Below are 54,803 nucleotides of genomic sequence, written 5' to 3' on the forward strand. Positions count from 1 at the left end.
TGAACGTCGAGGTGCTGTCCAGCGACGGCATGTCCATCGAGATGCGTGACACCGACGAGGACGTCTTCCGCGCCGCGGAAGAGCTCGGTATCGACCTGTCCCGGCGTGAGCCGAGCAGCGTGGAAGAAGTCTGAGGGGGAGATCGCACACATGCTAGACGTCAACTTCTTCGACGAGCTTCGGATCGGGCTGGCGACGGCCGACGACATTCGTCAGTGGTCGCACGGCGAGGTCAAGAAGCCGGAGACCATCAACTACCGCACGCTCAAGCCGGAAAAGGACGGACTCTTCTGCGAGAAGATCTTCGGCCCGACCCGCGACTGGGAGTGCTACTGCGGCAAGTACAAGCGCGTCCGGTTCAAGGGCATCATCTGTGAGCGCTGCGGCGTCGAGGTGACCCGTGCCAAGGTGCGTCGTGAGCGGATGGGCCACATCGAGCTGGCCGCGCCGGTCACGCACATCTGGTACTTCAAGGGCGTTCCTTCGCGCCTCGGCTACCTGCTCGACCTGGCCCCGAAGGACCTGGAGAAGGTCATCTACTTCGCGGCCTACATGATCACGCATGTCGACACCGAGATGCGTGAGCGTGACCTGCCCTCGCTGGAGGCGAAGATCTCCGTCGAGCGGCAGCACATCGAGCAGCGCCGCGACGCCGACGTCGAGACCAGGCAGAAGAAGCTCGAAAGCGACCTGGCCGAACTCGAGGCCGCCGGCGCCAAGGGCGACCAGCGCCGCAAGGTCCGTGAAGGCGCCGAGCGCGAGATGCGTCAGCTGCGCGACCGCGCCCAGCGCGAGATCGACCGGCTCGACGAGGTCTGGAGCCGCTTCAAGAACCTCAAGGTCCAGGACCTCGAGGGCGACGAGCTGCTCTACCGCGAGATGCGCGACCGCTTCGGCCGCTACTTCAAGGGCGGCATGGGCGCGCAGGCGATCCAGGAGCGCCTGGTCAGCTTCGACCTCGACGCCGAGGCCGAAAACCTGCGCGAGACCATCCGCAGCGGCAAGGGCCAGAAGAAGGCCCGCGCGCTCAAGCGGCTCAAGGTTGTGTCGGCGTTCCTCAACACGACCAACTCGCCGCGCGGCATGGTGCTCGACTGCATCCCGGTCATCCCGCCGGACCTGCGCCCGATGGTGCAGCTCGACGGTGGCCGGTTCGCGACCTCCGACCTCAACGACCTCTACCGCCGGGTCATCAACCGCAACAACCGGCTCAAGCGTCTGCTCGACCTCGGCGCGCCCGAGATCATCGTGAACAACGAGAAGCGGATGCTGCAGGAGGCCGTCGACGCGCTGTTCGACAACGGCCGTCGCGGTCGCCCGGTCACCGGGCCCGGCAACCGTCCGCTGAAGTCCCTGAGCGACATGCTCAAGGGTAAGCAGGGCCGTTTCCGGCAGAACCTGTTGGGCAAGCGCGTCGACTACTCCGGCCGTTCGGTCATCGTCGTCGGCCCGCAGCTCAAGCTGCACCAGTGCGGCCTGCCCAAGCAGATGGCGCTGGAGCTGTTCAAGCCGTTCGTGATGAAGCGGCTGGTCGACCTCAACCACGCCCAGAACATCAAGTCGGCCAAGCGGATGGTCGAGCGGGCGCGTCCCGTGGTGTGGGACGTCCTCGAAGAGGTCATCACCGAGCACCCTGTGCTGCTCAACCGCGCTCCGACGCTCCACCGCCTGGGCATCCAGGCGTTCGAGCCGCAGCTGGTCGAGGGCAAGGCCATCCAGATCCACCCGCTCGTCTGCACCGCCTTCAACGCGGACTTCGACGGCGACCAGATGGCCGTGCATTTGCCGCTGTCGGCTGAGGCCCAGGCCGAGGCACGCATCCTGATGCTCTCGACCAACAACATCCTCAAGCCGGCCGACGGCAAGCCCGTGACGATGCCCACCCAGGACATGGTCATCGGCCTCTACTGGCTGACCACCCAGAAGGACGGCGCGCTGGGCGAGGGCCGTGTGTTCGGCTCGATCGCCGAGGCGCAGATGGCCTTCGACCGCCGCGAGCTGGAGATCCAGGCGAAGATCCAGATCCGGCTGAAGGACATCCTGCCGCCGCGTGACTGGGTCGCGCCCGAGGGCTGGGAGCAGGGCGACCCGATCCGGCTGGAGACGACGTTCGGGCGGTGCCTGTTCAACCAGACGCTGCCCGACAGCTACCCGTTCGTCGACTTCCAGGTCGGCAAGAAGCAGCTGTCCACGATCGTGAACGAGCTGGCGGAGACCTACCCCAAGATCGAGGTCGCCAACGCGCTCGACGCGCTCAAGGACGCCGGCTTCCGCTGGGCGACGCGCTCCGGCGTCACGATCTCGATCGAGGACGTCGTCGCGCCGCCCAACAAGACCGACATCATGGAGAGCTACGAGCGCCGGGCCGACAAGGTCCAGCGCGAGTACGAGCGCGGTCTGATCACCGACGAGGAGCGCCGTCAGGAGCTCATCGAGATCTGGACGCACGCGACGGCCGACGTCGAGACCGACATGGTCACCGCCTTCCCGGCGACCAACCCGGTCTGGATGATGGTCAACTCCGGCGCCCGCGGTAACAAGATGCAGGTCCGGCAGATCGCCGGCATCCGCGGCCTGGTGTCCAACACCAAGGGTGAGACGATCCCGCGGCCGATCAAGGCCTCGTTCCGCGAGGGCCTGTCGGTGCTGGAATACTTCATCTCCACCCACGGCCAGCGGAAGGGTCTCGCCGACACCGCCCTGCGTACCGCCGACTCGGGCTACCTGACCCGTCGTCTGGTGGACGTCGCGCAGGACGTCATCGTGCGCGAGATCGACTGCGGCACCGACCGCGCCGTCCCGCTGCACGTCGGCGAGCCTGACGCGGCCGGCAACCTGGTCAAGGCCGAAAACGCCGAGTCCAACGTGCACGGCCGCATCCTGGCCGAGGACGTCGAGGTCGACGGCAAGGTCGTCGTCCCCGCGGGTGTCGACATCAACGACAACCACGTCGAGGCCCTGGTCGAGGCGGGCGTCGAGACGGTCCGCACCCGCAGCGCGCTCGTCTGCGAGGCCAAGATCGGTGTCTGCGCGACCTGCTACGGCCGCTCGCTGGCCACCGGCAAGCTCGTGGACGTCGGCGAGGCGGTCGGCATCATCGCCGCCCAGTCGATCGGTGAGCCCGGCACGCAGCTGACGATGCGGACGTTCCACACCGGTGGTGTGGCCGGCGCCGACATCACCCACGGTCTGCCCCGTGTCACGGAGTTGTTCGAGGCGCGCATCCCCAAGGGTGTCGCCCCGATCTCCGAGGCCGAGGGCCGGGCTCGCATCGACGAGACCGACAAGACCAGGAAGGTCGTGATCACCCCCGACGACGGCTCGGAGGAGATCGCCTACCCGGTGTCGATGCGGTCGCGCCTGCTCGTGCAGGACGGCCAGCGTGTCACGGTCGGCCAGCAGCTGGTCGCCGGTGCGGTCAACCCCAACGAGGTGCTGCGCATCCTCGGCCCGCGGGCCGTGCAGCTGCACCTGGTGGCGGAGGTCCAGCAGGTCTACCGCTCGCAGGGCGTGTCGATCCACGACAAGCACATCGAGATCATCGTGCGGCAGATGCTCAAGCGCGTGAACGTGCTGGAGTCCGGTGACACCGACCTGCTGCCCGGCGAGCTCGTCGAGCGTCCGCGCTTCGAGCAGATGAACCGCGAGACGGTGGCGGAGAGCGGCTCCCCGGCCGCCGGCCGTCCGGTGCTCATGGGCATCACGAAGGCGTCGCTCGCCACCGAGTCGTGGCTGTCGGCGGCCTCCTTCCAGGAGACGACCAGGGTCCTGACGGACGCGGCGATCCACGCCAAGTCCGACTCGCTCCTGGGCCTGAAGGAGAACGTCATCATCGGTAAGCTCATCCCTGCGGGCACCGGCATGCCGCAATACCGCAACATCCGGGTGGAGCCGACCGAAGAGGCCAAGGCGGCCATGTACACCGTCGGCGGTTACGACGGCTCGGCGGCCGACTACACCTTCGGCACCGGCAGCGGCGAGGCCGTGCCGCTGGAGGAATACGACTTCGGCCAGTACAACCGGTGATTTCTTAGTCAACGGCAGGGAACGCGCCCGGGTCTCCGATCAGGAGACCCGGGCGCTTCGCGTTCCCCGGGTGTCTTCGCCCCAGCCTCGGTACGCGGCGCTCGGGCGCGTCCGGTCATCCCGGGGCGGCCCGTGCCGGATGCCGGTGCCCGCCCGACCACGGAGACGGCCCGCAGAGCGCCGTAGCGGCGCTGTGGCACATGCGGGCCAGAGGGCGTCGCCCTGGAGGCCCTGAGCCCTGTACGGCGTCTGGGGTGGCGCCGGCGTCGCCGTACCGGGAGAAGGGGTTGATGGTGACCCGGTACGGGGACGAACACGCCGGTCCGGGGGACGAGAAGGTCTGCGGGCCTATATCATGGTCGCGGAGCTGTAGATGGGCTGGATGGAATAGGCCCCGGCGATCCGGAGTGGCAAGGCCGTCCGCCTTGTCGCGCCGTTTTGACGTGTCGCATGGGTCTGGGTAGTCTTGGACATCGTGCCCGTCTCTATGCGGGCTCTCGACCGTGCGCTCAATTGCGAGCGTGGGACGGCTTCCTGGCTCGTAATCCTCGCGGACGTGTCTGTGTGAATAGCGCGACACGCCCGAGCGCGGGGGCACCGGGGCAGCGAAAGACCAGCAGGTCATGACACCGGCAGAACCTGCACATGCACCACAACTGACGTAACACCGGCCAAGGCACGAAACGGAGTGGCAGTGCCCACTATTCAGCAGTTGGTCCGCAAGGGCCGGCAGGACAAGGTCGCCAAGACCAAGACTCCTGCCCTCAAGGGGAGCCCTCAGCGGCGCGGCGTGTGCCAGCGCGTCTACACCACCACCCCGAAGAAGCCCAACTCGGCACTGCGCAAGGTGGCCCGCGTTCGGCTCACGAACGGCATCGAGGTCACGGCCTACATCCCCGGTGTGGGTCATAACCTGCAGGAGCACTCCATCGTGCTCGTGCGTGGCGGTCGTGTGAAGGACCTGCCTGGTGTTCGCTACAAGATCATCCGCGGTTCGCTCGACACCCAGGGTGTCCGCAACCGCAAGCAGGCCCGTAGCCGCTACGGCGCGAAGAAGGAGAAGAGCTAATGCCTCGTAAGGGTTCTCCTGGCCGTCGTCAGCTCATGGCTGACCCGGTTTACAGCTCGCCGCTGGTGACCGCCCTGATCAACAAGGTGCTCCTCGACGGCAAGCGCTCCATCGCGCAGTCCATCGTCTACGGCGCCCTCGAGGGCTGCAGGGAGAAGACGGGCAACGACCCGGTCGTCACTCTGAAGCGCGCGCTCGACAACGTCAAGCCGACCCTCGAGGTTCGCAGCCGTCGCGTTGGTGGCGCGACCTACCAGGTGCCGGTCGAGGTGCGCGCGGCGCGCAGCACCACCCTGGCCCTGCGCTGGCTGGTGCAGTACTCCCGCGCCCGCCGCGAGAAGACCATGACCGAGCGCCTCATGAACGAGCTCCTCGACGCCAGCAACGGGCTCGGAGCGAGCGTCAAGAAGCGCGAGGACACGCACAAGATGGCCGAGTCCAACAAGGCCTTCGCTCACTACCGCTGGTAGGCAGCGCGGCGCGCTGGTTGCCGGCCTGGAGCCGTCACCCTGGTGGCGACTCGCCGAAGGACAACCGTAGGCCCTTGCAACTGAGGGGTGGGGAAGCTCGCTTCCCCACGGAGAAACGACCGTAGGCCCTTGCAGTTGTAGGGGGCGTGCGGGGGGCCCGCCCCCCGCAGGAGAGGACGCGAGAGAAGTGGCCACCACGACCGCTCTTGACCTGGCCAAGGTCCGCAACATCGGGATCATGGCCCATATCGACGCGGGCAAGACCACCACGACTGAGCGCATCCTGTTCTACACCGGCATCAACTACAAGCTCGGTGAAGTCCACGAGGGCGCTGCCACGATGGACTGGATGGAGCAGGAGCAGGAGCGCGGCATCACGATCACGTCTGCCGCGACGACCTGTGAGTGGCTCGGTCACACCATCAACATCATTGACACCCCCGGGCACGTCGACTTCACCATCGAGGTGGAGCGTTCGCTGCGTGTCCTCGACGGCGCCGTCGCCGTGTTCGACGGTGTGGCAGGTGTCGAGCCGCAGTCAGAGACGGTGTGGCGACAGGCGGACCGTTACAACGTCCCGCGCATCTGTTTCGTCAACAAGATGGACCGCGTCGGCGCGGAGTTCCACCGCTGCGTCGACATGATGATCAGTCGTCTGGGCGCCACCCCGGCCGTCATCCAGCTCCCCTGGGGCGTTGAGGCCGACTTCAAGGGCGTCATCGACGTCATCAAGATGAAGGGCCTGATCTGGAGCGCCGAGGCCGCCAAGGGCGAGATGTACGAAACCGTCGACATCCCGGCCGACCACGCCGAGGCCGCTCGCGAGTGGCGTGACAAGCTCATCGAGACGGTCGCCGAGAACGACGACGAGCTGATGGAGCTCTACCTCGAGGGCACCGAGCCCAGCGAGGAGCAGCTGGTCGCGGCGCTGCGCCGCGCGACGCTGGCGAGCGCCATCAACCCGGTGCTGTGCGGCACCGCGTTCAAGAACAAGGGCGTGCAGCCCTTGCTCGACGCGATCGTCGCCTACCTGCCGGCGCCGACCGACATCCCGGCCTTCAGGGGCCACGCGGTCGGCAACGAGGACAAGGTCATCGAGCGTCACGCCGACCCGACCGAGCCGTTCTCCGCCCTGGCCTTCAAGATCGCCAGCGACCCGCACCTGGGCAAGATCACCTACATCCGCATCTACTCGGGCACGCTCGAGTCCGGTTCACAGGTCGTCAACTCTGTGAAGGGCAAGAAAGAGCGGATCGGCAAGATCTACCAGATGCACGCCAACAAGCGCGAAGAGCGCCCGACGGCGATCGCCGGTCAGATCGTCGCGGTCATGGGCCTGAAGGACACCACGACCGGCGACACCCTGTCCGACTCGTCCAACCAGGTCGTGCTCGAGTCGATGACGTTCCCGGCTCCGGTCATCAACGTCGCCATCGAGCCCAAGACCAAGGGCGACCAGGAGAAGTTGTCGACCGCCATCCAGCGGCTGGCCGAGGAGGACCCGTCCTTCCAGGTCCGCCGTGACGAGGAGACCGGTCAGACGGTCATCTGGGGCATGGGCGAGCTCCACCTGGAGATCCTCGTCGACCGTATGCGTCGCGAGTTCAGGGTCGAGGCCAACGTCGGCCGCCCGCAGGTGGCCTACCGCGAGACCATCCGCCGCAAGGTGGAGAAGATCGACTACACCCACAAGAAGCAGACCGGTGGTTCCGGTCAGTTCGCGCGGGTGATCATCAATTTGGAGCCGCTCGGCGAGGGCAATGACGGCTACGAGTTCGAGAACAAGGTCACCGGTGGCCGGGTTCCGAGGGAATACATCCCCTCGGTCGACGCGGGCGCCCAGGAGGCCGCCGAGTTCGGTGTGCTGGCCGGTTACCCGATGGTCGGCGTGAAGGTTACGCTGACCGACGGCGCCGCCCACGACGTCGACTCCTCGGAAATGGCCTTCAAGATCGCCGGTTCGATGGCCTTCAAGGAGGCCGCGCGCAAGGCGGACGCCGTGCTTCTCGAGCCGATGATGGCCGTCGAGGTCACCACGCCCGAGGACTACATGGGTGACGTCATCGGTGACCTCAACGGTCGCCGCGGGCAGATCCAGGCGATGGACGAGCGGGCCGGCGCCCGTGTCGTCGAGGCGCTCGTGCCGCTGTCTGAGATGTTCGGCTACGTGGGTGACCTGCGTAGCAAGACGCAGGGGCGCGCGAGCTACAGCATGCAGTTCGACTCCTACGCGGAGGTGCCTCCGGGCATCGCCAAGGAGATCGTCGCGAAGGCCCGGGGCGAATAACCTCAGGTCCCGAGGTGGTTGTGGCGGCGGAGATCGTCGCCCCGCTGCCGAGGGGCCCGGGGCGAATAACCTCAGGTCCCGAGGTGGTTGTGGCGGCGGAGATCGTCGCCCCGCTGCCGAGGGGCCCGGGGCGAAGAGTTCCTGGTCCGGTCCCCTCGGGGCCGATCCAGGGCCTCTGCCCTGGTCCCTGGCAGGGTGGTGAGAGCCACCCCGCCGCCAAGGGGTTCGGGGGTTCCCGGGCCCAAGTGTGCAGACGAAAGTCAGTCAGATTCTCAAGGAGAGAACCAGTGGGCAAGGCCAAGTTCGAGCGGAACAAGCCGCACATGAACATCGGCACCATTGGGCATATCGACCACGGTAAGACCACACTGACCGCGGCGATCACCAAGGTGCTCCACGACCGTTTCCCCGAGCTGAACGCCGCGACGCCGTTCGACAAGATCGACAAGGCGCCGGAGGAGAAGGCTCGCGGCATCACGATCTCGATCGCGCATGTCGAGTACCAGACGGAGAAGCGTCACTACGCGCACGTTGACTGCCCGGGTCACGCCGACTACGTCAAGAACATGATCACCGGTGCCGCTCAGATGGACGGCGCCATCCTCGTGGTCGCGGCCACCGACGGCCCGATGCCGCAGACGAAGGAGCACGTCCTCCTGGCCCGCCAGGTCGGCGTCCCCTACATCGTCGTGGCCCTCAACAAGGCCGACATGGTCGACGACGAGGAGATCCTGGAGCTGGTCGAGCTCGAGGTTCGTGAGCTTCTCTCCGCTCAGGAGTTCCCCGGCGACGACCTGCCCGTCGTCCGCGTCTCCGCGCTCAAGGCTCTCGAGGGCGACGAGAAGTGGGCCGACAGCATCGTCGAGCTGATGAACGCCGTCGACGAGAACGTCCCCGAGCCGCCGCGTGAGACGGATAAGCCGTTCCTCATGCCGGTCGAGGACGTCTTCTCGATCACCGGCCGCGGCACGGTCGTCACCGGCCGTATCGAGCGCGGTGTCGTCAAGGTCAACGAGCAGGTCGACATCATCGGCATCAAGCCGGAGAAGACGACCACCACCGTCACCAGCATCGAGATGTTCAACAAGATGCTCGACGAGGGTCACGCGGGCGACAACGCCGCGCTGCTGCTCCGCGGCATCAAGCGCGACGAGGTCGAGCGCGGCCAGTGCATCATCAAGCCGGGCACGACCACCCCGCACACCGAGTTCACCGGCCAGGTCTACATCCTGTCCAAGGACGAGGGCGGCCGCCACACGCCGTTCTTCAACAACTACCGTCCGCAGTTCTACTTCCGTACGACTGACGTGACCGGTGTGGTGAACCTCCCCGAGGGCACCGAGATGGTCATGCCGGGCGACAACACCGAGATGCGCGTTGAGCTGATCCAGCCCATCGCCATGGAGGAAGGCCTCAAGTTCGCGATCCGTGAAGGTGGCCGCACCGTCGGCGCCGGTCGGGTCATCAAGGTCATCAAGTAGCTTGACCGCTGGGGCGGCGGTCGGCCCCGGATTCGGGACCGACCGCCGCGCCACGTCGCAGACTCCGCGCAAAGGCGCCGTGATCCAGCAGTAGCTTCGGCCCAGTGACCGAAGTCACTGCCGGATCACGGAAGAAAAGGCAGATCGACTCCGTCTGCCTCGTGGGGTCACGCAGGTCCTGACCTGCAGTGAAGAAAGCGGCACAAGGCCGCACGATACTTTTCCAGACGACAGCGAAGGACACCGAGGCCACTATGGCGGGACAGAAGATCCGCATCCGGCTTAAGGCCTATGACCACGAGGTCATCGACAGCTCGGCCAAGAAGATCGTCGAGACGGTGACGCGGACTGGCGCGAAGGTCGCAGGCCCGGTGCCGCTGCCGACCGAGAAGAACGTGTACTGCGTCATCCGCTCGCCGCACAAGTACAAGGACAGCCGCGAGCACTTCGAGATGCGCACGCACAAGCGGCTGATTGACATCATCGACCCGACCCCCAAGACGGTCGACTCGCTCATGCGACTCGACCTCCCCGCGGGTGTCGACATTTCGATCAAGCTCTGAGGGAACGCACTGACATGGCTAAGACGATCAAGGGCGTCCTGGGCAAGAAGCTCGGCATGACCCAGGTCTTCGACACGGACAACCGGATGGTGCCGGTGACCGTGGTCGAGGCCGGTCCGTGCGTGGTGACCCGCGTCCGCACTCCCGAAAAGGACGGCTACTCCGCCGTCCAGCTCGGCTTCGGGCAGGTCGACCCACGGAAGGTCAACAAGCCGCTCGGCGACTACCTGCGTAAGCACGACATCACCCCGCGCCGTTACTTCGCGGAGATCCGCACCGACGACGCGAACGACTACACCCTGGGCCAGGAGCTGCTGGCCGACACCTTCGAGGCGGGCCAGTTCGTCGACGTGACGGGCAAGAGCAAGGGCAAGGGCTTCGCCGGTGTCATGAAGCGGCACGGCTTCGGTGGTCTGGGCGCGTCGCACGGTACGCAGCGCAAGCACCGTTCGCCGGGTTCCATCGGTGGCTGCGCCACCCCGGGCCGCGTTTTCAAGGGTCTGCGCATGGCTGGCCGGATGGGTAACGTCCGCACCACTGTGCAGAGCCTGAAGGTTCACTCCGTGGACGCCGAGAAGGGTCTCATCCTGATCAAGGGTGCGATCCCCGGCGCCAACGGAAGTCTCGTCCTCGTCCGCACCGCTGCCAAGAAGGGGGCTGCGAAGTGACAAGCATTGACGTCCTCGACGCCAGCGGTGCCAAGACCGGCACGGTCGACCTGCCCGAAGACATCTTCGGTGCCAAGGTCAACGTTCCGCTGATCCACCAGGTGGTCGTGGCCCAGCTCGCCGCTCGCCGGCAGGGCACCCACAAGACCAAGACCCGTGGTGAGGTCGCCGGCGGCGGCAAGAAGCCGTACCGCCAGAAGGGCACCGGCCGGGCTCGCCAGGGTTCGACCCGCGCTCCGCAGTTCGCCGGCGGTGGCATCGTCCACGGGCCGGTGCCGCGCGACTACTCGCAGCGCACGCCCAAGAAGATGAAGGCCGCCGCGCTGCGTGGCGCCCTGTCCGACCGGGCCGGCGGCGGCCGTGTCCACGTGGTCAGCTCTCTGGTCTCGGGCGAGACGCCCAAGACCAGGGCCGCCCTGGATGCGCTGCGCAAGATCACTCAGGCTCCCCGCGTCCTCGTCGTGGTCGACGAGGCCGACGAGCTGACCTGGCTGAGCCTGCGCAACGCTCCCGAGGTCCACCTGCTGGACGCCGGGCAGCTCAACACCTACGACGTGCTCGTGCACGACGACGTGGTCTTCACCCAGGAGGCGTACGACCAGGTCGTGGCGCGGCTGACTGGCGGGAAGGAAGACGCCTGATGGAGAAGATCGCCGACCCGCGCGACATCATCATCAAGCCGGTGGTCTCTGAGAAGAGCTACGGCCTGATCGACGAGAACAACAAGTACACGTTCCTGGTGAAGAAGACCGCGAACAAAACTCAGGTCAAGATCGCCGTTGAGCAGATCTTCGGGGTCAAGGTCACCAGCGTGAACACCATCAACCGGCAGGGCAAGCGCAAGCGCACCCGTACCGGTTACGGCAAGCGTCCCGACACCAAGCGCGCGATCGTGAGCCTGGTCGAAGGCGATCGGATCGACATCTTCGGTCAGATCGGCTGATCTGCGGGGGGCGCTGCCCCCCGCATTCCCCCGGCGTCGCCTTCCGGCGACAAGGGCTTGGGGCCTTGCACGATTGAATAAGAGATCCAGAATCCTTTGGATTCCGGATTCCAACGAAGGATGAACGAAAAAGATGGGCATCCGTAAGTACAAGCCGACGACTCCGGGTCGCCGCGGGTCGAGTGTCTCGGACTTCTCCGAGATCACCCGCAGCACGCCCGAGAAGTCGTTGCTTGCGCCCCTTCACAGCAAGGGCGGCCGCAACGTACACGGCCGAGTCACCGCTCGCCACCAGGGCGGCGGTCACAAGCGCGCCTACCGGATCATCGACTTCCGTAGGCATGACAAGGACGGCATCCCGGCCAAGGTCGCTCACATCGAGTACGACCCCAACCGCACCGCCAATATCGCTCTGCTCCACTACGCCGACGGCGAGAAGCGCTACATCATCGCGCCGACCGGCCTCAAGCAGGGTGACCGCATCGAGAACGGCCCCTCCGCCGACATCAAGCCGGGCAACTGCCTGCCGCTGCGCAACATCCCGACCGGTACCTTCATCCACGCGGTGGAGCTCCGTCCGGGCGGCGGCGCCAAGCTGGGCCGTTCCGCGGGCGCCCAGATCCAGCTGCTCGCCAAGGAGGGCCAGTACGCCACGCTGCGTATGCCGTCCGGTGAGATGCGCATGGTCGACGTGCGCTGCCGGGCCTCGGTGGGTCAGGTGGGCAACGCCGAGCAGGCCAACATCAACTGGGGCAAGGCTGGCCGTATGCGGTGGAAGGGCAAGCGCCCCACCGTTCGCGGTGTCGCCATGAACCCGGTCGACCACCCGCACGGTGGTGGTGAGGGCAAGACCTCCGGTGGTCGCCACCCGGTGAACCCGAAGGGCAAGCCCGAGGGCCGCACCCGCCAGGCCAACAAGGCCAGCGACCGGCTGATCATCCGTCGGCGGAGCAAGAGGAAGAAGCGGTAGGAGCAGCCGAAATGCCACGTAGCCTTAAGAAGGGTCCCTTCGTGGACGACCACCTTCAGAAGAAGGTGGACGCCCAGAACGAGAAGGGCAGCAAGAACGTCATCAAGACGTGGTCGCGGCGCTCCATGATCGTCCCCGACATGCTCGGGCACACGATCGCCGTACACGACGGCCGCAAGCACGTCCCGGTGTTCATCACCGAGTCGATGATCGGTCACAAGCTCGGAGAGTTCGCTCCCACGCGTACGTTCCGCAGCCACGTCAAGGAAGACCGCCGCAGCCGGCGGTAAGCGTCTCCGGAGAGGGAGTCTCACCGGACACGGAGAGAACCGGCGACGGGGATCAAGGTGCACGGTGAGACGGACTCGACCAGCCAGAACAATGTAGGAGAAAGCGATGGAAGCCAGGGCTCAGGCGCGGTTCGTCCGTGTCACGCCCCTCAAGGCCCGCCGCGTGGTGGACCTTATTCGCGGGCTGCCCGCTTCGGAGGCGCAGGCCGTTCTGCAGTTCGCTCCCCAGTCGGCGAGCGAGCCGATCTTCAAGGTGCTCAGCAGCGCCATGGCCAACGCTGAGCACAACTTCGATCTCGACCCCAACACGCTCGTCGTGAGCCGCGCGTGGGTCGACGAGGGCCCGACGCTGAAGCGGTTCCGTCCGCGCGCACAGGGTCGTGCCTATCGGATCAACAAGCGGACGAGCCACATCACCGTGATCGTGGAGTCCCGCGAGCCGAAGGGAAGGACCCGATAGTGGGCCAGAAGGTTAACCCGCACGGGTTCCGCCTCGGCATCACGACCGACTTCAAGAGCCGGTGGTACGCCGACAAGCTGTACAAGTCGTACGTCGCCGAGGACGTCGCGATCCGCCGCATGCTGCAGAAGGGCATGGAGCGGGCCGGCATCTCCAAGGTGGAGATCGAGCGCACCACCGACCGCGTGCAGGTGGACATCCACACCGCGCGGCCCGGCATCGTGATCGGCCGGCGCGGAGCCGAGGCGGACCGCATCCGTGGCGACCTGGAGAAGCTGACCAAGAAGCAGGTCCAGCTCAACATTCTCGAGGTGAAGAACCCGGAGATCGACGCCCAGCTCGTCGCGCAGGGCGTGGCCGAGCAGCTGTCGAGCCGTGTCTCGTTCCGCCGTGCCATGCGCAAGGCGATGCAGTCGGCCATGAAGTCCGGCGCCAAGGGCATCCGTGTCCAGTGCTCCGGTCGTCTGGGCGGCGCTGAGATGTCGCGGTCGGAGTTCTACCGCGAGGGCCGCGTGCCGCTGCACACCCTCCGCGCGGACATCGACTACGGCTTCTACGAGGCCCGTACGACCTTCGGCCGCATCGGCGTGAAGGTCTGGATCTACAAGGGCGAGGCTCCGACGAGCCGCGCCGAGCGAGAGGCGGCCGCCGCCGGCGCTCGTGCCGGCCAGCGTCGTGAGCGTGACGACCGTCGTGGTGGCGGCGACCGTCCGCGTCGTGGCGGCGGTGACCGTCCGCGTCGTGGCGGTGGTCGTGGCGACCGTGAGCGCGCCCCCCGCACCGAGTCCCAGGCGGCACCCGCCCAGGGGACTCCCGAGACCGGCCCGGCTGCGCAGCCGGGTGCTGAAGGGAGCTGACCATGCTGATCCCGCGCAGGGTCAAGCACCGCAAGCAGCACCGGCCCGACCGTAGCGGCGCCGCCAAGGGCGGCACCAGGGTCGTGTTCGGCGAGTTCGGCATCCAGGCGATTGAGCACTCCTACGTGACCAACCGCCAGATCGAGTCCGCCCGTATCGCCATGACCCGTCACATCCGCCGTGGTGGCAAGGTGTGGATCAACATCTACCCCGACCGTCCGCTCACGAAGAAGCCGGCCGAGACCCGCATGGGTTCCGGTAAGGGCTCGCCGGAGTGGTGGGTGGCCAACGTCAAGCCCGGACGCGTGATGTTCGAGCTGTCGGGCGTGGCGGAGCCGGTCGCTCGCGAGGCGCTTCAGCGTGCGATCCACAAGCTGCCTATGAAGTGCAAGATCGTTAAGCGTGAAGTGGGTGAGGCGTGATGGCTAAGGGCCTGACCGCCGGAGAGCTGCGGCTCGAGGACGAGGAGACCCTCGTCCAGAAGCTGAAGGAGGCGAAGGAAGAGCTGTTCAACCTTCGCTTCCAGTCGGCTACCGGTCAGTTGGAGAGCCACGGGCGGCTGCGGGCCGTCCGCCGCGAGATCGCCCGTATCTACACCGTGATGCGCGAGCGCGAGCTCGGCATCGTCACGGTCGAGAAGGAGACGAGCGATGGCTGAGACCGAGACCACTGAGACCACGGAGACGAAGGACGCGCGGCACTTCCGCAAGGTCCGTGAGGGCCTCGTCGTCAGCGACAAGATGGACAAGACCGTCGTCGTCGCCGTCGAGGACCGCGTCAAGCACCGCCTGTACGGCAAGGTCATCCGCCGTACGACGAAGTACAAGGCGCACGACGAGGCCAACGCCTGTGGCGTGGGCGACCGCGTGCTGCTCATGGAGACCCGCCCCCTCTCCGCCACCAAGCGGTGGAGGGTCGTGGAGATCCTCGAGAAGGCGAAGTAACACTCCTTCTCGGATATGCCGCGCCTCGTGGGGGCTCTCTGAGCCCCCATGACGGCGTCCAAGGGCGCGGGGCCGTCAGGCCTCGCGTCGCCTGCGGTGCGGCCCTCCACGGAGGGTTGTGGCCGGGGGAACAAGACAACAGCAGGTTCCGCCAGGCTCACGCGGAAGCTCGCTTCTGCGGCCCCGACACGGCGTGCGGAGCACGATCTTGGGGGTTGCGGGAGTTTCTTCCGCGATCTCTACGGAAGGCGTGCGAAGCACGATCTTGGGGGGTCGCGGGGGCGGAGCCCTCGCGTGAGAACCGGCGCGACTAACAGGAGTAAAAGTGATCCAGCAGGAGTCGCGGCTCAAGGTCGCCGACAACACGGGTGCCAAGGAGATCCTCTGCATCCGTGTTCTCGGTGGCTCGGGCCGACGCTACGCCGGTATCGGCGACATCATCGTCGCCACTGTCAAGGACGCGCTGCCCGGCAGCACGGGCGTCAAGAAGGGCGACGTGGTCCGGGCCGTCATCGTCCGCACGGTCAAGGAGCGCCGCCGGCCCGACGGCTCCTACATCCGGTTCGACGAGAACGCCGCCGTCATCATCAGGGACAGCGGTGACCCTCGTGGCACCCGTATCTTCGGCCCGGTCGGCCGCGAGCTGCGCGACAAGAAGTTCATGCGCATCATCTCGCTCGCCCCGGAGGTGCTGTAATGCCGAAGCTGCATGTGAAGAAGGGTGACCTGGTCCGGGTCATCGCCGGCAAGGACAAGGGTGCCAAGGGTCACATCATCGCCACCTACCCGCGCGAGGACCGCGTGGTGGTCGAGGGCGTCAACATGATCAAGAAGCACGCCAAGGAGACACACCAGGGCCCGCGCGGCGCCAAGACCGGCGGCGTGCAGACCATGGAGGCTCCCATCCACGTGAGCAACGTGAAGAAGCTCAAGGACGACAAGCCCGCCGACAAGAAGCCCGCCGAGGAGAAGTCCGAGGCCAAGGCCGACGAGACGGGTGAGGACAGCTGATGACTGCCACGACCACTGAGACAGAGCGCCCGACGCCACGGCTGAAGACGAAGTACCGCGAGGAGATCGCGGCCCAGCTTCGCGAGCAGTTCGGCATCGAGAACGTCATGCAGATCCCGGGCCTGACCAAGATCAAGGTCAACATGGGTGTCGGCGAGGCGGCTCGTGACTCCAAGCTCATCGAAGGCGCCGTCCGCGACCTCACCGTGATCACCGGCCAGAAGCCGGCCGTGGTCCGGGCGCGGAAGTCGATCGCGCAGTTCAAGCTGCGCGAGGGCATGCCGATCGGCGCGCACGTCACGCTGCGCGGCGACCGCATGTGGGAGTTCCTCGACCGGCTGCTGTCCCTGGCGCTCCCGCGTATCAGGGACTTCCGCGGCCTGTCGCCGAAGCAGTTCGACGGCAACGGCAACTACACGTTCGGTCTGACCGAGCAGGTCATGTTCCACGAGGTCGACCAGGACAAGGTCGACCGGCCGCGGGGCATGGACATCACGATCGTGACCACCGCGAAGAACGACGACCAGGGCCGGGCGCTGCTGAAGCTCCTCGGGTTCCCCTTCAAGGAGGCCTGATCATGGCGAAGAAGTCGCTGATCGCCAAGGCAGGGCGCAAGCCGAAGTTCCAGGTCCGGGCGTACACTCGTTGCTCGCGCTGTGGCCGGCCGCGCGCCGTCTACCGCAAGTTCGGGCTGTGCCGCGTGTGCTTCCGCGAGATGGCGCACCGGGGCGAGCTGCCCGGCATCACCAAGTCGAGCTGGTAGTCCCGGCGAGTACGTTTTTCGTCGGATAGCCTGTGGGCGGCCTTCGTGCCGCCCGCGGGTGACCGCCTGCATCCCATATTTCCGAAGAAGACCAGGATGTTCCCTCCCGGGAACGTCCATGACCACGCCGAAGGTCCACCGGCAGAGAGCCCCGGTCACGGGTGCTGCTTGGCCGACTGGAAACCGCGGCGAGGAAGGCCACTGGCCATGACGATGACCGACCCGATCGCAGACATGCTCACACGTCTGCGCAACGCGAATTCGGCGTACCACGAGAGCGTGGCGATGCCGTACTCGAAGATCAAGGCGCACATCGCCGAGATCCTCCAGCAGGAGGGTTACATCCAGGCTTGGACCGTCGAAGACGCCAAGGTTGGCAAGAACCTCGTGGTGGAGCTCAAGTTCGGGCCTACCCGTGAGCGGTCGCTCGCGGGCCTGCGCCGGGTTTCCAAGCCTGGTCTGCGGGTTTATGCGAAGAAGGACAATCTGCCTCGGGTCCTGGGCGGGCTGGGCGTCGCGATCATCTCGACGTCCGCCGGCCTCATGACCGACAAGCAGGCCGGCAAGCGTGGTGTGGGCGGGGAAGTCCTCGCCTACGTCTGGTAGAGGGGAGGAACACAGCATGTCGCGAATCGGACGGCTGCCCATCCCTGTGCCGAGTGGCGTAGACATCACGATCAACGGCCAGGATGTCCAGGTCAAGGGCCCGAAGGGCACGCTCACTCACACGGTCGCCGAGCCCATCGCGGTCGCTCGTGACGATGACGGCAGCATCGCCGTCTCCCGGCCCAGTGACGAGAACAAGGTCCGTGCGCTGCACGGCCTGTCCAGGACGCTGATCGCCAACATGGTGCAGGGCGTCACCCAGGGCTACTCCAAGAGCCTTGAGATCGTCGGGGTCGGTTACCGCGTCCAGGCCAAGGGCCCGACGCAACTGGAGTTCTCCCTGGGCTTCAGTCACCCGGTCATCGTCGACGCCCCCGATGGCGTCACCTTCCGCGTCGAGAAGCCGACCCTGTTCCACGTGGACGGCATCGACAAGCAGAAGGTCGGCGAGGTCGCGGCCAACATCCGCAAGTTGCGCAAGCCTGACCCGTACAAGGGCAAGGGCGTGCGTTACCAGGGCGAACAGATCCGCCGCAAGGTCGGAAAGGCTGGTAAGTAGGCATGGCTCCGAAGACTGCGTTCAGCAAGCACACGGCTGCCCGCACGGTCTCGCGGGCCCGCCGTCACCGCCGCGTCCGCAAGAACGTCGTCGGCACGAGCGAGCGTCCGCGCCTGGTCGTCAACCGCTCGACCCGTCACATGTTCGTCCAGATCGTGGACGACACCGTCGGCCACACGCTGGTGAGCGCGTCCACCATGGACGCCTCGCTGCGCTCGCTGGAGGCGGACAAGACCGAGAAGGCCAAGAAGGTCGGCGAGCTCCTCGCTCAGCGGGCCAAGGACGCCGGGATCACCAAGGTTGTCTTCGACCGCGGTGGCAACCGGTATGCGGGTCGGATCGCGGCGCTGGCCGACAGCGCGCGCGAGAGCGGGCTCGAGTTCTGATGAGGGCCCGGGGATCGCAACTAATGGCAACTGAGATGAGGAACCACTGATGGCTGCAGCTCCGCGTCGCGGTGGCGGCACCGGTGGCGAGCGGCGGGACCGTCGTGACGATCGCCGCGGTGGCGCCGCCGACAAGGGCGTCTCGTACATCGAGCGCGTAGTGAAGATCAACCGAGTGGCCAAGGTCGTGAAGGGTGGTCGTCGCTTCAGCTTCACCGCCCTCGTCGTCGTCGGCGACGGCAACGGCATGGTCGGCGTCGGCTACGGCAAGGCCAAGGAAGTGCCCGCGGCCATCGCCAAGGGTGTCGAAGAGGCGAAGAAGCACTTCTTCAAGGTGCCTCGGATCCAGGGCACCATCCCGCACACCGTGCAGGGCGAGGAGGCGGCGGGCGTCGTCTTCCTCCGTCCGGCCTCGGCCGGTACCGGCGTCATCGCCGGTGGCCCGGTGCGTGCGGTCCTGGAGTGCGCCGGCATCCACGACGTGCTGTCCAAGTCGCTCGGCTCGGACAACCCGATCAACATCGTGCACGCCACCGTGGCGGCTCTGAAGGGCCTCTCGCGCCCTGAGGAGATCGCCGCCCGCCGTGGCCTGCCGATCGAGGACGTGGCCCCGGCCCGCATGCTCAAGGCGCAGCGTGAGGGCATCGCCGAGGCCGCGGCCGCCAAGGCGGTGAGCTAGTCGTGGCACGCCTGAAGATCACTCAGGTTCGCTCGAAGATCGGTGGCAAGCAGAACCAGCGTGACTCGCTGCGTTCGCTTGGCCTGAAGCGAATCGGCGACGTCGTCGTCAAGGAGGACCGCCCCGAGATTCGCGGGATGGTCACCGTGGTGACGCACCTCGTCGAGGTGGAAGAGGTCGATTGACGTGACTGACAGCTCCAACAACGCTGCCCCGCTCAAGATTCACGACCTGCGTCCTGCTCCTGGTGCCAACAAGGCCAAGACCCGCAAGGGTCGCGGCGAGGCGTCCAAGGGCAAGACGGCCGGTCGCGGCACCAAGGGCAGCCACGCCCGCACGACGGTCCCCCTCGGCTTCGAGGGCGGCCAGGTGCCGCTGCAGAGGCGTCTGCCGAAGCTCAAGGGCTTCTCCAACGCGCTGTTCAAGACGACCTATCAGGTCGTCAACCTGGACAGGCTCGGTGAGCTGTTCCCCGAGGGTGGCGAGGTCACCGTCGAGGCGCTGGTCGCCAAGGGCGCCGTTCGCAAGAACCAGCTGGTGAAGGTGCTCGGCACCGGCGAGATCTCGGTCGCGGTCAACGTGCAGGCCCACGCCTTCTCGTCGTCCGCGAAGGAGAAGATCGCCGCAGCCGGTGGTTCCGTTACCGAGCTGTAAGAGCTATTACGTGGCGTGGGGGCTTTGACAATGGGCCCCCACGCCCGTAGTGCGTTAGAGTTCGCCAGACGGCAGGATTCTGTCCGGCTCGTTTGACCTGAGACTTTCAGATGGCAGATCCCCGCACCATCGCATACTCACACCGCCGTAAAGGCGCGCAGGAGGGACCGTGCTGACCGCGTTTACCCGGGCGTTCCGGACACCGGACCTGCGCAAGAAGTTGCTCTTCACCCTGGGCATCATCGCGCTGTTCCGTCTCGGCTCGGTTCTTCCGACTCCGGGAGTCCACGTCGAGAACCTCGCCGCCTGTTTCGACCAGGCGCGCAGTGGAGAAACCGGCAACATCTACGGGATGGTGCAGCTGTTCAGCGGCGGCGCGCTCCTGAAGTTGTCGGTGTTCGCGCTGGGCATCATGCCTTATATCACCGCGAGCATCATCCTGCAGCTGCTCGTCGTGGTGATCCCGCGTCTCGAGGCGCTCAAGAAGGAAGGCCAGTCCGGTCAAACCAAGATCACGCAGTACACGCGTTATCTGACCATCGGACTCGCCGTCCTTCAGTCGACCGCCTTCATCGCGCTGGCGCGCACCGGCCAGTTGTTCCCCAACTGTCAGCAGGACGTCCTGCTCGACCCCGACAACATCTTCGGCATCGTCACGATGGTCGTGATCATGACGGCCGGCACGTCCGTGATCATGTGGCTCGGTGAGCTCATCACCGACCGCGGCGTCGGCAACGGCATGTCCATCCTGATCTTCACCCAGATCGTGGCGGTCTTCCCCTCCGAGCTCGCCAACATCTTCCAGGCCAACAAGTTCACCTTCGCGATCGTCATGGTGGTCGGCGTCTTCATGATCGCCGCGGTGGTCTTCGTCGAGCAGGGGCAGCGGCGCATCCCGGTCCAGTACGCCAAGCGCATGGTCGGCCGCAGGATGTACGGCGGCACGTCCACCTACATCCCGCTGAAGGTCAACCAGGCCGGCATCATCCCGGTCATCTTCGCGTCCTCGCTGCTCTACCTGCCGCAGCTGATCACGTCGCTCTTCTCGACCAGCGACAACATGGTCATCCAGTGGATCTCACAGAACCTCGCCACCGGCGACACCCCGATCTACATGGCCACGTTCTTCTTGTTGATCGTTTTCTTCACGTACTTCTACGTGTCCATCACGTTCAACCCCACTGAAGTCGCTGACAACATGAAGAAGTACGGTGGTTTCATTCCGGGCATCCGCCCCGGCCGTCCGACGGCTGAATACCTGAACTTCGTGCTCACCCGTCTGACCGCGCCTGGCGCGCTCTATCTGGGTCTGATCTCCATGGTCCCGATCGTCGCGCTGGCGATTGCCGGTGCGAGCCAGAACTTCCCGTTCGGAGGGACGAGCATTCTGATCATGGTAGGCGTCGGCCTTGACACGGTGAAGCAGATCGAGAGCCAGCTGCAGCAGCGTAACTACGAAGGTTTCCTGAGGTAGTGCGTCTCGTTCTGGTCGGGCCCCCCGGAGCGGGTAAGGGGACACAGGCCCAGTACATCGCATCGAACCTGTCCATCCCGAAGATCTCGACAGGTGACATCTTCCGTGCCAACGTCTCGGGGGGCACGGACCTTGGCAAGCTGGCCAAGACGTACATGGACCGCGGTGACCTGGTGCCCGACGAGGTCACCATCGCCATGGTGCGCGATCGGCTGTCCGAGGACGACGCGCAGGATGGCTTCTTGCTCGACGGGTTTCCGAGGAATGTCGCGCAGGCGGAGATCCTGCGCGACATGCTCAAAGACTGGAGCCAGGCGCTCGACCTCGTTCTCGAACTCGTCGTGGACGACGACGAGGTGGTCAGGCGGCTGGCGGGCCGGCGCACCTGCAGCCAGTGCGGCCGCATCTGGCACGTCGAGTTCGACGACAAGAAGGACGACAAGTGCGACGCGTGCGGGGGCGCGTTGTTCCAGCGTGACGACGACAAAGAGGAGACCGTCAGGCACCGCCTGGAGGTCTATCAGGAGCAGACGGCGCCGCTGGTCTCCTACTACGCCGACGAGGGCATCCTGGTTGGCGTGGACGCCACGGGCCCGGTCGAAGAGGTCACGCAGCGGGCTATGGACGCGATCAGGCCATATATGGGGTGAGCTCCAGTATCAACCGATTTGGCCGAGGTGGCACGGGATTCCGTGCCACCTCGCGGCTATGGTGGGGGAATTGGGCTCCCAGGTGGCCCGTTGAGACCCCGGGGGGGCAGTACATGTTCAAGCGCAACCGGCACGGAATCCAGATCAAGTCGGCCGAGCAACTCGAGAAGATGCGGGCGGCGGGCCTGGTGGTGGGTCGTACGCTCGACCTGCTCAAACGCTCTGTCGAGCCCGGCATGACACCGCTGGACCTCGACGTGATCGCCGAGAAGGCGATCACGGACGAGGGCGCGATCCCGTCGTTCAAGGGATACCAGGGCTTCCCCGCGACGATCTGCGCGTCGGTCAACGAGGAAGTGGTCCACGGCATCCCGACGAACGCCCGCAAGCTGCGCGAGGGCGACGTCATCTCGATCGACTGCGGCGCGATCCTCGACGGCTGGCACGGCGACTCGGCCGTGACGGTGCCGATCGGCGAGGTCGACCCCAAGCTGACGGAGCTGATGCGCATCACGGAGGAGGCCATGTGGCGCGGCATCGGCGCGCTGACCGTCGGCCGCCACCTGTCGGACATCGGCTACGAGGTCGAGCGGTACGTCAAGTCGCAGGGCCGTTACGGCATTCCACAGGAGTACGGCGGCCACGGCATCGGCACCGAGATGCACATGGACCCGTGGATCGCCAACCACGGCAAGCCCGGCCGGGGCCCGGCGCTCGAAGAGGGCATGTGCCTGGCCATCGAGCCCATGGTCAACCTGGGCACCGACCGCACCCGCGTGCTGCCCGACGACTGGACCGTGGTGACCGTCGACGGCAAGCAGTCCGCGCACTTCGAACACAGCGTCGCGGTGACACATAATGGTCCTTGGGTGCTTACCGCCCTGGATGGGGGCAAAGAGCGCCTGGCCCAGCTGGGATTCTGACCGGGAGTGGTGGGATGGCGAATAGCCCCGAGATGCGAGCGTCCGACGCCGACCGCGACCGGGTGGCTGCCATCCTGCGCGAGCACACGGCGCAGGGCCGCCTCACGATGGAGGAGTTCAACGAGCGGCTCGAGCAGCTCTACCAGAGCAAGACGTACGGCGAGCTGGCCCGGCTGACCTCCGACCTGCCCGACGTCGACCTGCGCAACCGCCCAGCCAAGATCGAAGCCAAGCCCGTCAAGAAGGGCGCGCATCTCGGCCTGGTGGCGGCCTGGCGCACGTGGGCCGTGGCCAGCGGCATCAACTGGGTGATCTGGCTGATCGTGAGCGTCACCTCGAGCGACCTGGTCTATCCGTGGCCGCTGTGGGTCATGGGCCCGTGGGGAGTGGTCCTGCTCATGAGCACCGTTTTCGGCACGTCCAAGCCCAAGACCGAATAGCGCCCAGCGCGGGTGCGGTGCTGGAACGCGGCGAGGTGGGTGAACGCCGCTGCCCCGTGTCCGGCCTCGATCGCCCGTTGCCCGGCTGCGCGCCTGACGATCGCGTCATTCGGGACACATCATCGCCGGGTGTGGCAGGCCCAGGCGCTGGGAAGTACGATGCGGCTGGTTACGTCCGCCGTAAGGGAAACCTGATATGCCGCCCCGCCTTCAGCTGACCTCCGTGACGGTCGGCACGCCGCAGCCGCGCGAACTCGCCCGCTTCTACGCCCGGCTGCTCGGGTGGCAGGTGGCCGAGGAGGAGGGGCCCGGGGTCGATGAGCCCGAGCAGGCGGGCTGGCTGTTGCTCCGGCCGCCGGCGGGCGAGAGCGGCCCTTCGGTGGGCTTCGAGTACGAACGCTCCTATGCCCGCCCGGTGTGGCCGAGCGAGCCAGGAGCCCAGAACGCCTCGCAGCACCTCGACATCAAGGTCGACGACCTGTCCGCCGCCGTGGAATGGGCGGTGGCTTGCGGGGCGGTCGAGGCGGCGTACCAACCGCAGGAGGACGTTCGCGTGATGCTGGATCCCGACGGGCATCCCTTCTGTCTCTTCCTCTGAAAAGTGAACAGACCGTTACCCAACATGTTTCGCAGACCTCCCGCAGCACCCGCTGTCGGGTGGGGATATGTACCAGCCGCGGGCACCCGAGCCTCCGGCCCATCCCTTACGCTTCGGGCCCGCTCAAAACGTTCGCGAGATGGGGGAGGGCGTGCGGCTCCGGCGTGGCCGGGCTCGGGCACGGCAAACGTGGGGTAGACTGGTAGGTGGTTGTGTCAGGACACCTGGCACGCATTTCGCGTTCCAGGCTCAGGTGTCGTACACTCCTTAGTCGGCTCACTATGACCCACACGCGTCGGCGGTCCTTGCCGATCGCCGCTCTCTTCGAAGCGTGAGGTCGCGGCTGCTTAGTGAACCGGAGCCTCAGACGATCGATCAGTGAAACGCGAGGAATTTTGGCCAAGAAAGACGGCGCCATCGAGATCGAGGGCACTGTGGTCGAGTCGCTCCCGAACGCCATGTTCCGGGTGCAGCTCGACAACGGCCATAAGGTCCTGGCCCACATCAGCGGACGGATGCGGATGCACTACATCCGGATTCTTCCGGACGACCGGGTTGTTGTTGAACTGAGCCCCTACGACCTGACTCGTGGGCGGATCGTCTACCGATACAAGTAAGACGTCTGAGGAACACAAAGGACAATGAAGGTAAAGCCGAGCGTCAAAAAGATCTGCGACAAGTGCAAGGTGATCCGCCGGCACGGTCGCGTCATGGTGATCTGCGACAACCTGCGCCACAAGCAGCGCCAGGGCTAGTCGCCGCAAGGCTTCTCCGAGTCCGCCCCGTCAGGGAGCGGGCTCGACGCATGAGAAGCCTGAGTCAGTAATCGCGTGTCACACCCGGGCAGGCGGGCCTTGTGGGTAAAGGTTCGAACCACTCGGGAGACCCCCGGTCGGAGGCCGGGGCCCTCACCCCGGGCATTGGGGAGGGGCAGTGAGGCGCAAGACCTCCGCCACAGAAGAAGGAGAATGCCCGCCATGGCTCGCCTGGTTGGCGTCGACCTCCCCCGCGACAAGCGGCTGGAGATCGCTCTCACCTACATTTTCGGAATCGGCCGCACCCGCGCCCAGGAGATTCTCCAGGCCACCGGGGTCAGCGGCGACCTCCGCGTCCACCAGCTCTCCGACGCCGAGATCGTCCCGATGCGTGACTACATCGAGGCGAACTACAAGATCGAGGGTGACCTGCGCCGCGAGGTTCAGGCCGACATCCGGCGCAAGATCGAAATCGGTTGCTACCAGGGCATCCGGCACCGCAAGGGCCTGCCGGTCCACGGTCAGCGCACGCAGACCAACGCGCGCACCCGTAAGGGCAAGAAGAAGACCGTCGCCGGCAAGAAGAAGCCCGGTAAGAAGTAGTCCTCGCAGCCGCGGGACCGAAGACCTCAGGAGTTATGGCAAACAATGCCTCCTAAGAGCCGCCAGGGCGCGCCGAAGAAGGTGCGCCGCAAGGAAAAGAAGAACGTCGCTCACGGGCACGCCCACATCAAGAGCACGTTCAACAACACGATCGTCTCGATCACTGACCCGCTGGGCAACGTGATCTCCTGGGCCAGCGCCGGCCACGTGGGTTTCAAGGGCTCCCGTAAGTCCACCCCGTTCGCCGCGCAGATGGCCGCGGAAAACGCCGCTCGCCGCGCCATGGAGCACGGCATGCGCAAGGTCGACGTCTTCGTCAAGGGTCCCGGCTCCGGCCGCGAGACCGCGATCCGCTCGCTGCAGGCCACCGGCCTCGAGGTGGGTTCGATCCAGGACGTGACCCCGGTCCCGCACAACGGTTGCCGTCCGCCGAAGCGCCGCCGCGTCTGAGATCCAGGAGATATAGAGAAATGGCTCGTTACACGGGCGCGGACTGCAAGCTCTGCCGTCGCGAGAAGACCAAGCTCTTCCTCAAGGGCAGCAAGTGCGAGTCCGCCAAGTGCCCCATCGAGATCCGTCCTTACCCGCCGGGTGAGCACGGCCGAGGCCGTCCGAAGGACACCGAATACCAGCTTCAGCTTCGCGAGAAGCAGAAGACCCGCCGCATCTACGGCGTCCTCGAGAAGCAGTTCCACAACTACTACGAGGAAGCCGCCCGCAAGAGCGGCAAGTCGGGTGAGGTGCTGCTCCAGATCCTGGAGAGCCGCCTCGACAACGTCGTCTACCGAGCCGGTTTCGCCCAGTCGCGTGACGCCGCCCGCCAGCAGGTGCGCCACGGCCACATCATGGTGAACGGCAAGAAGGTCGACATCCCGTCCTACCGCGTTCGCGAGCACGACATCATCGAGGTCCGCGAGACCAAGCGCAATCTGCTGCCCTACGAGGTGGCCCGCGCCACCGCCGGCGAGCGAACGATTCCCGCGTGGCTCGGCGTCGTGCCCGACAAGCTCCGCGTCCTGGTTCACCAGCTGCCGGTTCGCCAGCAGATCGACACCCAGGTCCAGGAGCAGCTGATCGTCGAGTACTACTCGAAGTAGTCACTCGCCTGCCCGGCCGGGGTACGGTCTGGTGCCGCCGCGAGATCCTCGCGGCGGCGCGTACCCGGGCTAGGCTGTTTATCGGAGTGGCGTCATATAGCGGGCGCCACACGAAAAGGGGAGATCCCACTCATGCTGATCGCTCAGCGCCCGACTCTTCTCGAAGAGTCGATCGACGACACCCGGTCCCGATTCGTCATCGAGCCGCTGGAGCCGGGTTTCGGCTACACCATCGGCAACTCCGTGCGCCGCACGCTGCTGTCGTCCATTCCGGGCGCGGCCGTGACGAGCATTCGCATCGAGGGCGTGCTGCACGAGTTCTCGACCGTTCCCGGCGTCAAGGAAGACGTCACCGACATCATCCTCAACCTCAAGGAACTGGTCGTCTCCTCCGAGCACGACGAGCCGGTCGTGATGTACCTGCGCAAGCAGGGCCCGGGTGAGGTCACCGCCGCCGACATCGCGCCGCCGGCCGGTGTCGAGGTGCACAACCCCGAGCTGCGCATCGCCACGCTCAACGGCAAGGCGAAGCTGGAGATGGAGCTGACCGTCGAGCGCGGTCGCGGCTACGTCTCCGCCGCCCAGAACAAGCAGCCGGGCCAGGAGATCGGTCGCATTCCGATCGACTCGATCTACTCCCCGGTGCTCAAGGTCACCTACAAGGTCGAGGCCACCCGAGTCGAGCAGCGCACCGACTTCGACCGCCTCATCCTCGACGTCGAGACCAAGCCCGCGATGAAGCCCCGCGACGCGGTGGCCTCCGCCGGCAAGACCCTCGTCGAGCTCTTCGGCCTGGCCCGGGAGCTCAACGTCGAGGCCGAGGGCATCGACATCGGCCCGTCGCCGACCGACGCCGCCCTGGCCGCCGACCTGGCGCTGCCCATCGAGGAGCTCAACCTCACGGTCCGTTCCTACAACTGCCTCAAGCGCGAGGGCATCCACACCGTGGGCGAGCTCGTCGCGCGCAGCGAGCAGGACCTGCTCGACATAAGGAACTTCGGCGCCAAGTCGATCGAAGAGGTCAAGCAGAAGCTGCACGAGATGTCGCTGGCGCTCAAGGACTCCCCGCCCGGGTTCGACCCGAGCGCGGTGGCCGGCGGCGGCTACGACGACGACGACAGCGCGTACGTCGAGACCGAGCAGTACTGACAACGTCCCGCGGTTCGTCAGCGCGCCTTCCGCGAGACGCCGGCCGGTTCGTGGACCGGCCGGCGCCCTCGCGAGGCGCGGGCGGGCGGGTGAACGTAACGGCGCCGCGCGACCGCGGCGCCGGCCCGACTCCGGTACCTGATACGGCCGGGGCGGGTTAATCCACAAGGAGAGATGAAATGCCCAAGCCCACCAAGGGTGCACGTCTTGGCGGCAGCCCGGCGCACGAGCGGCTGATCCTGGCGAACCTCGCCACCGATCTGTTCCGCCACGGCAAGATCCGCACCACGGTCACCAAGGCCAAGCGCCTGCGCCCGGTGGCGGAGCGCCTGATCACCAAGGCGAAGAAGGGCGACATCCACAACCGTCGCCAGGTCCTGACCATCGTCAGGGACAAGGGCGTCGTACATCACCTTTTCACCGAGATCGCGACGACGTTCGCCGAGCGGCCCGGTGGCTACACCCGCATCACCAAGGTCGGCGCGCGCAAAGGCGACAACGCGCCGATGGCGGTCATCGAGCTGGTGACCGAGCCGATGAGCGGCGTCACCACCCGCCGCACCGAGGCCCCCGCCCCGGCGCCCGCCGCCGAGGAAACGAAGGCCGAGGAGGCCCCTGCTGAGGGGGGCAAGGCCGAGGAGACCAAGGCTGAGGCCCCTGAGGCCGCCGCCGAGGAAACCCCGGCCGCTGAGGCCGAGGCGAAGAAGGACGAAGCCTGATCGTTCAGGTCGGCTGAAACGGGCCCGGACCCCTCTGCGGGGGTTCGGGCCCGTTTCGTACGAAGGAGACTCATCGTGGTACGGCTCCGCCTCGACCTCGCGTACGACGGGACCGCGTTCTCCGGGTGGGCACGACAGCCGGGGCGGCGCACGGTCCAGGGCGAGATCGAGCAGGCGCTCGGCCGGATCCTGCGCCTCGGCGAGCCCGCCCAGCTGACCGTGGCCGGCCGTACCGACGCCGGAGTGCACGCGCGCGGCCAGGTCTCCCACGCGGACGTGCCGGAGGGCTCCATGGCCGAGCTGGACGGCAACAGGGGACCGCTGAGCGTCGATGAGCGGCTCGCTGCGCTCGCCAGGCGGCTGGGCGGGGTTCTTCCCCCCGACGTACGCGTTCATCGGGTCTCCGTGGCTCCTGAGGGCTTCGACGCCCGGTTCTCGGCCCTCTTCCGGCGGTACGCGTACCGGGTGAGCGACGCGGTGGGCGGCGTCGATCCGCTGCGCCGCCGCGAGGTCGTCTGGCACAACCGGCCGCTGGACGACGGCGCGCTCAACGCGGCCGCCGCGCGGCTGATCGGCGAGCACGACTTCGCCGCGTTCTGCAAGAAGCGCGAAGGGGCCACCACAATCAGGGAACTGCAGCGCCTGGGCTGGGTCCGCGAGCCGGACGGCACCCTTGTGGCCACCGTCGTCGCCGACGCGTTCTGCCACTCGATGGTGCGGGCCCTGGTCGGCTCCCTGCTGGCCGCCGGTGACGGGCGGCGGCCGGTGGAGTGGCCTGGCGACGTGCTCGGCAGGGCCGTACGCGACTCCGGCGTGCACGTGGCGCCCGCGCACGGGCTCTGCCTGGAGGAGGTGGGCTACCCGCCGGAGGCCGAGCTCGCCGCGCGGGCCCAGGCCACCCGGCGGGTACGCACGCCGGCGGGGTCAGTCGCCGTTGACGCGGCGCTCGAGGACGAGTGACGTCTCGTCGCGGAAGGCCCCGCTCACCTTGGGCAACGTCGTCTCGTTGGACGACGGGGTGCGGCCGTCGGCGTGGGTGGCGTAGCTGAAGACGATGTAGCGGCCCCACACCAGGCCCGCCGCGTAGCCGCCCGCGATGTGCACCCGCTCGCCGCCCGAGCCCTCACCGCCGGGAAGCGGGCGGAACCAGACGTTGCGCGACAGGTTCTTCGCCTGGTCGACGACCTCGGCCGCGGCCTTGTCAGGCAGCACGGCGATGCCCGTGGTCACGGCGTAGCGCCGTTTCCTGTCGACGTACGTGGCCCTGAGCACGCGGCTGCACTTCTGCTCTTCGAGGGCGTCGGCGAAAGCACCCATGGCCGCCTTGTCGCAGGCCGTCTCGATGCCGGCCTTGACCCGCGTGAACGTCGTGCCGGCCGCGCTCACCTTCTTCTCGGGGAACGCCTCCGACAACGACAACTTCTGCGGGTCGGTCCGCTCGGAGTTGAGCGCGGACGTGCCCTCGGCGGGCGGGGAGACGGCCGGCTCCGAACTCGGCTGGACGGACGCGCTCGGCCGGGCGGCGGCGGTCGTCGGCGCGGGGTCGCTCACGGCCTGCCAGGCGAAGAACCCGCCGGTGGCCACACCCGCCAGGGCCAGCGCACCGAGCGTGACGAGCAGGGCGCGCCTGCTCTTGCCCGGTGACACGGGAGGCGGGGGCGGGGCCTGGAACGGGGGTTGTTTGAACGCTCCAGAGGGGAAGGCGGGGCTGCCCGCCGGTGGTGTGGGCGAGTCGAGCGAGACCGGCTGCTTCTGGCCCCAGGTGTCCCGGGGGAAGGGGAGCTCGGGAAGTTTGTCCTCTTCTGAGGGGAGGGGTGGCCAGACGGGGACGTCGCCCGGCTCGGCCGCGCGCGCCGACGGGTCGCCGGGCTCGGACGCCTTCCCCTGACGCGCCGCGTCACGCCTGGCGGCCTTCGGGTCGAAGTAGTGGGCCGGCTTCTTGGACTTCGTGACTTCCTGACCGACTGGGCGGGCGATCTCGTTGTGGGCGAAGGGCCTGGTGTCGTCGCGGTCGGCGGCGACGGGGGCCGAAAGGGGCGGCTCGCCGGTCGCGTCGCCGGGCGGCTCTGCGACGTCAGCCTGCCCGGGCCCGGGTGTGGTGGCTCCGGGCTGGGCGATGCCGGACAGGGCGGACCTCGGCTCGGCGGCTGCTCTGGTGGCTCCGGCTTCGATGGCTCCGCGGTGGAGGGGATGGGGTGTGGTGGCTTCTGATTGGTCGGTGCTGGGTTGGGGGACTTCTGCCTGATCGGTCCCCGGGCGGGCCGCGTCTGAGCGGGCGTTTCCAGGCGGGGTGCTTGCGGAGGGGTCGCCTCCGGGCGAGGCGCCTGCGGGTGTCGGAGGCGCGGGCTGGGTGCTTCCCGGGAAGGGCGCCGACGGGTTGTCCTGCTGTGTGGTGCTCGACGGGAAGCCGGCCGGGCGGGTGAAGCCCTCCGGGTCAGTGGCGTTCGGGTCGAAGGAGGCGGCCGGGGAGTCGGGCTCGTCGGGATCAGGGTCGGGGTCGGCTACGAGCTCGCCGGTGGCGGCCGGCCACGGCGGCATGGCGTGCGGGTCGCCGGTGGGCGTGGGCCACACGGGCATGCCGGCCGCGGCGGCGGTGAACGCGGGTGGCGGCTCCCATGGCGGCACGCTGGGCACCACCGGCCTGGCGGGCCAGCGGCCGGTCTCCTCCGTCGCCGGCGCGTCCCACGCCGGAGGGTCCTGCGCCCGCGGACCCCCTGCCCACGCGTCCTGCGCACGTGGATCACGTCCCCGTACGTCCTGTTCGTGCGTGGACTGCAGGTGTTCGACCGGGGGCCGGCGGGCCGTGGTGTGACCGGGGCGTGCGGGATCGGTCTGCTCGCGACCGGTCCGCGGGCCGCTGAGGAGCTCCCGCGCGGCCGAAGGGCGGCCGGGGAACGCCTGGTGGGCGTGCGGATGGTCGGCCCATCCCTGACCGGCGGGGTCGACGCCGGTGTGGTCGGCGAACCAGTCGTAGGGCGCGGCGTCGTCGCCCTGCGCCTCCCAGGGCTGCGCACCCGGTCGGTCTTCGGGCTCCGGCAGGTCGGGTGGCGGGCCCTGGAGAACGGGAATGGCGGGGCGCGCCCTGGCCGCCGCCCCTTCGCCGGAAGGGGCTCCGGTCGATGGGGTGCCGAAAGGGGCGCCGCCGGACGGGATGCCGGTAGTGGGGTCGGATGGGGTGCCGGTAGTGGGGTCGGATGGGGTGCCGGATGATGTCCCGGATGGTGTGAACGCCGGTGGAACGTCTCGCCCGTCGGTCTGGCCGAAGCTCGGCGGTGGCGTCGCTGGTGCGGCCGAGTTGTCGGCTTCCCTGCGATCGTGCTCAGACCCGGGTTCCTGGCCACGCATAGGGCGAGCCTAGCGAGAGAGACGAGATCGTTACGTCGTTATGAGCGTTCCCGAAAGGACTCGGCATCCTGTTTGGGGTATTACGCGCGCGAAGCCGGGTTTCAGATTCGCGGGCTTCCGGTGACCGACCGGTTGTCCAGCGCCTCGAACACCGTGGCCTTGGTGATGTCGTTCACGGCGGCGAAGAGCTGCTTGCTGCCCTTATCGTCAGGTTTTGTGCCGTCCTTGTTCTGGAACCACACCATGATCGCGTAGTGGCCGTGCGTCAGGATCCTGGTGCCGCCGCTGCCGGAGCCGATGAACTTGGTGACACTGTCCTTACCCGCCAGCGGTTTGACGTAGTTTTCCGCGTCGCCTGCCTTGGCCACCTTGCTCGCGGCCTTGGTGCTGGTGAGGTTGGCCACGCCGATCGTGCCGATCACCTTGCCCGCCTTGTCGCGGAAGCTGGCGCGGACGAGCTGGGTGCACTTGCCGGACTTGAGCGCCTTCTTGAGATCGTCGCCCAGCGCGCCGTCGGAGCACTTCTTGTCCTTCTTGGTGATCGTCCGCTCGTACGAACGCTTCGACACGGTGATCTTCTTCTTGCTGCCGAAGATCTCCTTCACCGAGATCGGGTCGGGGTCCGTGGAGCGGCTGGCGGCGAAGCCGTACTTGCCGGGAGGCGCGGACGGCAGGGGCGCGGTGGTCATGCGGGGCTTGGTGGTTGCGGCGGTGACCGGGTCGTCGGCGTTCCACATGAGCACCAGGCCGCCGCCGAGCAGGGCGAGCACGGCCACGCCACTGATCGCGAACCACAGCGGGGCACGCGAGCGCGAGCCCTCGTCGTACGGGCTCCACCCGACCTTGCTCTGCGGGTTCTTCGGCGCCTGCTCCTGGGGCTCGCCGGCGGCGCGTTCCTTACGACGCGGGCGGCGGAAGGCACTGCCCGGCTCCTCGGGCGTGCTCTCCATCCCGTAGGGGGCGCCGCCCGCGCCGCTCTCGCGTTCCCCGTTGCCGTTGGAAACCATGGGGCGACATTACCGTGATGTTCGTCATCGGGTTCCGAAGTCCTGAGTCCACCACGGGCCGTTGGGGCCGTGCGCGACGCCGACGCCGATGGCCTTCAGCCGGCAGTCGAGGATGTTCCTGCGGTGGTCGCGGCTGTCGAGCCAGCCGCGTACGGCCTCGTCAGGCGTGGTGTAGCCGGCGCCGATGTTCTCGGCGGCGCCCCAGTGGTATCCCGCGCGCTCCATGCGGTCCCACGGGGAACCGCCGTCGGGGGAGTTGTGCACGAGCCGCCCGGTGCGGGCCATCTCCAGCGAGTGCGTACGGGCGGAGCGGGTGAGCCCGCGGTCGACCCTGAGCGGCCCGCAACCGTGCCGGGCCCTGGCGGCGTTGGTGAGCGAGACGACCCTGGCCGCCATGCCCGCCATGACGCGCACGCCCTCGCCGTCGCTGCGGAGCTCCGCGGAGCCGTCGCCGTCGCTGTTGTACCCGGGGATCTGCCCGTCGGGCTTCTTGGTGACCTTGGGGGTCGTCCTGCCACGCGGCGTGGGTCTGGTCGTGATCTCCCTGGGGATCCGCTGGGCCTGCGGCTGGGCCTTCTTCGAAGCCTTGGGCGCTGCGTGGGCGGTGGCGGCCGCGGGCGGGACGGTCTCTTCGAGGTAGACGTGGCGGGCGGGCTCGGCGTCGTCGGTCAGCCGGCCGATCAGCACGCCCGTGAACAGAACCGCCATCAGGCAGGTCAGCACACCCAGGTGATTCCGGCGCCGAGCGCCCCGCTGGGTTGGCCGGGTGTGAGAGTTCTGCCACATACCGCCATCAACGATAGGGATGTCTGGTCCTGGGAAAGAAGGGGTCCCAGGGAAACGAAATCGAACCGTTCTGCGGTCGGGTAGACTCGTGCGAGGTTACCGGTCTTTTGACCAGCACGCCTCCGGGCCGGTAGCCTAATCGTTCGTTGTGTGCATAGGTCCAGCGTGACCAATGCGCGGCGCGTCCGGCGTCATCTCCCGTGTTGTGGAGACGGAAGGTCCGGGCCGTCGTGTGCCCGCACCGACCGACCAATGTTGCTGTCGCATCCGACAGCGCCGAAGACGCGAGCATAAAGAAGGCTACGACCGTGCGCACGTACTCACCGAAGCCCGCCGACGTCCAGCGTCAGTGGTACGTCATCGACGCGACCGATGTCGTGCTGGGCCGGCTGGCCAGCCACGTCGCGACCCTGCTCCGCGGCAAGCACAAGCCGATCTTCGCCAACCACGTCGACACCGGTGACTTCGTCATCGTCATCAACGCGGACAAGATCGCGCTGAGCGGCAACAAGCTCGAGCAGAAGAAGGCGTACCGTCACTCGGGTTACCCGGGCGGTCTGCGTTCCGTCAGCTATGGCGAGCTCATGGAGAAGCGGCCGGAGAAGGCCGTCGAGAAGGCCGTCAAGGGCATGCTGCCGAAAAACTCCCTGGGCCGGAAGATGGCGAAGAAGCTGAAGGTCTACGCGGGCTCCGAGCACCCGCACCAGGCCCAGCAGCCGGTGCCGTTCGAGATCAGCCAGATCGCCCAGTAAGTAGACCCGCGGGGGAGACCCCGTCGCATGCCCCCGCAAGGGGTAGCGCCGAGTTTCGAAAGTAAGAGGAGAACCGTGGCTGAGCCCACCGGTGTCGAGACGGCCGTCGAGACGGCCGAGGTGGAGGACTTCTCCAGCGAGGAGTTCCCGTCCGAATACACCACAGAATCAACCGCCAGCGCTGACGCTCCCGTGCGCAAGCCCGTCACCACGGGCAACTCGTACGGCACCGGCCGCCGCAAGGAGGCGATCGCCCGCGTGCGCATCGTCCCCGGCACCGGCAAGTGGACGATCAACGGTCGTTCGCTGGACGTCTACTTCCCGAACAAGGTCCACCAGCAGATCGTCAACGAGCCCTTCGTGGTGCTCGGCGCCGAGGAGGCGTTCGACGTCATCGCGCGCATCGACGGCGGCGGCGTCACCGGTCAGGCCGGCGCGCTGCGCATGGGCCTGTCCCGCGCCCTGTCGGTGCTGGACGTCGAGGTCAACCGCCCGCCGCTGAAGAAGGCCGGCTTCCTCACCCGTGACGCCCGCGCCACGGAGCGGAAGAAGTACGGCCTCAAGAAGGCCCGCAAGGCTCCGCAGTACAGCAAGCGCTAAGTTGGCGCGCCTTTTCGGCACCGACGGGGTACGCGGGGTCGCAGGTCGTGACCTCACGGCGGAGCTCGCCATGGACCTTTCGGTCGCGGCGGCTCATGTCCTCGGCGATGCGGGCGCGTTCACCGCTATCGGGCCCAGCCGTAAGAGCAGGCCGGTAGCGGTCGTAGGCCGGGACCCACGCGCCTCGGGGGAATTCCTCGAGGCCGCGGTGGTCGCCGGCCTCGCGGCGTCTGGAGTGGACGTGCTGCGCCTCGGCGTGCTGCCCACCCCGGCCGTCGCCCACCTCACGGCCGCGCTCGGCGCCGACCTCGGCGTCATGCTGTCGGCCTCGCACAACCCGGCGCCCGACAACGGCATCAAGTTCCTGGCCCGCGGCGGCTTCAAGCTGTCCGACGCGGTCGAGGACGAGATCGAGCGGCGGCTGGGCGAGGAGTGGAGCTTTCCCGTCGGCTCGGCCGTGGGCCGCGTGCGCGACGCGTACGGCGAGGCCGACCGCTACATCTCCCACGTGCTGACCACGATGAGCGCCTCACTCGACGGCCTCAACATCGTGGTCGACTGCGCGCACGGCGCCGCCCACATGGTGGCGCCCGAGGCGCTCGTACGCGCGGGGGCCAGGGTCGAGGCCATTGGCTCCAGGCCCGACGGGCTCAACATCAACTCCGGCCACGGCTCGACCCACCTGGACAAGCTCCAGCAGGTGGTCGTCTCGCGCGGCGCCGACCTGGGCGTGGCCTACGACGGCGACGCCGACCGCTGCCTGGCCGTCGACCACACCGGCTCGATCATCGACGGCGACCGCATCATGGCCGTCCTCGCCGCCGCCATGCACGGCGAGGGCCTGCTGGCGAAGGACACCGTGGTCGCGACCGTGATGTCCAACCTCGGCTTCAAGCTGGCGATGCGCGACGCGGGCATCACGGTGGTCGAGACGGCGGTGGGTGACCGCTATGTGCTGGAGCGCATGAAGCACAACGGTTACAACCTCGGCGGCGAGCAGTCGGGGCACGTCATCATGCTCGACCACGCCACCACCGGCGACGGCCTGCTCACCTCGCTCCACCTGCTGGGCGTGGTGGCCAAGACGGGAGTGCCGCTGAAAGAGCTGGCCTCGGTGATGACGCCGCTGCCGCAGATCCTGATCAACGTCAAGGACGTCGACAAGGGCAAGGCCTCCGTCCCCGAACTCGTCGCCGCCGTCCAGCAGGCGGAGGCCGAGCTGGGGGAGACAGGGCGGGTGCTGATCAGGCCGAGCGGCACCGAGCCGATGATCCGGGTCATGGTCGAGGCCGCGTCGGAGGAGCACGCCAGCCTGGTGGCCGGCCGCCTCGCCGACGTGGTGCGCACGTCCTGCGTCTGAAGGGTTCTCTTACGTCGGGTACGGCACGCGGTGTCGTACCCGACGCTTATGAGGGGGATCTGAGCTGCTCGTCCAAGGTCCAGATGCCAGCCTCCACGCGCCTGCTGTCGAGCGGGTCAACCAGGTCACCGCCCTCCGCCAGCCGCGACAGGACTTCGAGTGCATCGAGAGCGTTGGATATGCCGCTGCCGTTGCGCCCGATCAGGATCGTCATGCTCCCCAGCGGGAGCGTGGCATCGCGGAAGGTCTTGAACCTGGTCAGCCGAAGTTCGGTCAGACGCGCAGACCTGGCTCAACGTCACAGGTGACTACTCGTCGCCCGTGAGCGAGAAGCTCCGCAGCCTGCGGCCCGCCCAGAAGACGGCCGCGACCGTGACGATGATGAGTGCCGGCACGGCGAAGCCGAGTGTCACGTCGGCCTTGAGGAACGCCGAGTCGGAGATCTGGTCGGCGATCGACTTGGCCCACTGCTGGATCGAGAACTTGCGTGCGCCCGGCATGAACCCGCCCACCAGGGTCTCCCACACCAGGGCGTAGATGATGCCGATCGCCACCGCGTGCCGCGTCAGCACGCCCAGCAGGAGGAAGACGGCGGCGTAGGCGATGCCGGCCAGCAGCGCGCCCAGGGCGAACCCCGAGGCGATGCCGTCCTCGTTGCTGACCAGGAGCCAGGCCGACACGTACGTCGGGACCGCCCCGAACACGGCCAGCAGCGACGCCGCCACCAGGAACTTCGTCCGGATGATGACGGGGCGGGAGATCGGTTTGGACAGCAGGTGGATGATCGTGCCGTCGTCGATCTCCGGGGCGATGACGCCCGTGCCCGCGATCAGGCCCAGGAGGGGCAGCATCGTGTTGATCGCGAAGTTGTCCATCAGCAGCATGGCCGAGCGCTGGCCGGTCTCGCCGAACAAGCGCAGCAGCACCGCCAGGGCGATGAGACCCAGCGGCAGCACCAGCAGCAGGATGATGCGCCGGCGGCCCAGCAGGGCGCGGTAGGTGATGCCGGCCACTACGGTGTTCATTGCCTCACTCCGTTCGGCGGCTCGGTCGCCCTTGTGCCGTCGCCTTCCCCCGCTGTGGTCGCTGCGCTCCCGCCGCTCCTCCAGGCAACGGCGCTCCCTCGCCTGTTCATTGCCTCACTCCGTTCGGCGGCTCGGTCGCCCTTGTGCCGGCGTCTTGCTGCGTTGCTCTGGTCCCCGTACTTCCGCTGCTCGGTCGCCGGTGCATCAGGTGCTCCTGGTGATGAGGTAGGAGAAGACGCTTTCCAGGTCCTCGTCCGCGGGGGAGACCTGGTGCAGGTGCACGCCTTCCTCCTTGGCGACCCGGGGGAGGAGCCGGGCGAAACGGCGAAACTCGGTGGCCTGGACCTCCAGGCCGTCGGGGCGGAGGGTGATGCCGCCGGCCGAGGAGTCGCGGATGAGCGCAGCGGCGAGCTTCCTGTCGTCGCTCGAACGGATCATGAACAGGTGTGGCCGGTCGGTCATCAGGCGGCGGATCTCGCGGAAGTTGCCCGACGCCGCGTGGCGGCCCGCCACCAGGACCTCGATGTGCTGGGCGACCCGTTCGACCTCCTCCAGGATGTGGGAGCTGAACAGGATCGTCTTGCCCCCGGCGCCCATGGAGCGGATGAGGTCCATCAGCTGGAGGCGCTGGCGGGGGTCCATGCCGTTGAACGGCTCGTCGAGCAGCAGCAGCGGCGGGTCGTGGACGAGCGCCGCGGCGACCTTGACGCGCTGGCGCATGCCCTTGGAGTACGTCTCGACGCGGCGGTCCTTCGGCTCCTCCATCTCGACCGTGGCCAGGGCCTTGCGGGCGGCTCCTGGGGGGTCGGCCAGGCCGTGGAGCCTGGCGGCGGAGAGCACGAACTGCCAGCCGGTCAGGAAGCCATACACACCCTCGCGTTCCGGGACTAGGCCGATATTTCGGTAAATGCGGTGATTCTTCCAGACCTTGGTCCCGTCCAGCGTGACCGAGCCGCCCGACGGGGCCAGGAAACCGGCCATCATGTGCAGGAGCGTCGACTTGCCCGCGCCGTTGGGCCCGAGCAGGCCGGTGACGCCGGGGCCGATCGTCATCGTCACGTCGTTGACCGCCACCACGTTGCCGTACCAGCGGGAGACCTGCGAGAGCTCGATCTTCATCGCGCGGCCGCCTTCCTGTAGCGCAGCGCGAGGGCGGCCAGCCCGGCGCAGATCAACACGACGAGGATCGCCGCCGAGGCGGGACCGCTCGGGTATTCGCCCTCGATGGAGTGGGGCGGCGTGCCGAACACCCAGGACTGCACGGAGTCGACCAGCCAGAACGGGTTCATCAGCCACGCCCACGAGGCCTGCGACTCGTTGCCGGTCGAGGCAAGCGTGCCGTAGACCACCGGGACCGCCGCGAACGACAGGAGGTAGACGGTGATCACCGAGGCCACGCCGAGCCCGCGCCGGGGTGTGAACGAGGCCAGTGCCAGGCCGAAAGCCGACAGGAGCAGCGCCAGCACGAGCGCCATCGTCATGGAGCCGGCGTACTCGCCGGTGGCCGGCGGGCCCGGGAGGTCGACCACCAGTTCGCCCACGTACATCAGCGTGAGCGGCACGGCGATCAGCAGGAACACCGACGTGGTCATCGCGGCCACCTTGGCGCCGACGTACTCGTTGATCGCCACGGGACGCGACAGGTAGAGCGGCAGCACGCGGTGGCGCAGGTCGGGGGCGACGACGGTGGGGGCCTGCGAGGCCAGGAAGATCGCCACCACGGCCTGCATGATGACCGCGTAGCCGCTGTAGGGGATCTCGCTTCTCCTGAGCAGGGCCATCAACGCGATGTTGACGATCGCGGGCACCAGCATGATGGCGGCCAGGGAGAACGGCATGATCTTGCTGCGGGCCGGGCGGCCGAGGCCGAAGATGCCGCGCAGGCTGTGCAGGGCCAGGGCCCTGGTGGCGTAGCCGCGGCCGAGCCGGGGGCCGTCGTAGTGCCGATAGCCGATGTCGTAAATTTCAGACACTTGCGTTCTCCTCCCGGAAGACGTCCTCGATGCGGTGACGTCCCTGTTCCAGGCGGATGAGGCAGAGATCCAGGTCGACGGCGGCGTCGCGGATGGCGTCGTACGTCTCGGGACCGAGCACCTTGACCACCAGCATGCGGCCCTGTGGTGAGACGGTCTGCCCGTCGCCGGTCAGGCGGGCGGCCAGCGCGTCAAGACCCTCGTCGACCTCGACCGTGACGGTCTGCGTCGCCTGGGTGAACTCGCCGATCGTCGAGGAGCGCAGCAGCCGCCCCGCGTCGATGACGATCACGTGGTCGCAGATGCGCTCCAGCTCGCCCAGCAGGTGGGAGGTGACGAGCACGCTGATGCCGAACTCGGTGCCGATGCGCCGGATCAGCGTCAGCATCTCGTCGCGGCCGCGCGGGTCGAGCCCGTTGGTGGGCTCGTCGAGGAAGATCAGTTTCGGGTCGTGGACCAGGGCCTGGGCCAGCTTGACGCGCTGCTTCATGCCGGTCGAGTAGCCGCCGACAGGGCGGTAGCGCTCTTCCGCCAGGCCGACGTGGCGCAGGACGTCGGCGGCGCGCTCGCGGGCCGCCGTGCGCGGCAGCCCGGACATCTGGGCGAGGTGGACGACTAACTCGGTGGCGGAGACGTCGGGCGGAAGACACTCGTGCTCGGGCATGTAGCCGACGAGCCTGCGGATCTCCGAGCCCTGCGCGGTCACGTCCAGATCGAGCACCCGCGCGGTGCCGCCGGACGGCGGCAGCAGACCGAGCAGGATCTTGATCAGTGTCGACTTGCCCGCGCCGTTCGCCCCGACCAGGCCGGTGACACCGGGCCCCACGGTGACGGAGAGCTGATCGACCGCCGTGACGGTGGGAAAGCGCTTGGTCAGCCCCTCGGTGGCGAGGATGTGCATGTGCCGGACACTACCGGGCCGATCAGCGCCGTGGCCTCGTTCACACGGATGAAGAGCGTCCTACCTGAGGCCAGAATTTTCGCTGGACCATCAGGGTCGTGGGCCCGCCACGATCATGCCGGCCACGTTCATCGACAGCTGCGACACCGAGCCCGCGACCTGCGCCCACTGGCCGAGCGCGAGCGCGACGGCCAGGTAGCCGGCGGCGGGCACCGTGGTGACCGAGATACCGCTCGGCAGGCGGGCCGCCCCGGAGAGGACGACGATGTTGGTGACGCCAGGGCAGTCCTCCAACACCGCCGTCACCTCGTCGGCGCGTGAGGGCGGGCTGATCAGCCGCAGGTGGAGCATCGGGCCATTGTCGTCGATCGGACGTTGACGTGGTTTTGACGGATGTACGCGAGGGTTTCTCGCATGTGCCGCTTCAACTGCCACGACCACGGTGAGGAGTGCTGGTTCGCCGGCATCGACGACCAGGAGTGCGGGGGCAGGTTCGCGCGTTACCTGTACGAGGAGGCGTTCAGGTCTGGCGGAGGCGTACGCGCTGCACCGAGTGATCGGCGCCCTTCTTGAGCACGAGGTCGGCGCGGCCTCTGGTGGGGGCGATGTTCTCGACGAGGTTACGTTCGTTGATGTCGCGCCAGACGTTGACCGCGAACTCCGTGGCCTCGTCGTACGACAGCTCCGCGATGTGCCGGAAGTACGACTTCGGGTCCTCGAAGGCGGTCCGGCGAAGTTTGTGGAACCGTTCGACGTACCAGGTGCGGATGTCCTCGACCTTGGCGTCGACGTAGATGGAGAAGTCGAAGTAGTCGTTGACGGCGAGGGAAGTGGGCGGGGCGGGCTGGAGGACGTTGAGGCCCTCGATGATCAGGATGTCCGGGCTTTTCACGGTCTGGTGTTCGCCGGGGACAATGTCGTACTCGAGGTGGCTGTAGACCGGCGCCCGCGTCTCCGCCGCCCCGGCCTTGACCTCGGCCACGAACCTGACCAGCGCCCGCCGGTCATAGCTCTCGGGGAAGCCCTTGCGATGCATGATGCCCTTCGACTCCAGCACCGCGTTCGGGTAGAGGAAGCTGTCGGTGGTGACCAGCTCCACGTGCATGTGCTCGGGCCAGCGGGCGAGGAGGGTGTGCAGCAGGCGCGCCGTCGTCGACTTGCCGACCGCGACGCTGCCCGCGATGCCCAGGATGTACGGCACCCGCTGCTCGTCGCGCCCGAGGAAGGCGCTCAGCACGCTGCTGCGTTGTTTGGACCCGGTGAAGTGCAGATTCAGCAGCCGGGTCAGGGGGAGGTAGATGTCGGTGACTTCGGTGAGGTCGATGGGGTCGTCGACGCCGCGCAGCTCTTCCAGCTCGTCTGCGGTGAGAGTCAAGGGCGTGTTCTTGCGGAGCTCGCTCCACTGCTCCCTGCTCAGTTCCACGTAGCCGTTGTTCACCTAGGCAGCGTAGCGATGGAGGAAAGAGCGGATCTTGGCGGGGCGCGGGCCGGCTGTGCACAGGCTGTGGATGGCGATCCGGGACTACCCCTGCACCTGCTCGGGGAATCGCCCCCGCTTCCGGTATGCGAAGGTTTGTCGGGAGCTACTGTTACGGGCGGGAGGCTTCCGTGGACCGTCGTCGTTTCATCACCAGCGTGGTCGCCGCAGCCGGCGTCGCGGGCCCCTTCGCCGGGGTGGCCTGCGCGGGCGCTCAGGGGGGCGCGAAGCCGGTCCGCGCGTACGGGCCGTTGCGTCCCGTGCGCGATCTCCGTGACGGCGAGGTGCGCCTGCACCTGCCCGACGGGTTCAAGTACCGCTCGTTCAGTCCCGCGGGCGACCGGTTCGGCGACGGCTCGGCCGTGCCCGGCAGGCACGACGGCATGGCGGCCTTCGCCGGCGCGAAGGGCAGCGCCGTCCTGGTCCGCAACCATGAGGTCAACGGGCCTGTCGGCGCGTTCGGCGACAAGGGCAGGGCGTACGACCCCATGGCCGGGGGAGGCACCTCGACGCTGCAGGTCACCCGCTACGGAGAGGTGATCAAGAGCGGCCCCTCGCTCAGCGGCACCATGATGAACTGCTCGGGCGGCCCCATGTCGTGGGGGGCCTGGGTGACGTGCGAGGAGACGGTCAACGGCCCCGACGTGGGCAACGACTTCTCCGGCGGCGACAACTCCAAGCTCACCCGCCGGCACGGCTACATCTTCGAGGTGCCGCTCGACCGCCCCGCCGCCGCCCGGCCGATCAGGTCCGCGGGACGTTTCCCGCACGAGTCGGCCGCCTTCGACCCGTCCACGGGCGCGATCTACCTCACCGAGGACAACTTCGGCTTCCCGTCCGGCTTCTACCGGTACCTCCCGCCCAAGCACCCCGCCGTGGCCGGGCGGCTGCTCGACGGCGGCAGGCTGCAGATGCTCGCCGTCAAGGGCGCCAAGCGCAAGGACCTGTCCGAGGGCCAGGAGCCGGGCACCTCCTACGCCACCGCGTGGGTGGACATCGACGACCCCGACCCCCGCTTCACGGGCACGCCGTCCAACGACGAGGCCGTCCAGGCCGTGGGCCGGCAGGGCAGGGCGGCCGGCGCGGCGATCTTCTCCCGGCTGGAGGGCGCAATCAACCACCAGGGAACGGTCTACTTCGTCTCGACGCAGGGCGGGGCCACCGCGTCCGGCGACACGCCGCCCGACGGGTTCGGCAAGGGACGGGGACAGGTGTGGGCGTACGAGACCTGGAGCGGCCGGCTCAAGCTCGTCTACGAGTCGCCGCGCTCGGAGGTGCTCGACCTGCCCGACAACGTGACGGTCAGCCGCCGCGGCACGCTGGTATTGTGCGAGGACGGCGACGGCGCCAACTACCTGCGCGGGCTCAGCAGGGCGGGGGAGATCTTCGACTTCTGCCGCCTGGAGCCGATCCCCGGCGACGCGGGAGCCGAGTTCGCCGGCTCCACGTTCGGGCCGGGCGGTCACACGCTCTACGCCAACATCCAGGCCGAACACGGCATGTCGATCGCCATCTGGGGGCCCTGGGAGAAGGGGCTGTTCTAGGCTTGGTGCGATGATCCTGGGCATCGGGGTGGACATCGTTGACATCTCCCGCTTCGAGGCGACGCTGCGCCGCACGCCGCGCCTGCGCGAGCGGTTGTTCACCGAGGCCGAGCGGCCGCTGCCGGTGCACTCGCTGGCCGCCAGGTTCGCCGCCAAGGAGGCCGTGGCCAAGGCGCTCGGCGCTCCGAAAGGGCTGGGGCACCAGGAGGCCGAGGTGCGCTGCGACGATCTCGGCAAGCCCGAGCTGGTGATCACCGGGCGGGCCGCGGAGGTGGCGTACGCGCTCGGGATCAAACGCTGGCACCTCTCACTCAGCCATGACGCGGGCGTCGCCGTGGCCTACGTGATCGCGGAGGGATAGCTTCGGATCATGCGCACCGCCTACACCGCCGACCAGATCCGTGGCGCCGAGCACGCGCTCATGGCCCTCCTGCCGGAGGGCACGCTGATGCAGCGGGCCGCATCGGGGCTCGCCGCCGTCTGCGCCGACCTCCTCGGCCGCGTGTACGGCAAGCGTGTCGTGCTCCTCGTCGGCAGCGGTGACAACGGCGGCGACGCCCTCTACGCGGGCGAGCGGCTGGCCCGGCGCGGCGCCTGGGTGGGCGCGGTCCTGGCCGGGTCCAAGACCCACGAGGCGGGCCTGCTCGCGTTCACGCGGGCGGGCGGCCGGGTCGTCGACCGGGCGGCGATCGACGGCGCCGACCTGATCATCGACGGGCTCGTCGGCATCGGGGCGGCGGGGGCGCTGCGGGAGCCGTACGCGGAGCTCGCCGCGCAGGCCAACGCCGCCCGCGGCGCGATCGTCGCCGTCGACGTGCCGAGCGGGGCCGACGCGAGCAGCGGACGGGTGCCGGGCGCGGCCGTGCAGGCCAAGGTGACCGTGACGATGGGGGCGTACAAGACCGGGTTGCTCGTCGATCCCGGCGCGGCCTGCGCCGGTGCGGTCGAGCTGGTGGACATCGGGCTCGGCGACCATCTGCCCGATCCCGACGTGGCCGCGCTGACCGGCGGCGACGTCGACCTCCTGCTGCCGCGGCCGGCCAACGAGTCGGACAAATACCGCAGGGGAGTCCTGGGGGTCGCGGCGGGCAGCGACCTCTACACCGGCGCCGCCGTGCTCGCCGTGGGCGGCGCGCTGCGTGCCGGGGCGGGCATGGTGCGCTACGCGGGGCCGCGCGCGCCCGTCGCGCAGGTGCGCCGGCACTGGCCCGAGGCGGTCGTCACCGAGCTGGACCGGCCCTCGATCGACGGCGTCGGGCGGGTGCAGGCGTGGGTGCTCGGGCCGGGGCTCGGCACCGATGACTGGGCGCACGAGCTGGCGGCCAGGGTGCTCGCCTCCACCGTGCCCGTGCTGATCGACGCCGACGGGCTGACGTTGGTGGCCAGGGACCGCGGACTGCTGCGCCGCAGCGCGCCCGTACTGATCACCCCGCACGCGGGCGAGCTGGCGCGGCTGATCAGGGCCGAGCGCGACGACATCGAGGCGGCCCGGCTGGAGTACGCCCGCAGGGCGGCGGCGGAGCTAGGCGTGACCGTGCTGCTCAAGGGCTCCACCACGGTGGTGGCCGAAGACGCGCGGCCGGTACGGGTCAACGTCACCGGCTCGCCGTGGCTGGCCACAGGGGGCACGGGCGACGTGTTGTCCGGTGTGGCGGGCTCGCTGCTCGCCCAGGGGCTGAGCTGCTACGACGCGGCGTCCTGCGGAGCCTACCTGCACGGGCTGGCCGGGCGGCTGGCCGCCGGGGGTGCGCCGCTGACGGCGGCCGACGTGGCCGCCGCCGTCCCCGCGGCCATCCGCGCCGTGAGCGGCGGCACGGCGTGAAGCAGCAGTGCGGCGTGCGCGGACGGCGCGGTAGGTGCGGCGACGCGGCGTGCGGACGGGGTCGCGTGCGTGGGCGGTGCGGCGTGTGGATGGTGCGGCGTGCGGGGGTGGCGAAAGTCTTCGTCGCCGGGGCCGCGAGGGATGAAAATCGCGCTCGACCACGTGCGTGACCTGCCACACTAGAAGGATGTACTCCCCGATGGCCACGCCCGCGCAGGCTCGGGTCGACTTGGCCGCGATCAGGCACAACGTGGCCCTGCTCAAAGAGCTGGCCGGTGGCGCGGAGCTGATGGGCGCCGTCAAGGCCGACGCCTACGGCCACGGTCTGGTGCCCTCGTCCGAGGCGGTCCTGGAGGGAGGCGCGAGCCGGCTCGGCACCGCGTTCATCAGGGAGGCCCTCGCGCTGCGCGAGGGCGGCGTGACAGCGCCGATCCTGTCCTGGCTCGTCACCCCGGGAGAGCCGCTCGACGAGGCCGTGCAGGCCGACGTCGAGCTGTCGGCCTCCGAGGAGGTGATGCTAGGGGAGATCGCCGCCGCCGCACGGCGCACGGGCCGCACCGCGAAGCTGCACCTGGAGGCCGACACCGGCATGAGCAGGGGCGGCTGCCCGCTCGCCGCCTGGCCGGCGCTGCTGGCCGCGGCGCTGCGGGTGCAGGCCGAGGGCGCCGTCGAGATCGCCGGCCTCTGGTCCCATTTCGCCTGCGCCGACATCCCCGGCCACCCGTCGATCGGGCGGCAGCTGGAGGCGTTCGAGGCGGCGCTGAAACTCGCCGAGCAGGCGGGCGCGGCCGGCTCCCACGTGATCAGGCACATCTCCAACTCCGCCGCCACCGTGTCACTGCCCAAGGCCCGCTACGACCTGGTCAGGCCCGGCATCGCGATCTACGGCCTGAGCCCCATTCCCGAGCTGGGCGACTTCGGCCTCAGGCAGGCCATGACGCTGGTGGCCCAGGCCGGGCTGGTCAAGCGGGTCCCCGAGGGCTCCGGGGTGTCCTACGCCCACCTCTACGTCACCGACTGCGAGACCACGCTCGGGCTCGTGCCGCTCGGATACGCCGACGGCATCCTGCGACACGCGACGGGTAAGGCCGAGGTCCTGGCGGGCGGGCGGCGCAGGACGATCGCCGGCCGGGTGTGCATGGACCAGTTCATGATCGACATGGGCGACGGCGTGTTGTCGGCGGGCGACGAGATCGTGTTGTTCGGGCCGGGTGACGAGGGCGAGCCGACCGCTCAGGAGTGGGCGGATACTCTCGGCACGATCACGCATGAGATCGTGACCAGGATCGGTTCGCGTGTGCCGCGGGTCTACGAGCACAGGCCCCGGGGCACCTCGCGGCGGGCATGAGCAGGAGAAGGGTCGGGGAGATGACGACGACAAGACGGCGCAGGGTAGGGATCGCCGGCGCGCTCGTCGGTGCGGCTTCCGCCGGTGTCGCGGCGGCGGCGCTGGCCAAGCGCTATGCGGTCGGCCGCATCAGGCTGCGCCCCGACGACGAGGCCAGCGAGCCGTTCGGCGAGTTGCGGGGCAGGGAGCGCACGCTCGTCACCTCCGACGGCAAGGCGCTGCACATCGAGATCGACGGACCGGAAGACGCGCCGCTGACCATCGTCTTCTGCCACGGCTACTGCCTCTGCCTGGAGTCCTGGCACTACCAGCGTAAGGATCTGCGGGAAAACTACCGTCTCGTGCTGTGGGACCAGCGCTCCCACGGCCGCTCACAGCGCGGGGGCTCCGACGACAGCACGATCGACCGGCTGGGCGATGACCTGGCCGAGGTGATCGAGGCCTACGTGCCCGGCCCGTGCGTGCTGGTCGGCCACTCCATGGGCGGCATGACGATCATGGCGCTCGCCGACCGCCGTCCCGAGCTGTTCGGCGAGAAGATCCGCGCGGCCGCGCTCGTCGCGACCTCGGCGGGCAAGCTGGCCGAGCTCACCCTCGGCCTGCCCGCGCTGCTGTCCAAGGTCGTGCACAAGGTGGCCCCCACCACGGTGTCGATGCTGGGCAAGCGGGGCTCGCTGGTCGACCGCACCCGCCACGCCGGCAGCGACATCGCCTTCCTGATCACCCGCTACATGGGTTTCGGCGACTCCAGGAACGTCAGCCCGACCCTGGTCGACTTCGCCGAGTCGATGATCAGGGCGACGCCGACCGAGGTGGTCGCCGACTTCTACCCCGCGCTGATGAACCACGACAAACTCTCCGCGCTGCACGTCCTCGACCCGGTGCCCACCGCGATCCTGGTGGGCGACAGCGACTGGCTGACCCCGCCCGAGCACAGCAGGGCCATCGCCGCCGCGCTGCCCAAGGCGCAGCTCACCGAGGTGCCCGACACCTCCCACCTGATCCAGCTGGAGCGCCCCGGCATCGTCAACGACGCGCTGCGTGACCTGGCGAAGAGGGTGGAGCTCTAGTGCGGCTCGCGACCCCGGAGGACACGCGCGCGTACGGCGCCCGCCTGGCCGCGCGGCTGCGCCCCGGAGACCTGCTCGTCCTGTCAGGCCCGCTCGGCGCGGGCAAGACCACGCTCGTGCAGGGCATCGCGGAAGGCCTCAAAGTACGCGGCCCGATCACCTCGCCCACCTTCGTGATCGCCAGGGTGCACCCGTCACTGCGCCAGGGGCCGCCGCTCGTCCACGTCGACGCCTACCGGCTGGGCGGCGACCTGGAGGTCGACGACCTCGACCTGGACGCCTCGCTGGAGGAGTCGGTCACCGTCGTCGAATGGGGCGAGGGCCTCGTCGAGGGTCTGGCCGACGACCGGCTGGAGATCCACATCGACCGCGAGACGGGCGACGAGGCCCGCTTCGTGACCCTGCGCGGCGTGGGCGGAAGATGGGCCGACACGCCGTCTGAGCCGCTGGAAGAGTAAAACGGCGGTCAAGCTCCGGCAATGCTGGCACCCTTGACGTACCCGGCCGATGATGTAAATCATGATCGTTGACTAGGGTTCGCCCAGAAATTCTGGGTATCAGGAGGGGCGACATCCATCTCTTTGGTGGATGCTGGGGTGTAAGACGGCAAAGTGGGGTGCGGCCGGTGCTCAGGGTCAGGCGAGTCGCGTACGCGGGAGCCATCGTCATTCTCGGTCTGACCGGCTGCACAGCCTCGGCAGAGACCGATCCAACAGCGACACCCTCACCCACGGCCAGCGGCACCTCCGCCGCCCCGACCGCCAGCGGCAGCCCGAGCCCCACCGCCGCCAGGCAGACCATCTCGGTGCAGCTCAACCCCGACCGCGTCACCGCGGGCGAGACGTCCACGGTGTGGATCCTGGCCAACTGCCCGGTCCCGACCGGCGGCCCCGCCCACACCGGCACCGCCACGTCCAAGGCCTTCATCAACGGCGTCACGCTCAACCCGGTCCCCGCGGCGTCGGTCACCCCCACCCCGACCGCCACGCCGGCCAACGCCTCGCCGTGGGTGCGCGGCGAGGCGCAGGTCTCGGGGACGGTCCGGCGCGGCAGCTACCGCGTCGACGTCAAGTGCGACGGCACCAACGACATGGGCAGGGCCACGCTCCGAGTCGTCGCGGCCGAGCCCGACGACGACCCGACCGGCCTGCCCAGCAAGGCGCCCAAGGCCGGCGGCGGCGGAACGTACGCGAAGGACGCCGACGACGAGTCGTCGATCCCGGTCGGCCCCGCCGGCGCGCTGATCGTGCTGGCGCTGGCCGCCGGCGTCGGCATAGCGGTCAAGCGCCGTAAGGCATAGACCATGGCCCGCCCAGGACGGGTGGTGCTCGCGGGTGCCGTGACGGGACTGCTGCTGGTCGCGTTCGGCAACAACCTCACGACCGGCACCACCCCCGCAGAAGCCGTCGTGCCGGAGAGCATCGACATCCCGTCGATCGACGTCGAGGCCCCCCTGATGGAGCTCGACCTGCTGAAGAACGGCGAGATCGAGCTGCCGCCCTACGAGAGGCCGAAGATGGCCGGCTGGTTCACCGGCAGCGCGGTGCCCGGCGAGAAGGGCGCCTCGGTCATCATCGGCCACGTCGACACCAAGACCGCGCCCGCCGTGTTCTACAAGCTCAGGAACTTACGCAAGGGCGAGACCGTCAAGGTCGAACGCAGCGACGGCAAGACCGTGACCTTCAGGGTCGACGGGATCGAGCAGGTGCACAAGGACGACTTCCCCGCCAAGCGCGTCTACGTCGAGGACGGGCTCAAGCTGGTCACCTGCGGCGGCAAGTTCGACTATGCCAAGGGCGAATACCTGGACAACATCATCGTGTACGCGTCCCGGGCCTGAAATGCGTTTGCGTCCTCCGGGACGATGAAGACATGAGTGCGGACACCATCCCGCCCGCGTCAGGCGCCCGCGTGCCGTGGCACGACGTGCACACGCCGGTGCGCGCGGCGGTCGAACGTTTCCTCGCGGGCCCGTGGCGGAGGCGACGACGCAGCCCGGCGGCTTCTCGCCGGCGGCCGCGGTCCGGCTGCGCACCCAAGGCGGCAGGCGGGCGTTCGTCAAGGCCGTCGGCCCGAAGCCGAACGCCGACTCCGTCGGCATGTACCAGGCCGAGCTCGCCATCGCCGCCGCGCTGCCCCCGTCCGTGCCCGCCCCCCGCCTGCTGACGGGTTTCGAGCTGGACGGCTGGGTGACGCTGGTCTTCGAGGACGTCGAGGGCGCGCATCCCGAGCTGCCGTGGCGGCGCGACCAGCTCGACCGGGTGCTGGCCGCCCTCGACGAGATGTCGGCCGCGCTCACTCCCTCACCGATCGACGTGCCGCGGATGGGCGAGACGTTCGGCTCGTCGTTCGACGGCTGGCGCAGGCTGCTCGACGAGGACGCCACCGGCCTCGACCCGTGGGCGCTGCGCCACCTCGACGAGCTGGCCGAGCTGGAGTCGGGCTGGGCCGCGGCCGTGGCAGGAGACAGCCTGGTCCACGCCGACGTGCGGGCCGACAACATCCTGCTCACCGGCGATCGTGTCTACTTCGTCGACTGGCCGTGGGCCTGCCTGGGCGCGCCCTGGGTCGACCGGGTCTGCCTGCTGCCGTCGGTCGGCATGCAGGGCGGGCCGCCGCCGTACGAGCTGTGCACCGACCCCGATCCCGCCGTGACCACGTTGGTGGCGGCCATGACCGGCTATTTCGTCCGCCAGGGCCGCCTGCCTGATCCGCCGGGCCTGCCCACGGTCAGGGCGTTCCAGCGGGCGCAGGGCGTGGTGGCGCTCGACTGGCTGCGGCGGCGTACGGGCTGGGCCTGACACGCCCTGCACCGGCTTGTCGCCGGGCGTACCGGTAACGGCCGGGAGAAACCCTTACGGCGGGTACGCTAAACAGTCGTGCTGGTCCTGGCCTTTGATACCGCGACACCCGCCGTCACCGCCGCCCTCCACGACGGGGAGCGGGTGCTCGCCGAGTCGACGACGATCGACGCCCGGCGCCACGGCGAGCTGCTCGCCCCCACCATCGAGCGTGTCCTGGCAGAGTCGGGGGCGTCGCTGCGCGACGTCACGGCCGTCGTGGCGGGCAGCGGCCCCGGGCCCTACACCGGGCTGCGGGTCGGCCTGATGACCGCGCAGGGGCTGTCCACCACGCTGGGTGTGCCCTCCTACGGCGTGTGCACGCTCGACGCGGTCGCGTTCGGCAGCGGCCTGGCCGAGCCGTTCCTGGTGGCCACCGACGCGCGGCGTAAAGAGGTGTTCTGGGGGCGTTATGCCGACATGCGCACCCGGGTCGAGGGGCCGTTCGTCCACCGGCCCGCGGAGGTGCCGGTGGAGGGGCTGCCGGTCGTGGGGGCCGGTGCCGCGCTATATCCCGAGATTTATGGAAACCGGAGCGACGTGCCCCCATACCCCGATGCGGGGGCGCTGGCCGCGCTCGCGGCTGAGCGGCTCGCCGAGGGCGCCCCGCTCGATCCGCCCCGCCCGATCTACCTGCGCAGGCCCGACGCGGTGGCGCCGGGCGCGCCGAAGAGGGTGACGGCGTGAGGCTCAGGTTGATGACCGAGGCCGACCTGCCGGCGGTCATGGCCATCGAGCAGGCCACGTTCCCGCTCGACGCGTGGAGCGAGGGCATGATGCGCGGCGAGCTGGCCGACATGCCGCGCTCGCGCCACTACGTGGTGGCGCTGGTCGAGAGCGAGATCGTCGCCTACGCCGGGCTCGCCGCCGCGGCCGACCAGGCCGACGTCCAGACCATCGCCGTGCTGGAGAAACACCAGGGCACCGGCATCGGCAGCGCGATGCTCACCGAGCTGCTGGCCGAGGCCCGCCGAAGGGGAGCACGGGAGATCTTCCTGGAAGTACGCGCCGACAACGCGCGCGCGCAGACGGTCTACCAGCATTTCGGATTCGAGGAGATCGGCACCCGCCGCCGCTACTACGACGACGGCACCGACGCGATCATGATGAGAAGGAAGCTCGATGGCTGACGAACCGCTGGTCCTGGGGATCGAGACCTCCTGCGACGAGACCGGCATCGGCATCGTCAGGGGCCACACGCTGCTGGCCAACACCATCGCCTCCAGCATGGACGAGCACGCCAGGTTCGGCGGCGTGGTGCCCGAGGTCGCCTCGCGCGCCCATCTGGAGGCCATGACGCCGACCGTGGAGGCCGCACTGGCCGAGGCGGGGCTGCGGTTCTCCGACATCGACGCCGTCGCCGTGACGGCGGGCCCTGGGCTCGCCGGCGCGCTGCTGGTCGGGGTGGCCGCGGCCAAGTCCTACGCGCTGGGCCTCGGCGTGCCCCTCTACGGCGTCAACCACCTTGCCGCCCACGTCGCCGTCGACCAGCTGGAGCACGGGCCGCTGCCCAAGCCGTGCCTCGCCATGCTGGTCTCGGGCGGCCACTCGTCGCTGCTGCTCGTGCCCGACGTCGCCGAAGACGTGATCTCGCTCGGCTCCACCGTGGACGACGCGGCAGGCGAGGCGTTCGACAAGGTGGCGCGGGTGCTGGGGCTGCCCTTCCCCGGCGGGCCGCACATCGACAGGGCCGCGCGCGAGGGCTCCCGCGAGGCGATCGTGTTCCCGCGTGGCAAGCTCGACGACGGCACGCTCGACTTCTCCTTCTCCGGGCTCAAAACGGCCGTGGCGCGCTGGGTCGAGGCCCGCGAGGCGTCAGGGGAGGCCGTGCACGTGCCCGACGTCGCCGCCTCCTTCCAGGAGGCCGTGGTCGACGTGCTGACCCGCAAGGCGCTGCAGGCGTGCAGAAAATACGGGGTGGACGATCTGCTGATCGGCGGCGGTGTGGCGGCCAACTCCCGGTTGCGCGCGCTGGCGCAGGAGCGGTGCGAGGCGGCCGGCGTGCGCCTGCGGGTGCCGCGGCCCGGGTTGTGCACCGACAACGGCGCCATGGTCGCCGCCCTGGGCTCCGACCTGGTAGCGGCCGGCATCACACCCTCGACCCTGGAGATCCCGGCCGACTCCTCGCTCCCGATCACGACGGTCCACGTGTAGCTGCGCGGGCAGGCCGGCGCGTGCCCGCGCGATCGGTCAGTCTTTCGCCCTTGTCGGGCGGAGCAGGGCCTCAGCCAGCGCCAGCATGGTCTCCTCCAGGGCTCCGAGACGCTTGTTGAGGTCTTCGGCGGCGGGCTGGACGATGCCGGTGACCGTCTCGGCCAGCTCGTCACGGTCGGGACGTGTCCTGACCAGCTCGGTGAGTGCCGTGGCGGCGGTGGCCAGCCGCTCGGCCTGGTCGCCGGTCTGCGTGCGGATCAGCTCGCCGATCCGCTCGGGGATGGCCAGGGTGGCGGGCAGTTGCCCGACGCGCTGGTTGACCGACTCGATGCGGTCGTCGACGGACTCAAGGTGCTCGCTGGCCTGCTCGGCGCGGGTGGCCAGGCCGTTGACATGGGTGTCGAGGACGTTGAAGCGGCTGTCGAGCCCTCCGAGGTGGCCGTCGATGGCGTCGAAGCGGCTGCTCAGGTGCTCTTCGGCCTCACCCAGGCGCTCGTCGATGGCGTCCATCTGGCCGTCGAGCCGGTTGAAGCGGCCCTCGGTGCGGGTGGTGCTCTCGCCCACGCGCTGCTCGGTGGCGGCCATGCGCTCGTCGAGCGTGGTGAAGCGGGCGTCGACGCGTATGTCGAGCGCGTCGAAGCGGTCGTCGTGGCGGCCCAGGTGGCCGTCGAGGATGCCCAGGCGCTTGTCGACCGCGCCGAGCTGGCCGTCCATCGACGTGAGTCGCTTGTCGACGCCGCCCACCTGGGTGTCGAGGCCGTCGATCCTGGTGTCGATGTCGGCCAGGCACTCGTCGGCGGACTCCAGCCGGCCGCCGAAGTCGGCGACCCTGGCGTCGAGCCCGGAGAGCGCGTTTTCGGCCCGGTCGAGCCGGGCGTCCACGCCGCCGAGCCGGGCGGTCAGGCGCTGCTCGCTCTCGCCGAGCTGGACGGCCAGGTGGCGGTCGGTCTCGTCGAGCCTGGCGGTGAGCCGCTGCTCGACGTCGGAGAGACGGCCGGTGTGCTGGTCGTCGGCCTCCTTGAGCCGGATGGCGAGCCGCTCGTCGGCCTCGACGAGGCTCCTGGCCAGCCGCTGGTCGGTCTCGTCGAGCCGGGCGGTCAGGCGCCGGTCGGTGCCCTCCAGGCGCACGGTGATCCGCTCGTCGGTCTCGTCGAGCCGGGTCGTGAGGTGCTGGCCCGCCTCGTCGAGCCGGGTGGTGAGGCGCTGGTCGGTCTCGTCGAGGCGGGCCGTCATGCGCTGCTCGGCGGTGTCGAGGCGAGCCCGCATCTGCTCGGCCGAGTCGGCGATGCCCTCGGACAGGTCGCCGATCACGCCCTCGACGCGGTCGGTGCGGGTGGCCAGCTCGGCCATCGACCGGTCGAGCCTGGTGAAGCGGCCGGCGGCGGCCTCCATGCTGGAGCTGAGCGTGGTCAGCCTGGCGGCGAACTCGGACATGCCCTTGGTGATGCCGTCGGCGGTGTCGAGCACCGTCTGCAGGCGGTTGAGCGCCTCGTCGACGCCCTCGCCGACGGTGCCGACGCCGGCCTGCAGGCCGGGCAGCTCGGCCACCGGGGCGACGTGGGCGTCCACGCTGCTCACCCGCTCACCGACGGCGTCGACGTGGTCGCGGACCGCCTCCACGTGCTGCGCCAGGCCCTCGGCCCACATCGGCGGTTTGGCGGTGATGTCGTCCAGCCGTCCGTTGACCGCCTCAAGGGTGCCGCTCAGGCCGCCGAGCTCGCGCTCGCGCACCTCGCGCAGGAGCCACTCCATGCCTTCGAGCCGCTGGCGGATCTCGTCGAGCATGGCGCCCTGCGTGCGTTGCTCGTAGACGTGGTCCTGGGAGGCGCGCTGCAGCAGGTCTCGCATTCTCTCTGAAATGGCCAGATGGCCGCCTGCCTGAAGAAGGGTGGTGTGGTTGGAATGATCCACCGAAAGCTCCTTCGCTCGCCGACGGTCTGCCGCGCAGCGGTGGGGTAGGTCCGGTTTGCAGATGAAAGAGCGAGAACACGGTTAACCGCAGTGGGGGAGAACTCCCGCCCGCCCACCTTAGCCTTTTGATCAAGGTCCGTCAGCGGCGAATGGAAAGATCGCGCGAAACCGAAGAATGCCCGAAATGCCAGCTCAGCTGGGCGATGGCTGATTGCAGATGATGACCGATGGTTTATCGAGAATTCGGGTCAAGATGATGAGCGCGGCTCTGTCCCCGTTGAGTCGCAAATCGCTGCGCAGGCGTTCGATGTCGACGGCGGAGGCGCGCTTCTTGATAGTGACATTTCCGATTTTTCGCTCTCGGAGTACGGCGCGTAGTTTCTTCAGCGAGAACGGGAGCACGTCGTCTATCTCGTATCTCGTGGCCCATGGGGTGTCCACGGGGTCGTCGCCCGTGATGTACGCGATCATCGGGTCGAGCAGGCGGCCGCCGACCAGTTCGGCCACCTCGCCCACGAGGTGCGCGCGGATGGCGGCGCCGTCGGGCTCGTAGACGTACCGGCCGGCCGGCCCCACAGCCGCCTGGACGCCGGTGGCGGTGAGGGTGTGGCCGCCGGGCAGCAGGGTGGCCCGCCTGTCCGCCTTCCGGCGCGCCCCGTGGCCGGTCCAGAGCGCCGCCTCCTTGACCTCGCCCTTGAAGGACACCCACTCGGCCTCGGCTCCTTCGGGGATGAACGTGTAGGGGATGCCGGGGGCGACCTTGAGGCAGGCCGTGCGGGCCCTGGAGACGAGGT

66 protein-coding genes (1 of these 66 running past the window's edge) are annotated in these 54,803 nt (G+C 68.6%); 54 read left to right on the top strand and 12 right to left on the bottom strand.

The annotated features are described in order from the left end of the window. Positions 1-150: 150 nt before the first annotated feature. The 39 genes from E1294_RS17930 to truA all read left to right on the top strand — a co-directional run bounded on the left by E1294_RS17930 (position 151) and on the right by truA (position 29,054). Positions 151-4,026: a DNA-directed RNA polymerase subunit beta' gene (locus E1294_RS17930; RefSeq protein WP_132509663.1), complete on the top strand. Its 3,876-nt coding sequence runs from the start codon at positions 151-153 to the stop codon at positions 4,024-4,026. A gap of 694 nt (positions 4,027-4,720) precedes the next feature. Beyond that, positions 4,721-5,095, top strand: coding sequence for a 30S ribosomal protein S12 (gene rpsL, locus E1294_RS17935; RefSeq protein WP_043623420.1), 375 nt, complete (start codon positions 4,721-4,723; stop codon positions 5,093-5,095). Further along, the gene (gene rpsG, locus E1294_RS17940) at positions 5,095-5,565 is read left to right on the top strand and encodes a 30S ribosomal protein S7 (protein ID WP_020542314.1); all 471 of its coding nucleotides are present in this window, start codon (positions 5,095-5,097) and stop codon (positions 5,563-5,565) included. The genes rpsL and rpsG overlap by 1 nt, the downstream gene beginning before the upstream one ends. 238 nt (positions 5,566-5,803) lie before the next feature. Then, complete coding sequence (gene fusA, locus E1294_RS17945; RefSeq protein WP_246083091.1) at positions 5,804-7,852, top strand: elongation factor G; 2,049 nt, start codon at positions 5,804-5,806, stop codon at positions 7,850-7,852. 287 nt (positions 7,853-8,139) lie between these two features. After that, positions 8,140-9,333: an elongation factor Tu gene (gene tuf, locus E1294_RS17950; protein ID WP_132509665.1), complete on the top strand. Its 1,194-nt coding sequence runs from the start codon at positions 8,140-8,142 to the stop codon at positions 9,331-9,333. Positions 9,334-9,587: 254 nt separating this feature from the next. Then, a complete protein-coding gene (gene rpsJ / locus E1294_RS17955; RefSeq protein ID WP_012887830.1) occupies positions 9,588-9,896 on the top strand; it encodes a 30S ribosomal protein S10 in 309 nt (102 codons plus the stop codon). A gap of 14 nt (positions 9,897-9,910) precedes the next feature. After that, on the top strand, positions 9,911-10,564 hold the full coding sequence (gene rplC / locus E1294_RS17960; protein ID WP_132509666.1) for a 50S ribosomal protein L3: 654 nt from the start codon (positions 9,911-9,913) through the stop codon (positions 10,562-10,564). Further along, positions 10,561-11,205: a 50S ribosomal protein L4 gene (gene rplD / locus E1294_RS17965; RefSeq protein WP_132509667.1), complete on the top strand. Its 645-nt coding sequence runs from the start codon at positions 10,561-10,563 to the stop codon at positions 11,203-11,205. Before rplC ends, rplD begins: the two co-directional genes overlap by 4 nt. Then, positions 11,205-11,507 (top strand): 50S ribosomal protein L23, encoded by a 303-nt coding sequence (rplW, locus tag E1294_RS17970; RefSeq protein ID WP_080043238.1) that lies wholly within the window; start codon positions 11,205-11,207, stop codon positions 11,505-11,507. Before rplD ends, rplW begins: the two co-directional genes overlap by 1 nt. Before the next feature lie 133 nt (positions 11,508-11,640). Next, positions 11,641-12,477, top strand: a complete 837-nt coding sequence (rplB, locus tag E1294_RS17975; protein ID WP_132509668.1) for a 50S ribosomal protein L2 — start codon at positions 11,641-11,643, stop codon at positions 12,475-12,477. 11 nt (positions 12,478-12,488) lie between these two features. After that, on the top strand, positions 12,489-12,767 hold the full coding sequence (rpsS, locus tag E1294_RS17980; RefSeq protein WP_090930455.1) for a 30S ribosomal protein S19: 279 nt from the start codon (positions 12,489-12,491) through the stop codon (positions 12,765-12,767). A gap of 106 nt (positions 12,768-12,873) precedes the next feature. Then, positions 12,874-13,227 carry a 50S ribosomal protein L22 gene (gene rplV, locus E1294_RS17985; protein WP_132509669.1) on the top strand — a complete coding sequence of 118 codons (354 nt, stop codon included), beginning with the start codon at positions 12,874-12,876 and terminating at the stop codon, positions 13,225-13,227. Then, entirely contained in the window at positions 13,227-14,084 is an 858-nt protein-coding gene (gene rpsC / locus E1294_RS17990; RefSeq protein WP_132509670.1) for a 30S ribosomal protein S3, read from the top strand. The genes rplV and rpsC overlap by 1 nt, the downstream gene beginning before the upstream one ends. A 2-nt stretch (positions 14,085-14,086) precedes the next feature. Beyond that, positions 14,087-14,506 carry a 50S ribosomal protein L16 gene (gene rplP / locus E1294_RS17995; protein ID WP_132337011.1) on the top strand — a complete coding sequence of 140 codons (420 nt, stop codon included), beginning with the start codon at positions 14,087-14,089 and terminating at the stop codon, positions 14,504-14,506. Next, positions 14,506-14,742: a 50S ribosomal protein L29 gene (rpmC, locus tag E1294_RS18000; protein WP_132337013.1), complete on the top strand. Its 237-nt coding sequence runs from the start codon at positions 14,506-14,508 to the stop codon at positions 14,740-14,742. The genes rplP and rpmC overlap by 1 nt, the downstream gene beginning before the upstream one ends. Continuing rightward, a complete protein-coding gene (rpsQ, locus tag E1294_RS18005) occupies positions 14,735-15,028 on the top strand; it encodes a 30S ribosomal protein S17 (RefSeq protein ID WP_132509671.1) in 294 nt (97 codons plus the stop codon). Before rpmC ends, rpsQ begins: the two co-directional genes overlap by 8 nt. A gap of 325 nt (positions 15,029-15,353) precedes the next feature. Next, complete coding sequence (rplN, locus tag E1294_RS18010; protein ID WP_132509672.1) at positions 15,354-15,725, top strand: 50S ribosomal protein L14; 372 nt, start codon at positions 15,354-15,356, stop codon at positions 15,723-15,725. Next, positions 15,725-16,039, top strand: coding sequence for a 50S ribosomal protein L24 (gene rplX, locus E1294_RS18015; RefSeq protein WP_132509673.1), 315 nt, complete (start codon positions 15,725-15,727; stop codon positions 16,037-16,039). The genes rplN and rplX overlap by 1 nt, the downstream gene beginning before the upstream one ends. After that, on the top strand, positions 16,039-16,614 hold the full coding sequence (gene rplE, locus E1294_RS18020; RefSeq protein ID WP_132509674.1) for a 50S ribosomal protein L5: 576 nt from the start codon (positions 16,039-16,041) through the stop codon (positions 16,612-16,614). The genes rplX and rplE overlap by 1 nt, the downstream gene beginning before the upstream one ends. Before the next feature lie 2 nt (positions 16,615-16,616). Further along, positions 16,617-16,802, top strand: coding sequence for a type Z 30S ribosomal protein S14 (locus E1294_RS18025; RefSeq protein WP_132337023.1), 186 nt, complete (start codon positions 16,617-16,619; stop codon positions 16,800-16,802). A gap of 207 nt (positions 16,803-17,009) precedes the next feature. Beyond that, the gene (gene rpsH, locus E1294_RS18030; RefSeq protein ID WP_132509675.1) at positions 17,010-17,408 is read left to right on the top strand and encodes a 30S ribosomal protein S8; all 399 of its coding nucleotides are present in this window, start codon (positions 17,010-17,012) and stop codon (positions 17,406-17,408) included. A gap of 16 nt (positions 17,409-17,424) precedes the next feature. Continuing rightward, complete coding sequence (gene rplF, locus E1294_RS18035; protein WP_132509676.1) at positions 17,425-17,967, top strand: 50S ribosomal protein L6; 543 nt, start codon at positions 17,425-17,427, stop codon at positions 17,965-17,967. 2 nt (positions 17,968-17,969) lie between these two features. After that, positions 17,970-18,353, top strand: coding sequence for a 50S ribosomal protein L18 (rplR, locus tag E1294_RS18040; protein ID WP_132509677.1), 384 nt, complete (start codon positions 17,970-17,972; stop codon positions 18,351-18,353). A gap of 49 nt (positions 18,354-18,402) precedes the next feature. Further along, positions 18,403-19,032 carry a 30S ribosomal protein S5 gene (gene rpsE / locus E1294_RS18045; protein ID WP_132509678.1) on the top strand — a complete coding sequence of 210 codons (630 nt, stop codon included), beginning with the start codon at positions 18,403-18,405 and terminating at the stop codon, positions 19,030-19,032. A 2-nt stretch (positions 19,033-19,034) separates the two neighbouring features. After that, on the top strand, positions 19,035-19,217 hold the full coding sequence (rpmD, locus tag E1294_RS18050; protein WP_132509679.1) for a 50S ribosomal protein L30: 183 nt from the start codon (positions 19,035-19,037) through the stop codon (positions 19,215-19,217). Between the two features lies 1 nt (position 19,218). Further along, positions 19,219-19,686 carry a 50S ribosomal protein L15 gene (gene rplO / locus E1294_RS18055; protein ID WP_132509680.1) on the top strand — a complete coding sequence of 156 codons (468 nt, stop codon included), beginning with the start codon at positions 19,219-19,221 and terminating at the stop codon, positions 19,684-19,686. A gap of 169 nt (positions 19,687-19,855) precedes the next feature. Beyond that, complete coding sequence (secY, locus tag E1294_RS18060; RefSeq protein ID WP_132509681.1) at positions 19,856-21,160, top strand: preprotein translocase subunit SecY; 1,305 nt, start codon at positions 19,856-19,858, stop codon at positions 21,158-21,160. Further along, positions 21,160-21,810 (top strand): adenylate kinase, encoded by a 651-nt coding sequence (locus E1294_RS18065; RefSeq protein WP_132509682.1) that lies wholly within the window; start codon positions 21,160-21,162, stop codon positions 21,808-21,810. The genes secY and E1294_RS18065 overlap by 1 nt, the downstream gene beginning before the upstream one ends. A gap of 113 nt (positions 21,811-21,923) precedes the next feature. After that, positions 21,924-22,733: a type I methionyl aminopeptidase gene (map, locus tag E1294_RS18070; protein WP_132509683.1), complete on the top strand. Its 810-nt coding sequence runs from the start codon at positions 21,924-21,926 to the stop codon at positions 22,731-22,733. A gap of 14 nt (positions 22,734-22,747) precedes the next feature. Next, entirely contained in the window at positions 22,748-23,173 is a 426-nt protein-coding gene (locus E1294_RS18075; RefSeq protein WP_132509684.1) for a DUF1707 SHOCT-like domain-containing protein, read from the top strand. A gap of 196 nt (positions 23,174-23,369) precedes the next feature. After that, positions 23,370-23,771, top strand: a complete 402-nt coding sequence (locus tag E1294_RS18080; protein ID WP_132509685.1) for a VOC family protein — start codon at positions 23,370-23,372, stop codon at positions 23,769-23,771. Between the two features lie 395 nt (positions 23,772-24,166). Beyond that, positions 24,167-24,388, top strand: coding sequence for a translation initiation factor IF-1 (infA, locus tag E1294_RS18085; RefSeq protein WP_030451477.1), 222 nt, complete (start codon positions 24,167-24,169; stop codon positions 24,386-24,388). A 24-nt stretch (positions 24,389-24,412) separates the two neighbouring features. Continuing rightward, a complete protein-coding gene (rpmJ, locus tag E1294_RS18090; RefSeq protein WP_003956441.1) occupies positions 24,413-24,526 on the top strand; it encodes a 50S ribosomal protein L36 in 114 nt (37 codons plus the stop codon). Positions 24,527-24,748: 222 nt separating this feature from the next. Further along, on the top strand, positions 24,749-25,129 hold the full coding sequence (gene rpsM, locus E1294_RS18095) for a 30S ribosomal protein S13 (protein WP_132337047.1): 381 nt from the start codon (positions 24,749-24,751) through the stop codon (positions 25,127-25,129). A gap of 45 nt (positions 25,130-25,174) precedes the next feature. Then, positions 25,175-25,579 (top strand): 30S ribosomal protein S11, encoded by a 405-nt coding sequence (rpsK, locus tag E1294_RS18100; RefSeq protein WP_132337049.1) that lies wholly within the window; start codon positions 25,175-25,177, stop codon positions 25,577-25,579. Positions 25,580-25,599: 20 nt separating this feature from the next. Further along, on the top strand, positions 25,600-26,226 hold the full coding sequence (gene rpsD / locus E1294_RS18105; RefSeq protein WP_132509686.1) for a 30S ribosomal protein S4: 627 nt from the start codon (positions 25,600-25,602) through the stop codon (positions 26,224-26,226). Between the two features lie 132 nt (positions 26,227-26,358). Beyond that, positions 26,359-27,375, top strand: coding sequence for a DNA-directed RNA polymerase subunit alpha (locus E1294_RS18110; RefSeq protein WP_132337053.1), 1,017 nt, complete (start codon positions 26,359-26,361; stop codon positions 27,373-27,375). Between the two features lie 179 nt (positions 27,376-27,554). Next, positions 27,555-28,094: a 50S ribosomal protein L17 gene (rplQ, locus tag E1294_RS18115; protein WP_132509687.1), complete on the top strand. Its 540-nt coding sequence runs from the start codon at positions 27,555-27,557 to the stop codon at positions 28,092-28,094. 75 nt (positions 28,095-28,169) lie between these two features. Beyond that, positions 28,170-29,054, top strand: a complete 885-nt coding sequence (gene truA / locus E1294_RS18120; RefSeq protein WP_132509688.1) for a tRNA pseudouridine(38-40) synthase TruA — start codon at positions 28,170-28,172, stop codon at positions 29,052-29,054. Here truA and E1294_RS18125 read toward each other — a convergent pair. From E1294_RS18125 to E1294_RS18140, 3 genes are all read right to left on the bottom strand, one after another. Continuing rightward, entirely contained in the window at positions 29,019-31,439 is a 2,421-nt protein-coding gene (locus E1294_RS18125; protein WP_165977350.1) for a hypothetical protein, read from the bottom strand. The two genes, truA and E1294_RS18125, sit on opposite strands and share 36 nt — an antisense overlap. Positions 31,440-31,540: 101 nt before the next feature. Beyond that, positions 31,541-32,446 carry a hypothetical protein gene (locus E1294_RS18135; protein WP_132509691.1) on the bottom strand — a complete coding sequence of 302 codons (906 nt, stop codon included), beginning with the start codon at positions 32,444-32,446 and terminating at the stop codon, positions 31,541-31,543. 24 nt (positions 32,447-32,470) lie between these two features. Continuing rightward, positions 32,471-33,154, bottom strand: coding sequence for a CAP domain-containing protein (locus E1294_RS18140; protein WP_132509692.1), 684 nt, complete (start codon positions 33,152-33,154; stop codon positions 32,471-32,473). A 386-nt stretch (positions 33,155-33,540) separates the two neighbouring features. Between E1294_RS18140 and rplM the strand changes: the two genes are divergently transcribed. The 3 genes from rplM to glmM all read left to right on the top strand — a co-directional run bounded on the left by rplM (position 33,541) and on the right by glmM (position 35,944). Beyond that, positions 33,541-33,984, top strand: a complete 444-nt coding sequence (rplM, locus tag E1294_RS18145) for a 50S ribosomal protein L13 (RefSeq protein WP_132334437.1) — start codon at positions 33,541-33,543, stop codon at positions 33,982-33,984. Positions 33,985-34,059: 75 nt separating this feature from the next. Next, complete coding sequence (rpsI, locus tag E1294_RS18150; RefSeq protein WP_132509693.1) at positions 34,060-34,584, top strand: 30S ribosomal protein S9; 525 nt, start codon at positions 34,060-34,062, stop codon at positions 34,582-34,584. A gap of 1 nt (position 34,585) precedes the next feature. Beyond that, positions 34,586-35,944 carry a phosphoglucosamine mutase gene (glmM, locus tag E1294_RS18155; RefSeq protein ID WP_132509694.1) on the top strand — a complete coding sequence of 453 codons (1,359 nt, stop codon included), beginning with the start codon at positions 34,586-34,588 and terminating at the stop codon, positions 35,942-35,944. 46 nt (positions 35,945-35,990) lie between these two features. Here glmM and E1294_RS18160 read toward each other — a convergent pair whose 3' ends face one another. The 7 genes from E1294_RS18160 to coaA all read right to left on the bottom strand — a co-directional run bounded on the left by E1294_RS18160 (position 35,991) and on the right by coaA (position 41,266). Further along, entirely contained in the window at positions 35,991-36,158 is a 168-nt protein-coding gene (locus E1294_RS18160) for an ATP-binding protein (protein ID WP_181958517.1), read from the bottom strand. A gap of 94 nt (positions 36,159-36,252) precedes the next feature. Next, positions 36,253-36,969: an ABC transporter permease subunit gene (locus E1294_RS18165; RefSeq protein WP_132509695.1), complete on the bottom strand. Its 717-nt coding sequence runs from the start codon at positions 36,967-36,969 to the stop codon at positions 36,253-36,255. 204 nt (positions 36,970-37,173) lie between these two features. Then, a complete protein-coding gene (locus tag E1294_RS18170) occupies positions 37,174-38,088 on the bottom strand; it encodes an ABC transporter ATP-binding protein (RefSeq protein ID WP_132509696.1) in 915 nt (304 codons plus the stop codon). Beyond that, positions 38,085-38,942, bottom strand: a complete 858-nt coding sequence (locus E1294_RS18175) for an ABC transporter permease (protein WP_132509697.1) — start codon at positions 38,940-38,942, stop codon at positions 38,085-38,087. The genes E1294_RS18170 and E1294_RS18175 overlap by 4 nt, the downstream gene beginning before the upstream one ends. Beyond that, positions 38,935-39,843 carry an ABC transporter ATP-binding protein gene (locus tag E1294_RS18180; protein ID WP_132509698.1) on the bottom strand — a complete coding sequence of 303 codons (909 nt, stop codon included), beginning with the start codon at positions 39,841-39,843 and terminating at the stop codon, positions 38,935-38,937. The genes E1294_RS18175 and E1294_RS18180 overlap by 8 nt, the downstream gene beginning before the upstream one ends. A gap of 90 nt (positions 39,844-39,933) precedes the next feature. Further along, the gene (locus E1294_RS54130; protein ID WP_181958518.1) at positions 39,934-40,194 is read right to left on the bottom strand and encodes a DUF389 domain-containing protein; all 261 of its coding nucleotides are present in this window, start codon (positions 40,192-40,194) and stop codon (positions 39,934-39,936) included. 169 nt (positions 40,195-40,363) lie between these two features. Next, a complete protein-coding gene (gene coaA, locus E1294_RS18190; protein ID WP_132509711.1) occupies positions 40,364-41,266 on the bottom strand; it encodes a type I pantothenate kinase in 903 nt (300 codons plus the stop codon). Between the two features lie 185 nt (positions 41,267-41,451). Here coaA and E1294_RS18195 point away from each other — a divergent pair, with 185 nt between their 5' ends. The 12 genes from E1294_RS18195 to tsaD all read left to right on the top strand — a co-directional run bounded on the left by E1294_RS18195 (position 41,452) and on the right by tsaD (position 52,098). After that, positions 41,452-42,864, top strand: coding sequence for a PhoX family protein (locus E1294_RS18195; RefSeq protein WP_132509699.1), 1,413 nt, complete (start codon positions 41,452-41,454; stop codon positions 42,862-42,864). Positions 42,865-42,874: 10 nt separating this feature from the next. Further along, a complete protein-coding gene (locus tag E1294_RS18200; RefSeq protein WP_132509700.1) occupies positions 42,875-43,225 on the top strand; it encodes a holo-ACP synthase in 351 nt (116 codons plus the stop codon). A gap of 9 nt (positions 43,226-43,234) precedes the next feature. Continuing rightward, on the top strand, positions 43,235-44,686 hold the full coding sequence (locus E1294_RS18205) for an NAD(P)H-hydrate dehydratase (protein WP_132509701.1): 1,452 nt from the start codon (positions 43,235-43,237) through the stop codon (positions 44,684-44,686). 199 nt (positions 44,687-44,885) lie between these two features. Continuing rightward, positions 44,886-46,034, top strand: a complete 1,149-nt coding sequence (alr, locus tag E1294_RS18210) for an alanine racemase (protein WP_132509712.1) — start codon at positions 44,886-44,888, stop codon at positions 46,032-46,034. A 20-nt stretch (positions 46,035-46,054) separates the two neighbouring features. Continuing rightward, complete coding sequence (locus E1294_RS18215; RefSeq protein WP_132509702.1) at positions 46,055-47,104, top strand: alpha/beta fold hydrolase; 1,050 nt, start codon at positions 46,055-46,057, stop codon at positions 47,102-47,104. Beyond that, positions 47,104-47,562, top strand: a complete 459-nt coding sequence (gene tsaE, locus E1294_RS18220) for a tRNA (adenosine(37)-N6)-threonylcarbamoyltransferase complex ATPase subunit type 1 TsaE (RefSeq protein WP_132509703.1) — start codon at positions 47,104-47,106, stop codon at positions 47,560-47,562. Before E1294_RS18215 ends, tsaE begins: the two co-directional genes overlap by 1 nt. A gap of 167 nt (positions 47,563-47,729) precedes the next feature. Continuing rightward, positions 47,730-48,404, top strand: coding sequence for a hypothetical protein (locus E1294_RS18225; protein ID WP_132509704.1), 675 nt, complete (start codon positions 47,730-47,732; stop codon positions 48,402-48,404). Positions 48,405-48,407: 3 nt separating this feature from the next. Beyond that, positions 48,408-48,944 (top strand): class F sortase, encoded by a 537-nt coding sequence (locus tag E1294_RS18230; RefSeq protein WP_132509705.1) that lies wholly within the window; start codon positions 48,408-48,410, stop codon positions 48,942-48,944. Between the two features lie 133 nt (positions 48,945-49,077). Beyond that, positions 49,078-49,905: an aminoglycoside phosphotransferase family protein gene (locus tag E1294_RS18235; protein ID WP_220447805.1), complete on the top strand. Its 828-nt coding sequence runs from the start codon at positions 49,078-49,080 to the stop codon at positions 49,903-49,905. A gap of 78 nt (positions 49,906-49,983) precedes the next feature. After that, positions 49,984-50,631: a tRNA (adenosine(37)-N6)-threonylcarbamoyltransferase complex dimerization subunit type 1 TsaB gene (gene tsaB / locus E1294_RS18240; RefSeq protein WP_132509706.1), complete on the top strand. Its 648-nt coding sequence runs from the start codon at positions 49,984-49,986 to the stop codon at positions 50,629-50,631. Between the two features lie 11 nt (positions 50,632-50,642). Beyond that, positions 50,643-51,074, top strand: coding sequence for a ribosomal protein S18-alanine N-acetyltransferase (gene rimI / locus E1294_RS18245; RefSeq protein WP_132509713.1), 432 nt, complete (start codon positions 50,643-50,645; stop codon positions 51,072-51,074). Next, positions 51,067-52,098: a tRNA (adenosine(37)-N6)-threonylcarbamoyltransferase complex transferase subunit TsaD gene (gene tsaD / locus E1294_RS18250; RefSeq protein WP_132509707.1), complete on the top strand. Its 1,032-nt coding sequence runs from the start codon at positions 51,067-51,069 to the stop codon at positions 52,096-52,098. The genes rimI and tsaD overlap by 8 nt, the downstream gene beginning before the upstream one ends. 36 nt (positions 52,099-52,134) lie before the next feature. Here the strand turns inward: tsaD and E1294_RS18255 are convergent, their stop codons facing one another. Both E1294_RS18255 and E1294_RS18260 read right to left on the bottom strand, forming a co-directional pair. Next, the gene (locus E1294_RS18255) at positions 52,135-54,009 is read right to left on the bottom strand and encodes an apolipoprotein A1/A4/E domain-containing protein (protein WP_132509708.1); all 1,875 of its coding nucleotides are present in this window, start codon (positions 54,007-54,009) and stop codon (positions 52,135-52,137) included. Between the two features lie 192 nt (positions 54,010-54,201). After that, a protein-coding gene (locus tag E1294_RS18260) for a class I SAM-dependent methyltransferase (RefSeq protein ID WP_132509709.1) crosses the window boundary here: on the bottom strand, positions 54,202-54,803 show its 3' portion. Its footprint extends 583 nt past the window's final position; 602 of the gene's 1,185 nt are visible here — the last part of the coding sequence; the start codon falls outside the window, past its right edge — the gene reads right to left on this strand; the stop codon is at positions 54,202-54,204.

The sequence above is a fragment of the Nonomuraea diastatica genome (assembly GCF_004349015.1).
Lineage (GTDB): Bacteria > Actinomycetota > Actinomycetes > Streptosporangiales > Streptosporangiaceae > Nonomuraea > Nonomuraea diastatica.

What these genes read in the sequence shown, in the direction of transcription:
- E1294_RS18205 (WP_132509701.1), top strand. Translation starts at nt 43,235, where the DNA reads ATGCGCACCGCCTACACCGCCGACCAGATCCGTGGCGCCGAGCACGCG.
- rpsD (WP_132509686.1), top strand. Translation starts at nt 25,600, where the DNA reads ATGGCTCGTTACACGGGCGCGGACTGCAAGCTCTGCCGTCGCGAGAAG.
- fusA (WP_246083091.1), top strand. Translation starts at nt 5,804, where the DNA reads ATGGCCCATATCGACGCGGGCAAGACCACCACGACTGAGCGCATCCTG.
- E1294_RS18200 (WP_132509700.1), top strand. Translation starts at nt 42,875, where the DNA reads ATGATCCTGGGCATCGGGGTGGACATCGTTGACATCTCCCGCTTCGAG.
- E1294_RS18080 (WP_132509685.1), top strand. Translation starts at nt 23,370, where the DNA reads ATGCCGCCCCGCCTTCAGCTGACCTCCGTGACGGTCGGCACGCCGCAG.
- rplX (WP_132509673.1), top strand. Translation starts at nt 15,725, where the DNA reads ATGCCGAAGCTGCATGTGAAGAAGGGTGACCTGGTCCGGGTCATCGCC.
- rpsM (WP_132337047.1), top strand. Translation starts at nt 24,749, where the DNA reads ATGGCTCGCCTGGTTGGCGTCGACCTCCCCCGCGACAAGCGGCTGGAG.
- rplV (WP_132509669.1), top strand. Translation starts at nt 12,874, where the DNA reads ATGGAAGCCAGGGCTCAGGCGCGGTTCGTCCGTGTCACGCCCCTCAAG.
- E1294_RS18170 (WP_132509696.1), bottom strand. Translation starts at nt 38,088, where the DNA reads ATGAAGATCGAGCTCTCGCAGGTCTCCCGCTGGTACGGCAACGTGGTG.
- rplB (WP_132509668.1), top strand. Translation starts at nt 11,641, where the DNA reads ATGGGCATCCGTAAGTACAAGCCGACGACTCCGGGTCGCCGCGGGTCG.
- alr (WP_132509712.1), top strand. Translation starts at nt 44,886, where the DNA reads ATGGCCACGCCCGCGCAGGCTCGGGTCGACTTGGCCGCGATCAGGCAC.
- rpsQ (WP_132509671.1), top strand. Translation starts at nt 14,735, where the DNA reads ATGGCTGAGACCGAGACCACTGAGACCACGGAGACGAAGGACGCGCGG.
- E1294_RS18215 (WP_132509702.1), top strand. Translation starts at nt 46,055, where the DNA reads ATGACGACGACAAGACGGCGCAGGGTAGGGATCGCCGGCGCGCTCGTC.
- E1294_RS18110 (WP_132337053.1), top strand. Translation starts at nt 26,359, where the DNA reads ATGCTGATCGCTCAGCGCCCGACTCTTCTCGAAGAGTCGATCGACGAC.
- E1294_RS18140 (WP_132509692.1), bottom strand. Translation starts at nt 33,154, where the DNA reads ATGGCGGTTCTGTTCACGGGCGTGCTGATCGGCCGGCTGACCGACGAC.
- E1294_RS18135 (WP_132509691.1), bottom strand. Translation starts at nt 32,446, where the DNA reads ATGGTTTCCAACGGCAACGGGGAACGCGAGAGCGGCGCGGGCGGCGCC.
- rpsK (WP_132337049.1), top strand. Translation starts at nt 25,175, where the DNA reads ATGCCTCCTAAGAGCCGCCAGGGCGCGCCGAAGAAGGTGCGCCGCAAG.
- E1294_RS18230 (WP_132509705.1), top strand. Translation starts at nt 48,408, where the DNA reads ATGGCCCGCCCAGGACGGGTGGTGCTCGCGGGTGCCGTGACGGGACTG.
- rpsJ (WP_012887830.1), top strand. Translation starts at nt 9,588, where the DNA reads ATGGCGGGACAGAAGATCCGCATCCGGCTTAAGGCCTATGACCACGAG.
- rpmJ (WP_003956441.1), top strand. Translation starts at nt 24,413, where the DNA reads ATGAAGGTAAAGCCGAGCGTCAAAAAGATCTGCGACAAGTGCAAGGTG.
- rplW (WP_080043238.1), top strand. Translation starts at nt 11,205, where the DNA reads ATGGAGAAGATCGCCGACCCGCGCGACATCATCATCAAGCCGGTGGTC.
- E1294_RS18160 (WP_181958517.1), bottom strand. Translation starts at nt 36,158, where the DNA reads ATGACGATCCTGATCGGGCGCAACGGCAGCGGCATATCCAACGCTCTC.
- E1294_RS18075 (WP_132509684.1), top strand. Translation starts at nt 22,748, where the DNA reads ATGGCGAATAGCCCCGAGATGCGAGCGTCCGACGCCGACCGCGACCGG.
- rplP (WP_132337011.1), top strand. Translation starts at nt 14,087, where the DNA reads ATGCTGATCCCGCGCAGGGTCAAGCACCGCAAGCAGCACCGGCCCGAC.
- rplE (WP_132509674.1), top strand. Translation starts at nt 16,039, where the DNA reads ATGACTGCCACGACCACTGAGACAGAGCGCCCGACGCCACGGCTGAAG.
- rpmC (WP_132337013.1), top strand. Translation starts at nt 14,506, where the DNA reads ATGGCTAAGGGCCTGACCGCCGGAGAGCTGCGGCTCGAGGACGAGGAG.
- rplR (WP_132509677.1), top strand. Translation starts at nt 17,970, where the DNA reads ATGGCTCCGAAGACTGCGTTCAGCAAGCACACGGCTGCCCGCACGGTC.
- tsaD (WP_132509707.1), top strand. Translation starts at nt 51,067, where the DNA reads ATGGCTGACGAACCGCTGGTCCTGGGGATCGAGACCTCCTGCGACGAG.
- rplC (WP_132509666.1), top strand. Translation starts at nt 9,911, where the DNA reads ATGGCTAAGACGATCAAGGGCGTCCTGGGCAAGAAGCTCGGCATGACC.
- rpsG (WP_020542314.1), top strand. Translation starts at nt 5,095, where the DNA reads ATGCCTCGTAAGGGTTCTCCTGGCCGTCGTCAGCTCATGGCTGACCCG.
- rplF (WP_132509676.1), top strand. Translation starts at nt 17,425, where the DNA reads ATGTCGCGAATCGGACGGCTGCCCATCCCTGTGCCGAGTGGCGTAGAC.
- E1294_RS54130 (WP_181958518.1), bottom strand. Translation starts at nt 40,194, where the DNA reads ATGCTCCACCTGCGGCTGATCAGCCCGCCCTCACGCGCCGACGAGGTG.
- rimI (WP_132509713.1), top strand. Translation starts at nt 50,643, where the DNA reads ATGACCGAGGCCGACCTGCCGGCGGTCATGGCCATCGAGCAGGCCACG.
- rpsE (WP_132509678.1), top strand. Translation starts at nt 18,403, where the DNA reads ATGGCTGCAGCTCCGCGTCGCGGTGGCGGCACCGGTGGCGAGCGGCGG.
- rpsH (WP_132509675.1), top strand. Translation starts at nt 17,010, where the DNA reads ATGACGATGACCGACCCGATCGCAGACATGCTCACACGTCTGCGCAAC.
- map (WP_132509683.1), top strand. Translation starts at nt 21,924, where the DNA reads ATGTTCAAGCGCAACCGGCACGGAATCCAGATCAAGTCGGCCGAGCAA.
- E1294_RS18180 (WP_132509698.1), bottom strand. Translation starts at nt 39,843, where the DNA reads ATGCACATCCTCGCCACCGAGGGGCTGACCAAGCGCTTTCCCACCGTC.
- E1294_RS18125 (WP_165977350.1), bottom strand. Translation starts at nt 31,439, where the DNA reads ATGCGTGGCCAGGAACCCGGGTCTGAGCACGATCGCAGGGAAGCCGAC.
- E1294_RS17930 (WP_132509663.1), top strand. Translation starts at nt 151, where the DNA reads ATGCTAGACGTCAACTTCTTCGACGAGCTTCGGATCGGGCTGGCGACG.
- rplQ (WP_132509687.1), top strand. Translation starts at nt 27,555, where the DNA reads ATGCCCAAGCCCACCAAGGGTGCACGTCTTGGCGGCAGCCCGGCGCAC.
- E1294_RS18025 (WP_132337023.1), top strand. Translation starts at nt 16,617, where the DNA reads ATGGCGAAGAAGTCGCTGATCGCCAAGGCAGGGCGCAAGCCGAAGTTC.
- rpsS (WP_090930455.1), top strand. Translation starts at nt 12,489, where the DNA reads ATGCCACGTAGCCTTAAGAAGGGTCCCTTCGTGGACGACCACCTTCAG.
- E1294_RS18165 (WP_132509695.1), bottom strand. Translation starts at nt 36,969, where the DNA reads ATGAACACCGTAGTGGCCGGCATCACCTACCGCGCCCTGCTGGGCCGC.